Origin of the sequence: Burkholderia sp. THE68, assembly GCF_009938265.1 — a bacterium.
In the GTDB taxonomy this organism is placed as follows: domain Bacteria; phylum Pseudomonadota; class Gammaproteobacteria; order Burkholderiales; family Burkholderiaceae; genus Caballeronia.
The window spans coordinates 57,672-115,342 of sequence record NZ_AP022320.1; the positions used below are offsets into that span (position 1 = coordinate 57,672).

54 protein-coding genes and 2 pseudogenes (2 of these 56 cut by a window edge) are annotated in these 57,671 nt (G+C 57.3%); 38 read left to right on the plus strand and 18 right to left on the minus strand.

Annotation, left to right across the window (positions count from 1 at the left end; translation table 11 throughout):
- The 4 genes in view from mobF to BTHE68_RS35685 are tightly spaced (at most 13 nt apart) and all read right to left on the minus strand, a layout consistent with a single transcriptional unit that may run on beyond the window.
- On the minus strand, positions 1–953 hold the 5' portion of the coding sequence (gene mobF / locus BTHE68_RS35670; protein WP_162071023.1) for a MobF family relaxase. It extends 2,104 nt beyond the left edge of the window; 953 of the gene's 3,057 nt are visible here — the first part of the coding sequence; the start codon lies at positions 951–953; its stop codon lies beyond the left edge, outside the window.
- A gap of 13 nt (positions 954–966) precedes the next feature.
- Positions 967–2,610, minus strand: a complete 1,644-nt coding sequence (locus BTHE68_RS35675) for a type IV secretion system DNA-binding domain-containing protein (RefSeq protein WP_162071024.1) — start codon at positions 2,608–2,610, stop codon at positions 967–969.
- A gap of 4 nt (positions 2,611–2,614) precedes the next feature.
- Entirely contained in the window at positions 2,615–2,827 is a 213-nt protein-coding gene (locus BTHE68_RS35680) for a hypothetical protein (protein ID WP_041733700.1), read from the minus strand.
- Positions 2,827–3,234: a hypothetical protein gene (locus tag BTHE68_RS35685; RefSeq protein WP_162071025.1), complete on the minus strand. Its 408-nt coding sequence runs from the start codon at positions 3,232–3,234 to the stop codon at positions 2,827–2,829. The genes BTHE68_RS35680 and BTHE68_RS35685 overlap by 1 nt, the downstream gene beginning before the upstream one ends.
- Positions 3,235–3,625: 391 nt before the next feature.
- On the opposite strand from BTHE68_RS35685, the gene BTHE68_RS35690 reads away from it, so the two are divergent.
- From BTHE68_RS35690 to BTHE68_RS35700, 3 genes are read left to right on the plus strand one after another with little or no spacing between them, the layout of a single operon-like run.
- Positions 3,626–4,090: a conjugal transfer protein TraD gene (locus BTHE68_RS35690; RefSeq protein ID WP_162071026.1), complete on the plus strand. Its 465-nt coding sequence runs from the start codon at positions 3,626–3,628 to the stop codon at positions 4,088–4,090.
- Positions 4,087–4,791: a StbB family protein gene (gene stbB / locus BTHE68_RS35695; protein ID WP_162071027.1), complete on the plus strand. Its 705-nt coding sequence runs from the start codon at positions 4,087–4,089 to the stop codon at positions 4,789–4,791. Before BTHE68_RS35690 ends, stbB begins: the two co-directional genes overlap by 4 nt.
- 48 nt (positions 4,792–4,839) lie before the next feature.
- Positions 4,840–5,196 (plus strand): hypothetical protein, encoded by a 357-nt coding sequence (locus tag BTHE68_RS35700; protein WP_162071174.1) that lies wholly within the window; start codon positions 4,840–4,842, stop codon positions 5,194–5,196.
- Positions 5,197–5,398: 202 nt separating this feature from the next.
- On the opposite strand, the gene BTHE68_RS35705 is transcribed toward BTHE68_RS35700, so the two are convergent.
- Complete coding sequence (locus BTHE68_RS35705; RefSeq protein ID WP_162071028.1) at positions 5,399–5,830, minus strand: hypothetical protein; 432 nt, start codon at positions 5,828–5,830, stop codon at positions 5,399–5,401.
- Positions 5,831–5,903: 73 nt separating this feature from the next.
- Positions 5,904–6,818 carry an ArdC family protein gene (locus BTHE68_RS35710; protein WP_162071029.1) on the minus strand — a complete coding sequence of 305 codons (915 nt, stop codon included), beginning with the start codon at positions 6,816–6,818 and terminating at the stop codon, positions 5,904–5,906.
- A gap of 928 nt (positions 6,819–7,746) precedes the next feature.
- Here BTHE68_RS35710 and BTHE68_RS35715 point away from each other — a divergent pair.
- The 7 genes from BTHE68_RS35715 to BTHE68_RS35745 all read left to right on the plus strand — a co-directional run bounded on the left by BTHE68_RS35715 (position 7,747) and on the right by BTHE68_RS35745 (position 17,008).
- On the plus strand, positions 7,747–8,934 hold the full coding sequence (locus BTHE68_RS35715) for a ParA family protein (RefSeq protein ID WP_014253282.1): 1,188 nt from the start codon (positions 7,747–7,749) through the stop codon (positions 8,932–8,934).
- A 2-nt stretch (positions 8,935–8,936) separates the two neighbouring features.
- Complete coding sequence (locus tag BTHE68_RS35720) at positions 8,937–9,908, plus strand: ParB/RepB/Spo0J family partition protein (RefSeq protein ID WP_162071030.1); 972 nt, start codon at positions 8,937–8,939, stop codon at positions 9,906–9,908.
- 316 nt (positions 9,909–10,224) lie between these two features.
- Positions 10,225–11,409, plus strand: coding sequence for a Replication protein O (locus BTHE68_RS35725; protein ID WP_162071031.1), 1,185 nt, complete (start codon positions 10,225–10,227; stop codon positions 11,407–11,409).
- A gap of 2,152 nt (positions 11,410–13,561) precedes the next feature.
- The gene (locus BTHE68_RS35730) at positions 13,562–13,798 is read left to right on the plus strand and encodes a hypothetical protein (protein ID WP_162071032.1); all 237 of its coding nucleotides are present in this window, start codon (positions 13,562–13,564) and stop codon (positions 13,796–13,798) included.
- 101 nt (positions 13,799–13,899) lie between these two features.
- Entirely contained in the window at positions 13,900–14,151 is a 252-nt protein-coding gene (locus BTHE68_RS35735) for a hypothetical protein (protein ID WP_162071033.1), read from the plus strand.
- Positions 14,152–14,367: 216 nt separating this feature from the next.
- The gene (locus tag BTHE68_RS35740; RefSeq protein ID WP_162071034.1) at positions 14,368–15,084 is read left to right on the plus strand and encodes a hypothetical protein; all 717 of its coding nucleotides are present in this window, start codon (positions 14,368–14,370) and stop codon (positions 15,082–15,084) included.
- Complete coding sequence (locus BTHE68_RS35745) at positions 15,077–17,008, plus strand: site-specific integrase (protein WP_162071175.1); 1,932 nt, start codon at positions 15,077–15,079, stop codon at positions 17,006–17,008. The genes BTHE68_RS35740 and BTHE68_RS35745 overlap by 8 nt, the downstream gene beginning before the upstream one ends.
- A gap of 415 nt (positions 17,009–17,423) precedes the next feature.
- Here the strand turns inward: BTHE68_RS35745 and BTHE68_RS35750 are convergent, their stop codons facing one another.
- Positions 17,424–17,969 (minus strand): hypothetical protein, encoded by a 546-nt coding sequence (locus BTHE68_RS35750; protein ID WP_162071035.1) that lies wholly within the window; start codon positions 17,967–17,969, stop codon positions 17,424–17,426.
- Positions 17,970–19,331: 1,362 nt separating this feature from the next.
- On the opposite strand from BTHE68_RS35750, the gene BTHE68_RS35755 reads away from it, so the two are divergent.
- The 12 genes from BTHE68_RS35755 (at position 19,332) to BTHE68_RS35810 (ending at position 33,843) form a co-directional block, all read left to right on the plus strand.
- A complete protein-coding gene (locus tag BTHE68_RS35755) occupies positions 19,332–19,730 on the plus strand; it encodes a type II restriction endonuclease (protein WP_162071036.1) in 399 nt (132 codons plus the stop codon).
- Between the two features lie 473 nt (positions 19,731–20,203).
- Positions 20,204–21,469 (plus strand): DNA (cytosine-5-)-methyltransferase, encoded by a 1,266-nt coding sequence (gene dcm, locus BTHE68_RS35760; RefSeq protein WP_162071037.1) that lies wholly within the window; start codon positions 20,204–20,206, stop codon positions 21,467–21,469.
- The gene (locus tag BTHE68_RS35765; protein ID WP_162071038.1) at positions 21,469–21,915 is read left to right on the plus strand and encodes a very short patch repair endonuclease; all 447 of its coding nucleotides are present in this window, start codon (positions 21,469–21,471) and stop codon (positions 21,913–21,915) included. Before dcm ends, BTHE68_RS35765 begins: the two co-directional genes overlap by 1 nt.
- Positions 21,916–22,224: 309 nt before the next feature.
- Entirely contained in the window at positions 22,225–23,847 is a 1,623-nt protein-coding gene (locus tag BTHE68_RS35770) for an ATP-binding protein (RefSeq protein ID WP_162071039.1), read from the plus strand.
- The gene (locus BTHE68_RS35775; protein ID WP_162071040.1) at positions 23,847–24,671 is read left to right on the plus strand and encodes an HNH endonuclease; all 825 of its coding nucleotides are present in this window, start codon (positions 23,847–23,849) and stop codon (positions 24,669–24,671) included. Before BTHE68_RS35770 ends, BTHE68_RS35775 begins: the two co-directional genes overlap by 1 nt.
- Complete coding sequence (locus BTHE68_RS35780) at positions 24,664–26,484, plus strand: DEAD/DEAH box helicase (RefSeq protein ID WP_162071041.1); 1,821 nt, start codon at positions 24,664–24,666, stop codon at positions 26,482–26,484. Before BTHE68_RS35775 ends, BTHE68_RS35780 begins: the two co-directional genes overlap by 8 nt.
- Positions 26,481–27,014 (plus strand): EcoRII N-terminal effector-binding domain-containing protein, encoded by a 534-nt coding sequence (locus BTHE68_RS35785; protein ID WP_162071042.1) that lies wholly within the window; start codon positions 26,481–26,483, stop codon positions 27,012–27,014. The genes BTHE68_RS35780 and BTHE68_RS35785 overlap by 4 nt, the downstream gene beginning before the upstream one ends.
- A gap of 262 nt (positions 27,015–27,276) precedes the next feature.
- Entirely contained in the window at positions 27,277–27,660 is a 384-nt protein-coding gene (locus tag BTHE68_RS37315; RefSeq protein ID WP_162071043.1) for an ankyrin repeat domain-containing protein, read from the plus strand.
- 362 nt (positions 27,661–28,022) lie between these two features.
- Positions 28,023–30,260, plus strand: a complete 2,238-nt coding sequence (locus BTHE68_RS35795; protein WP_162071044.1) for a sigma-70 family RNA polymerase sigma factor — start codon at positions 28,023–28,025, stop codon at positions 30,258–30,260.
- Positions 30,261–30,383: 123 nt separating this feature from the next.
- Positions 30,384–32,195, plus strand: coding sequence for an AIPR family protein (locus tag BTHE68_RS35800; RefSeq protein ID WP_162071045.1), 1,812 nt, complete (start codon positions 30,384–30,386; stop codon positions 32,193–32,195).
- A 260-nt stretch (positions 32,196–32,455) separates the two neighbouring features.
- Positions 32,456–32,938 (plus strand): DUF4262 domain-containing protein, encoded by a 483-nt coding sequence (locus BTHE68_RS35805; RefSeq protein WP_162071046.1) that lies wholly within the window; start codon positions 32,456–32,458, stop codon positions 32,936–32,938.
- Positions 32,939–33,372: 434 nt separating this feature from the next.
- Positions 33,373–33,843 (plus strand): hypothetical protein, encoded by a 471-nt coding sequence (locus tag BTHE68_RS35810; RefSeq protein WP_162071047.1) that lies wholly within the window; start codon positions 33,373–33,375, stop codon positions 33,841–33,843.
- A gap of 289 nt (positions 33,844–34,132) precedes the next feature.
- Here BTHE68_RS35810 and BTHE68_RS35815 read toward each other — a convergent pair whose 3' ends face one another.
- Positions 34,133–34,351: a hypothetical protein gene (locus BTHE68_RS35815; protein WP_162071048.1), complete on the minus strand. Its 219-nt coding sequence runs from the start codon at positions 34,349–34,351 to the stop codon at positions 34,133–34,135.
- 1,310 nt (positions 34,352–35,661) lie between these two features.
- Between BTHE68_RS35815 and BTHE68_RS35820 the strand changes: the two are divergent.
- The 4 genes and pseudogenes from BTHE68_RS35820 to BTHE68_RS35835 all read left to right on the plus strand — a co-directional run.
- Positions 35,662–35,898, plus strand: a pseudogene (locus BTHE68_RS35820) (transposase domain-containing protein); the annotation flags it as partial.
- A gap of 358 nt (positions 35,899–36,256) precedes the next feature.
- Complete coding sequence (locus BTHE68_RS35825; protein WP_162071049.1) at positions 36,257–37,759, plus strand: hypothetical protein; 1,503 nt, start codon at positions 36,257–36,259, stop codon at positions 37,757–37,759.
- Between the two features lie 168 nt (positions 37,760–37,927).
- Positions 37,928–38,860, plus strand: a complete 933-nt coding sequence (locus BTHE68_RS35830) for a zinc metalloprotease (protein WP_162071050.1) — start codon at positions 37,928–37,930, stop codon at positions 38,858–38,860.
- Positions 38,861–38,871: 11 nt separating this feature from the next.
- Entirely contained in the window at positions 38,872–40,215 is a 1,344-nt protein-coding gene (locus tag BTHE68_RS35835) for a M48 family metalloprotease (protein ID WP_162071051.1), read from the plus strand.
- 668 nt (positions 40,216–40,883) lie between these two features.
- Here BTHE68_RS35835 and BTHE68_RS35840 read toward each other — a convergent pair.
- A complete protein-coding gene (locus BTHE68_RS35840; protein WP_162071052.1) occupies positions 40,884–44,375 on the minus strand; it encodes an alpha/beta fold hydrolase in 3,492 nt (1,163 codons plus the stop codon).
- Between the two features lie 423 nt (positions 44,376–44,798).
- Here BTHE68_RS35840 and BTHE68_RS35845 point away from each other — a divergent pair, with 423 nt between their 5' ends.
- Positions 44,799–45,101, plus strand: coding sequence for a DUF4148 domain-containing protein (locus BTHE68_RS35845; protein ID WP_162071053.1), 303 nt, complete (start codon positions 44,799–44,801; stop codon positions 45,099–45,101).
- 240 nt (positions 45,102–45,341) lie between these two features.
- On the plus strand, positions 45,342–45,566 hold the full coding sequence (locus BTHE68_RS35850) for a hypothetical protein (RefSeq protein ID WP_162071054.1): 225 nt from the start codon (positions 45,342–45,344) through the stop codon (positions 45,564–45,566).
- Positions 45,567–45,899: 333 nt separating this feature from the next.
- Here BTHE68_RS35850 and BTHE68_RS35855 read toward each other — a convergent pair whose 3' ends face one another.
- The 4 genes from BTHE68_RS35855 to BTHE68_RS35870 all read right to left on the minus strand — a co-directional run bounded on the left by BTHE68_RS35855 (position 45,900) and on the right by BTHE68_RS35870 (position 48,622).
- Positions 45,900–46,463, minus strand: coding sequence for a hypothetical protein (locus BTHE68_RS35855; RefSeq protein WP_162071055.1), 564 nt, complete (start codon positions 46,461–46,463; stop codon positions 45,900–45,902).
- An 879-nt stretch (positions 46,464–47,342) separates the two neighbouring features.
- On the minus strand, positions 47,343–47,678 hold the full coding sequence (locus BTHE68_RS35860) for a hypothetical protein (protein WP_162071056.1): 336 nt from the start codon (positions 47,676–47,678) through the stop codon (positions 47,343–47,345).
- 105 nt (positions 47,679–47,783) lie between these two features.
- Positions 47,784–48,467 carry an ATP-dependent DNA ligase gene (locus BTHE68_RS35865; protein ID WP_232078419.1) on the minus strand — a complete coding sequence of 228 codons (684 nt, stop codon included), beginning with the start codon at positions 48,465–48,467 and terminating at the stop codon, positions 47,784–47,786.
- Complete coding sequence (locus BTHE68_RS35870) at positions 48,431–48,622, minus strand: hypothetical protein (protein WP_162071057.1); 192 nt, start codon at positions 48,620–48,622, stop codon at positions 48,431–48,433. Before BTHE68_RS35870 ends, BTHE68_RS35865 begins: the two co-directional genes overlap by 37 nt.
- 328 nt (positions 48,623–48,950) lie before the next feature.
- Between BTHE68_RS35870 and BTHE68_RS35875 the strand changes: the two genes are divergently transcribed.
- The 5 genes from BTHE68_RS35875 (at position 48,951) to BTHE68_RS35895 (ending at position 51,456) form a co-directional block, all read left to right on the plus strand.
- The gene (locus BTHE68_RS35875) at positions 48,951–49,613 is read left to right on the plus strand and encodes a hypothetical protein (protein ID WP_162071058.1); all 663 of its coding nucleotides are present in this window, start codon (positions 48,951–48,953) and stop codon (positions 49,611–49,613) included.
- A 20-nt stretch (positions 49,614–49,633) separates the two neighbouring features.
- Positions 49,634–49,873 carry a hypothetical protein gene (locus BTHE68_RS35880; protein WP_162071059.1) on the plus strand — a complete coding sequence of 80 codons (240 nt, stop codon included), beginning with the start codon at positions 49,634–49,636 and terminating at the stop codon, positions 49,871–49,873.
- A gap of 696 nt (positions 49,874–50,569) precedes the next feature.
- Complete coding sequence (relB, locus tag BTHE68_RS35885) at positions 50,570–50,749, plus strand: type II toxin-antitoxin system RelB family antitoxin (protein WP_162071060.1); 180 nt, start codon at positions 50,570–50,572, stop codon at positions 50,747–50,749.
- Between the two features lie 50 nt (positions 50,750–50,799).
- Positions 50,800–51,036, plus strand: a complete 237-nt coding sequence (locus BTHE68_RS35890) for a type II toxin-antitoxin system RelE/ParE family toxin (RefSeq protein WP_162071061.1) — start codon at positions 50,800–50,802, stop codon at positions 51,034–51,036.
- A gap of 114 nt (positions 51,037–51,150) precedes the next feature.
- Complete coding sequence (locus BTHE68_RS35895; protein ID WP_162071062.1) at positions 51,151–51,456, plus strand: hypothetical protein; 306 nt, start codon at positions 51,151–51,153, stop codon at positions 51,454–51,456.
- 248 nt (positions 51,457–51,704) lie between these two features.
- On the opposite strand, the gene BTHE68_RS35900 is transcribed toward BTHE68_RS35895, so the two are convergent.
- The 3 genes from BTHE68_RS35900 to BTHE68_RS37215 form a co-directional block, all read right to left on the minus strand.
- On the minus strand, positions 51,705–52,043 hold the full coding sequence (locus tag BTHE68_RS35900) for an H-NS histone family protein (protein ID WP_162071063.1): 339 nt from the start codon (positions 52,041–52,043) through the stop codon (positions 51,705–51,707).
- A 252-nt stretch (positions 52,044–52,295) separates the two neighbouring features.
- Positions 52,296–53,033 carry a transglycosylase SLT domain-containing protein gene (locus BTHE68_RS35905; protein ID WP_162071064.1) on the minus strand — a complete coding sequence of 246 codons (738 nt, stop codon included), beginning with the start codon at positions 53,031–53,033 and terminating at the stop codon, positions 52,296–52,298.
- 120 nt (positions 53,034–53,153) lie between these two features.
- Positions 53,154–53,288: a hypothetical protein gene (locus BTHE68_RS37215; protein WP_286202809.1), complete on the minus strand. Its 135-nt coding sequence runs from the start codon at positions 53,286–53,288 to the stop codon at positions 53,154–53,156.
- A gap of 149 nt (positions 53,289–53,437) precedes the next feature.
- On the opposite strand from BTHE68_RS37215, the gene BTHE68_RS35910 reads away from it, so the two are divergent.
- The 4 genes from BTHE68_RS35910 (at position 53,438) to BTHE68_RS37220 (ending at position 54,930) form a co-directional block, all read left to right on the plus strand.
- Positions 53,438–53,854 carry a hypothetical protein gene (locus tag BTHE68_RS35910; RefSeq protein ID WP_162071065.1) on the plus strand — a complete coding sequence of 139 codons (417 nt, stop codon included), beginning with the start codon at positions 53,438–53,440 and terminating at the stop codon, positions 53,852–53,854.
- 77 nt (positions 53,855–53,931) lie between these two features.
- Positions 53,932–54,246, plus strand: coding sequence for a hypothetical protein (locus BTHE68_RS35915; protein WP_162071066.1), 315 nt, complete (start codon positions 53,932–53,934; stop codon positions 54,244–54,246).
- A gap of 53 nt (positions 54,247–54,299) precedes the next feature.
- Positions 54,300–54,659 (plus strand): dTMP kinase, encoded by a 360-nt coding sequence (locus BTHE68_RS37320; RefSeq protein WP_162071067.1) that lies wholly within the window; start codon positions 54,300–54,302, stop codon positions 54,657–54,659.
- Positions 54,541–54,930 carry a dTMP kinase gene (locus BTHE68_RS37220; RefSeq protein WP_286202810.1) on the plus strand — a complete coding sequence of 130 codons (390 nt, stop codon included), beginning with the start codon at positions 54,541–54,543 and terminating at the stop codon, positions 54,928–54,930. Before BTHE68_RS37320 ends, BTHE68_RS37220 begins: the two co-directional genes overlap by 119 nt.
- 78 nt (positions 54,931–55,008) lie before the next feature.
- Here BTHE68_RS37220 and BTHE68_RS35930 read toward each other — a convergent pair whose 3' ends face one another.
- Together BTHE68_RS35930 and BTHE68_RS35935 are read right to left on the minus strand one after the other, a co-directional pair.
- Positions 55,009–55,413 (minus strand): hypothetical protein, encoded by a 405-nt coding sequence (locus tag BTHE68_RS35930; protein WP_162071068.1) that lies wholly within the window; start codon positions 55,411–55,413, stop codon positions 55,009–55,011.
- Between the two features lie 321 nt (positions 55,414–55,734).
- A pseudogene (locus tag BTHE68_RS35935) lies at positions 55,735–56,310 on the minus strand (transposase); the annotation flags it as partial.
- Positions 56,311–57,019: 709 nt separating this feature from the next.
- Between BTHE68_RS35935 and BTHE68_RS35940 the strand changes: the two are divergent.
- Positions 57,020–57,671 carry the 5' portion of a GntR family transcriptional regulator gene (locus BTHE68_RS35940; protein ID WP_162071069.1) on the plus strand. The gene runs 101 nt beyond the window's last position, so only the first 652 of its 753 coding nucleotides appear in the window; the start codon lies at positions 57,020–57,022; its stop codon lies beyond the right edge, outside the window.

Sequence of the window (57,671 nt, forward strand, 5' to 3'; positions counted from 1 at the left end):
TTGGCGACGTGAGCTTGCCTTCGGCGTTCTCGGCCGTCCGTCACGTCATAGCTTCGCCCGTCGAGCTGGGAACGCGAGCCGTAGTCGATACCGAGCTCCCGACTTCTCTCGACCCAGTATTGCTTGACGATCTCGCGGTCGGACTCGTCCTTGCGTGGGCGTGTGGCGAGCGCAATGACCTGCTTTTCGAGCGTGCTCGCGCTCGCGCGCGTCTTGCCCTCGTTCGCCAAGGCCTCTTCGATGACACGGCTGCGCGCTGAAAACGCTTCGATCTGGTCGCGGCTGATGTGAGCCAGCTCAAAGTTGCCTTTGTCGTCGACGAGGCGGATGGCGTAGCCAATCGCCTGCAGGCCCTTCGCCAGTTCGGCTTTATAGATTGCATCAACCTCATGCTGGACACGGAAAATGTCCTCGTTCGAGAGCGCGCGCCATGCGCCATCGGCGCGTCGCGTCATGTTCATCACGACCGAGTGCGTGTGCAACTGAGGATCTTTCGCCCGGCTCATCTCGTGCCGGAACTTGGCGATGGTCATATTGCCCGTGCGCTCGCGATAGCTCTTGCCTTTGACCTTCTTGCGAGCCTCCGCCAGTTGCTCAACCTGCTCGAGCGCGCGCGTCACGGCCCGGTCGTGCGCGGCAGTCACTTCGCGGTCGCCGGCGACGAGCGCCTGCATCGACACCGACTTTGGGGCCGAGAACGTCAGGTCAAGCCCCATGCGCTTTTTGTTGTCGACGGGGTCGAACGTCGTCTGGATGCGCTCGCCATTGGGAAGCTGGCCGTCCAGGAGGCGCGAGAGCTGTGCCTGTTCGATCGGCCCGGTGAGACCCAGGTGCCGCGCCCCCTCGCCCTGCCACTCGCCCGGATTCTCCTTGGCGTAATAGTCGTCGGCGGACGAGAAGTAGTGTGCTGCGGCGTATTGGTTGTTGCCGCGAATGGGCGTCACATTGAGCATGACTGCGCCTCCGTCACTTGATCTCGATTGCGGTGGCGCGATGCGGATACTTGACGTAGGGCAGTCTGATCTTGGCGATCGGAAAATCCTCGCCGAACATGACGTAGCCCTCCAGGTCTTTCAGGAAGGAGATTTCTGAATCCATCACGACCGGTTCCGGTGGGCTGGTGACCATGTTGCGGCTGCGCCCTCCTCCGCCGCCCCCGGCACCGCCGCCTGCGTTTGTCGTGATCTGGACTCGCTCGACCTGATGCTTGCCCAAAATCTCGCTCGCCTTATCGGTATTGAGCGCGTTCGACCCGCCGAAAATTAGGTAATTTCGAAAGCATCCGAGCAAGGTTTGCGCAGCATCCTTGCCATAGGTTTCATCCAGTTGGGCCCAATCCTGAATGGACGCCGCCATGCGCAGACCGTGTTTGCGGCCTTTGGTTGCGCCCGGCACGAAGGATTCGAGCTTGCCGAGAGACTCCAGCTCATCGAGGAAGAGCCAGAGTCGGCGCGCGAGCGGCACTTCGCTGTCGGGGACGCTCATGATGGTGGCGCAGATTGTGTCGATCCACGTGGCCACGAGCGGGCGCTGCGTCGTGCGCATGTCCTCACGCCAGGTGATGAACAGGTTGCCCGCGTTCGGATCGTGCACCCATCGGTAAAGCGAAAACTCGCCCTTGGACATGAACCGCAGCGGCCTTACATACTTGTTCATCATGAACTGGATCGAGGCGACCGCTTTTTCTGCGTTCTCGCGAAAGTAACCCTGTGAATCGGTATTGGCGAGGAACGCCTGAATCACCTCCCCGTCCTCGCGCACGAGGAGATTGACCAGCGTGTCCTGGTCCGGATTGTTGGTCTCGACCAGCTTGCGCATGGTATCGGCGAGTACGTCGCGCGTGTACGCGCACCACTGCTCATCGGTCGGATCCAACTGCGGGGGAATGATGCTTCGGGCCATTCGGTCGAAGTCATGGACGCCCCTGATCTCGTTGAAGAGGGTCCAGCCCGCTGAACGTTGGTCGAACGGGTTGAGAATGATGTCGCCCGGAAAGCTGAACTTCGAATAGAACGTGCCGTTCGGGTCCACCACGGCCATCTTGTCGCGGCGCTTCACGGCCGATGCGATCATGCTTTCCATGGCGACCGACTTACCCGCGCCGATGGTCGCGCAAATCAGCGTGTTCCGGTTCTCAAGGTGCAACGGCATGGGCATCCGACCGATCATGATGGGCGCCAAGTCTGCTGCCACCGCTTTGGGGCTCAGTCTCGCCGCCCCTGCCCCTGCCTCTGGATCAAGCGCTGCCGCACGCTTCAGCTCGGATCGAAGACGGCGATTTTCTCGACGATTGGCGGCCTTCACCTGCTGCTTGACACCGTGCCAGTTCGCCATGCGCGCGCCACGCAGCCACCGGTGGTAACGGGCGCCGCGGAATCCGTCGTCGCCGTACTCGTGCAACAGATACGCGGTTGTTGCCGCGAGACCGAGACCGAGCACGACGCCACTCGCAATGAGCGGGTTGTGCGGCGTCATATGGAGCGCAACGGTGAGCGCTTCCGGGAGCGGGCGCAGCGGCACGTCTGCGGCATAGGTGCCGACCAGCCACCCGGCAATCGGTAAGCTGACGCCAAATAGCAAAGTCGCATTTTCCGCTTCGTGTTTCTGCATCGGCCTAACCCCCGCTGCGCCTGAGGACTGCGTCACATCGCCTGTCGAGCCGCGTGGCCAGGATCTGTGCATCGCGAGCCGCGTCAACGCAATCGCGCCGCAACGCGCTGAGCAGCGCGTCGCGGAGCCAGTAGCTCATGCTGGGTGAGTTGAGAGCCGCCTGAATATCGGCGTCGATCCATTCGATGGACTTAATCGGGTCGGTCAGGCCTGACATCACGATTCCTCCGTCAAGCGAGCGATCAGCGAAACAAGTTCGGGAGATGAAGCCGCGAGCAATTCCGCCGGCGTAGCAGTACTTATCTCGGCGTGTTTGCATGCAAGGACGAGATCATTCAACTCGCCGGTCGTCGCCTTCTTGCGCATCAGGAAGAGCAGCGCGGCCAGCAGTGTGTGTGAAGTCGTCTGGCTACGCTCAATCTCCGCGAGCCGACCGTTGAGCTCTTGCCGCTCAGCCCATGCTTCCATGCTGTCGCGAGCAAGCTCACGCTGGCTGTCACGACTCATCGCCTTATCGCGAATATATTTCGACAAATGCTTGTAGCCCGCCAATGCCGCGGCCTCTTCGACCCTGCGGCGATCCTCCTCTGAAAACCAGACTGGGATCGATTTGCCTGTGCTCATGCGTGGTTATCCCTGGTGTTGAAAATAGAGTAACTCATTCTTCTTACCTATAGTATTGTCTATAGGTATCAAGTGAGCAAACACATAGCTCTCCTGCGAATTTCTATAGCAACGCTATAGAGCCAAAGTAGTGTCACTTTTGATTTGAGGCCCATAAAACCAAGGCTTTGCATCCCCGAAGGGGGTGCGTGATGTGTATCGAGATTTCTGGCCTGTTAAGGACAGGGATCTCTAGGGGTTAAGGGCGTGATTGTCGACTAGCCCGAAGGGCGTGGGCGAAAAAGATGCGAGGTAGCAGCAGAAAGGTTGCAAAACAGAGGCAAGTTGATAGTATGAAGAAAACAGAGCAGATGCAGTAGGACTGCGTATCAATAGCTCGGAGGATGCATGAATGCCGCAACGTGACGTGATGCAGGCTTTGACGGCACTGGAGCCAAAGACCAAAGCGGCGAAAGTACGCGAAGTGATGCCGTTGATCGAACAGAGGATCTCAGCGGGCGTGCGGATCGCGGATATTCTTAAAGCTCTGAGAGAGGGCGGAATCGATCTGACCGAAGCCACATTGAAAAGCTACTTGTACCGATATCGGCAGAAGCAGCAGGTCGAGCGAGAAACGACGGGGCAGAAAATTCAATCTAATGCCCAGCACTCCAGCGCCACCGAGTCAGTGTCACAACAACACCACCCTGACTCATCGTCGATAACCGATTCAGATTCATCGGAACACGTGGCCTCACACGGACCGATCTCGATGCAAGAGCTTGACCGTCTGATGAAGCCCGACCCAGCCGAACAAGCCGAGAAACTCGCACGTTATGAACGCCTGGCCAAACAGCAACGAAGGAGTCGCACATGAAAGTCGCCGTCATCAACTTCAGTGGCAATCCGGGAAAAACCACGCTGGTCGATAATCTACTCGCGCCGCGAATGAACGCGCCGAAGTTCGAGGTCGAAACAATCAATGCGGGATCATCCGGCTCCAACGCCGAACGGCTCAAGGGCAAGGACTACGGCGGACTTCAGGAGGATTTGATGACGCTTGACTCGGCCATCGTGGATGTGGGCGCATCGAACGTCGAGGAATTTATCAAACAGATGAGCCAGTTCGACGGCTCTCACGAGGAGTTCGACTATTTTGTCGTGCCTGCGGTGAGCGAGAAGAAACAGCAGATCGACACGGTCAACACCATCGAGACACTGTCCGGGCTTGGCGTTCCCCCGAAGAAAATCCGTGTGGTGTTCAACAAGGTCGAACTCGAAGACGCGAGCGATGTGCCGCGCTTGTTCAGTACGGTCTTTGGCCTTCACGCGGAGCGCAAGTGCTTCACGTTGAAACCGGAAGCGGCGGTTTTCAGAAACGAGATTTTCGAGCGGTTGCGTGTGCTCAAGAAGAATGTTTCGGAGATCGTCGCGGATGCGACTGATTACCGGGCCATGCTCCGCGAAGCGACCGACGAAGAAGTGAAAGCGCGTGCAGTCAGCATGATTTCGGCGCAGCGGCTCGCGAAGTCCGCGCACAAGAACCTGGACGACGTGTACAAGGTGCTGTTTAAGTAACGGGGGAACGTCATGGGTGGCAACATATCCACCGCACGCGAAGCGCTGATGGCGGAGCTTTTGCAAGATGCCGATGCGCTCGTGCGCCGCTTCGAGCAGGCTGATGAGGTGCTATCTGGCAAGATCGAGCGCGCAACCACCGACGCGGCAGGCAAGGCGTTTCTCGCAGCGAAGCTCAATTTTGAATCGGTGATCGAGCAGAATAGCGACAGGCTCATGGAGGCGGGCCGCGTAGCGGCCGCACAGATTGGAAATCAGCTCAACAGTGGCGCGGTCCAGCTTATTGCCGGTAATGCGGCGTTTGAACGTAAGGCGCGACGGCTCGTGGTGATGCTGACCGTCTTCGCACTAACCGCCGGCATCGTCGGCGGCTTCATCGGAAGTAAGCTGGCGGGCGCCTTATGAGAAAGGAAGCGTTTCAGCGAGTGCTCATTCCAGTCGCCACCGGTTTGTGGACACTGCCATGCTCTGAGATCGCGCCCGGACATACTTACGGGGCGCTGTAGATCAAGCCGCAGCGACGGTTTCGGTATCTCTTGATGTCACGTCAATCTTCTCAGAGACTGCACTCGCCCCCTCCGCCGGTAAGTCGACTGCCGGCTTAGATTCAGTTCTCGCCGCTCGCCGCTGCAATCACGGTTTTCGCGACATGACACGCGGCGGAAAGCCGCTCCACTAGATGTTCGTTTCTACCGTTTGGGCAAACTAGCGCATGGACGAGATCGTCGGAGCGCGAGACCATTCTCTGCAGACTTTCCAGTAGAGCCGGTGAAGCTTCGCAGAGGAGCCAGGCGGTGCGTCCTCCGTAGCGAATAAATGCCCCGTCGAGGGTGACGCCCTCCGCAATGCTTCGGCCAGCATCGTCGAAAATGGAGACGATACGCGCGCAGGAGGCGCTGCTGTGGTCGTGCTCGGTGCAAATTTCCGCAGGATCGCGATGCTTAGCCACGGCGATCGCCTCGGCCGCCGTCGCCGCTTCGATCTGGGTTTTGCCGTAGTGCGGGACATTGACGGCATAAACAACGGTGAAGTTGCTCACGAGTCCATCTCCTTGTTTTCGAAACAGTCGTCCTTGACCTGGAGCGCTGCGCCCCAGGCCTTCGGCGATGTCTTCACGCTGGTTGTTGTTCGTCTGCGCCTTGCAGCGAGAACAAGAACTCGCAAGCTTTTTGCGCCTGACTTGCGGCCGTGAAAATTGCCTTTTTGTCGACCTTCAGGACCTTGAGCCAGTAGTCGAGGTAAGCGGCGTGATCGTCGCGAACTTCCGGGCTTAATCCCAGTTGTGCACAAACGAAAGCGGCCCCCATCTCGGCGATCAGTTCCTCGGCGGCGTAGGCGTCGTCGCCGAAGCGCTTCCCTAGCTGGCGGTCGAGGCGGGTCGTGTGGCTGGTCCAGTGGGTGAGCTCGTGCGCCTTGGTGGCTGCGTAACTTTCCGCCGTATCGAACGACTCGGGGATGGGCAACTGGACGATGTCGTGCGCGGGTGCGTAGTACGCTCTATTCCCGCCGTGACGGATAACAGCGCCGGTCTTCGAAAAGAATGCTTCTGCATGCTCGATCAGCTCGTGGGGCTCGCTTTTGACGGACGCCGGTTCCGTGCGGTATTCCGCGGGCAGGTTTTCGATTTGGTCGACGTTAAACACTGTGTAGCCCTTCAAGAAAGGGATCTCACGTTCGATCTCGTCGCCTTTGTCGTCGGTCTCGCTCTTGAGTACTTTGTTGGCGTAGACAACGAGGCTTCCGTGCTCGCCCTTACGGACGTTGGCGCCGAGCGCCTGCGCTTGCTTGAATGTCATCCAACGATTGGACAGGAAGCCTTTGTCGAGCTGCTCGCCCCAAAGAAGCAGAATGTTGATGCCTTGGTAGGGGATGCCGTTGTGTCGCGCCGGAAGGGTGATCCGGTCAGCGGCGTTTCCGCCTTTCCACGGCTTGACCCATGGCCTGACCCCCTGCTCCAGGTCGGCAATGATCTTGTCCGTCACCCGGCTATAGATGTCGGGCAGAGGGATCTTCGTTTGTGCTTTCATGGTCTCTCCTTTAGGTCTCGGGGTGGATGTGCTGGGGTTGCGCACATGCACCCGACGACCGTCGGGCGACGACCGGGGAGGCAAGCTGCAAGGGCTGGACGCGGGGAGGGGGATCACCCGGGATTTTTTCGGCGCTGTATCGAAAAAATTTTGGGGATACCCCGCGGCCAGGGCGAAGCCATCTCCCTTGCAGCGCGCTAGGGGCAGAGCCCCTTAGCGGGTCCTTCTAGATGAGTCTTTGAATTGGGTGTTGCGAAAGGGATCGTTACCGAACGGCCGGGACTACAGGCCCGGCGAGCGAAGCGAGTAGAGCCCGGTCCGCGTCTGCGGACTCGCCCATCTTCAGGCAGCGGACGATCTAAGGTGTGATTGGGGTTAGACGGTTAGTTGCGCACGTGATTCATATTCACAGCTAAAAACAGCATGCTGGCAGACCTCCGCATGAGTGCACGAATTTCGGCAGGCGCTCTCTCGGTGGACCTCGGGAAAATTTCGACGAACACGATGTGGCGCTCAAGCTAGAGCCAGCAGCAGATCCGGCAGCTCTTCAAAGGTTGGGCGGGCTGTTATCCACGGATGTGTGGCGGCTGGGCGCCCCTATGTTGAGAAACACATGGAGTGGAGCAACGCATCATTGGGCTTGTGCTGGATTTGCACCGAGATCCTGCCTGCATCGGACGCCTTGTTACCGGCATTCAGTCCGTTGAGCACTGCCCTATAGCCGCCTAAATTCATACATGGAAGCCGGTCCGCACTTCAACTTTATTCGAGATATTCGCGCGAAAGCGCCGCCGGTGGGGCGCTGCGACAAGGTCGAAAGCTGCAAAGTTAACTTGCGTTTACTTTTCACAACGACTAATCTTCGAACAATTCGACCGGTTGGGTCGAAATATTCTGAATCGGTCCACTGGACGCTACGGGTAGAACGATGGACACCATCAAAAAGCTCAAGGCAGGGAAAACGACGGGCGCTGATCTTATGCACCTGGCGAAACTGTCGGACGGCATGCTGCAGAAAATCCGCGATGAGATGCTCGAGCCCTTTCCTCGTAAAGTGCCGCCCATCATCTCGTCTGCTCGACTGCAGGAGATGTGTGGAATCGACAAACAGCGCATGGGGTACGTGCTCAAGAAAGGCGAGCTTCCCGCAGGCACGCAAGCCAAGCCCGGCTCCCCGCGCCAGTTCACGGTCGAGGAGACGATTGCATGGATTCGCTCTGAGCGCAATCCCCTCCCTCGCAACGGTCCGGCGAAGGTCATCGTTGTGGCGAACTTCAAGGGCGGTGTGACAAAAACCACGACTTCCACCCTTCTCGCCCAAGGTCTCTCGATGCGCCGAGGTCGCCGCGTCTTGCATATCGATCTTGACCCACAGGGAAGCGCAAGCACGCTGTACGGCATCAATCCGCATGCTGAGGTCGATTCATCTCAAACCGTCATGCCCTTGATCGAGGCCTATCTTGAGGGCAAACCGTTCGATATGGCCACCCTCCCCGTCCCGACATACTGGCCCAACGTAGACATCATCCCGTCCTCTACCGAGCTGTTCAATGCGGAATTCATGTTGCCCGCACGAGCGGCCAGTGACGGGGAGGTTCGTTTTGAACAGGTCTTGCACGACGGATTGGCGCAACTGAAGGATACCTACGACTACATCATCGTCGATACCGCGCCAACCCTAAGTTATCTCACGATCAATGCGATTTTCGCGGCTGACGGAGTTATCGTGCCAGTCGTGCCAGATATGTTGAGCTTTGCGTCGATGGTGCAGTTCTGGCACTTGTTCGGTGATCTCATCAACGGGATGCAGGCGTTCGACGATGGTCGGGCTAAGGAATTTGATTTCGTCGACGTCCTCGTTACCCGCATGACGTCAAAGCCCGCCGCGCAGATCCTGCAAGGCTGGATTACGCAGATCTATGGTTCGCGCGTCGTGCCTATTGAGATTCCCGAATCGGACTTGGCGCGCAATACAAATATGCGCTTCTCGACCTTCTACGATCTCGGTCCCAATGATGTCGGAGCCGAAACGCTTCGCCGCATTCGCACCCCGGTAGATCAGTTGGTCGATCGCGTAGATGACAAGGTGTGCGCAATCTGGGCACAGGAGGAGTAACAATGGCTTCATGGATGAAGGAACAGGCCGCCCGGGCTAAGAACATTCAGGTGACGGCTGAGGACAAGGAAAAAGCCTCGGATGTCCAACCCGTAGCCCCTCGCACAGCGCCGGGTCAATTGATGCAGTTACAAGCGACCGCGGAACGGCAACGCAGAGAGATCGTCGATCTCAAGATGCAGCTGGACAAGGGTGCAAGAGCTAAGCGCCCTATCTCGAAGCTCCATGAAGTTCCTGGACGCCGTCGTAAGCTTACCGCTGAGCAATACGCCGAACTTAAAGCAAACTTGGCCAAGCATCCGCTTGTGCATCCGGTCATCCTGGAGGCACGTGAAGACGGCGAATGGAATATCAACGCAGGCAACAACCGCGTTGCGATCTATCGAGACTTAGGCATCGAGGAAATCGATTCGATCGTTTCAGAAATGGAGCCGGATCAGGCCGAAAGACTGGCCTTCTTTTCCAATCTCTTCGCTCCCTCCCTTTCCGACTACGAGAAGTATTGGCACTTTCAGCGCCTTCAAGAAGCTGCAGACGCCCTAACCCAACAGGAGCTGTCCGCGGCGGTTGGATTGTCGGAAGCCCACGTTAGCAAGATTTTTGCGTTCGACGGATTGCCTGCCGAGGCAAAGGCCGCCCTCGAAGAGCGTCCTGAAAGATTGGGCGCCGACGCCGCCGCTCAGCTTTCCCGCGCACACTCAGAGGGGCGAACGAGCGAAGTCGTCAAGGCCGTTGAGCGCTTGGTCAAGGAAGACCGTTACACGCAGAAGGAGGCAGTTTCGAGTGTTCAGGCTAAGCCCGCAAAGAAGCAATCTTCCGCCGAGACACTAATCGTTAAGCAAGGCAAGAAGAACTACTGTGAGATCACCACGCGCGGCGGCGTGATTGGTGTGCGACTTAAGGTGGAGGCAGAGCGCGCAGACGAATGGGCCAAAGAAATTCAAGCCCTAATCGAGTCGAAATTGAAGCAATGACTTTCAGCACGAAACTCGTGTGCAATCAGTTACTTAGGGGTTCATCAAGCGCCATCAAGATGCAACACGATTCCTAAGCCTCTGTTTTTATTGACATTTCGTGACGAAACCAAGATCGATGAAAACCTAAAGCCTGAAAGACAAAGGCCCCCAGCTGGAAACTGAGGGCCTTTGCGTAAGTGGGCTTGGCTGGAAATCCTAGCACCACACTCCCCGGCTGGAAACCGGAAAGGGTACAACGCTCAACCCGGAGTGTAGCGCAACAAGATCGACAGTCAAGCGAAACCCATCCATTTACCGTATTGGACCGCTCGACATGTCTATCGCGCAACGCTTCGTTGCTGGCGAGGGTGAAGCACACCCCGAAGATTCCGCAGCCCTCACCGCTTTTCGCTGCGACTCAACCAACCTGCCCTGGATCATCTTTCGGGCGGCGTTTCGCGCCGCGCATATCGAACAGATCTCGCCGCGGGCTCGCGCTGTCCTTGCCGCCCTCGCGCGGACCGTCGACGCTGCCAAACCCTTCGGTGCCATCTTTGCGCGCCGTGAGCTGCTCACCGGCCGCGCGCTGCAATCCATGCGGACGTTCTATCGCAGCCTCGACGATCTCGAGATCGCCGGACTCATTGAGCGTCGCCCGCAGGGCCGCTATGTCGAGGCCGGGTTGTTTGGGCGCGCCTACCTTCATCTCACCGAGCACGCCGCTTCCCTCCTCGGACTCATGGAGCCTCCGCGCACGCACGAGGTCGAACCCAACCAGAAGTCCTCTTCAACTGCACCCGCATCGGACAAGTCTTCTTTTTCTGTACCGTCTGCCAATGTGGCAGACGGTGGAATATATAAGGATCTAAGCCCTACTGTTTTTCAAAAGAGACAACCGGGGCAGCTGCCGGCGGACCTTCAGCGCCTGCGCACCCTGGGTTTTTTTGATTTCTTGATTTTCAAACTTATGCGCGAAGCGGGAGAGCACGGCAAGCGCCTCTCCGATGTCGTGGAAGCCACCTGGCATCACCTGAAGCGCGCGAAGGCACCGATAAACTACCTGCGCGCCCTGCTCCGCAACCCGGTCGATTTCGCCCTCCTGGTGCGTCGTCGGAACGACGAACACCGTGCCAAGCTAACGCGCGCGCGGCAGCGCGTGGACGCCCAAGCCATTGCCCGCGAAAATGCCGGCCGCACGTTTATCGACGGCAACAACGGGCGCCAATTCGTGATCGGGACCGGCGGTGACTCCATGACGATCTTCAGCCTCACAGAGCGCATTGGCCGCCAGGCCGCCGGGTGGGTGCCGTCCTTTGCCACGGCGCTCACCTCCGGGAAACTCCGTCCCGCCACCGCGCTGGATCTCGAGCGCTTCGCCCATGCGCAACAGGAAGTGTTGGGCAAAGCACCGCCTTGCGCGGCACCGCTGGCGTACACGAAGCCTCCGGTGACGGTTGCGGTCCGGGAGCACATCGCCGGCCTGCGTCAGTTCCTGAAAGTGCGGGGAGCGGGCGCGTGACGGGGCGCAAGCGACAGCCGTCTGAGGGACCAGATGAATCGCACTGCGCGGATTGAACGAACGAAGTGCGGGCACCGACCCACGGCGACGCGCCGATTCGATCACCCCGATAGAAATGCAACTACCGATCTTACCCATCAACGTCCGCATATCGCCCACACGCGCAGGTTCGGCGAGAACTCAAAAACCCGCTTGCAAGACTGCGATCGAGACCCCACCACGGGGCGAACTCAGCGAGGCGAGTGCGTGAACCGGGCGAGGCGCGACGCGTCGCACGCGTCATCCGGCGCCCGCCGCACCGACCCCTGCGTGCCGCGCTCCCACACGGAGGATTCGGTAGGTGGAAGCTCAACCCCTGGGTGCCCGACGAACGCGACACGGGGCGAAGCCTGGGTGGCTCCTCCATCCTAGCCTGAGCGCCGACACGACCTTTCCGCGACGGCTCAATCGTAGAGTACCGACGCGCGCGTGCCCTGGCAGCGAGCACAGATGCGCAACAGCGGGCCCTAAGCGCCGCAAAGCAGTCACGCTGTCAGAGGGTCCAGTACGGCGATTTCAGCGTGCAACATCGCCTGCCGCGTGTGCGGAGAATCTGCGCTTTCAGGCGAAGCGTTGGGCCAATGAGGGGCCGGTAGTTTTGCCGGCAGTAGGTGGCGATCGACAAACGGGCTCGGTGAAATGTGCCGTGGGTCGGTGCACGGACGTCTGCCGGCCGGTGCAGATCTCGTGAGAAAGGACAAGCGGCCAGGTTTGGCGGCGCCGAGCGGATCCTGCGGGCAGTGCGTTTCGTGCAGCGGCTACACCGGATAGGTCGAGACTTTCCAACCGCACTGGGCAGCGCGTTGCAAGGCGCCAAGGTGACCGCGTCGTGCGTCGGACAGGAACCGACGCGTTGCCGCATCCAACCGGAGGCCATCAGAATCGTCGCTTGCACTTGGACGCCGGCCACGGCATCGCCATAATCTATTTACCAGGTCATAAACAGACCCACGGGCGGCAGGCGACTAGACGTCGTCATCCGCGCATGCGTGGGCGCTCTGTGCCCGTTTCACCTGCGCCGATCGGTGGGGGCGGGGGCGTGCCGGCGCGCGCCGCGGTCGGTCCAATCATCGTTCCAATCGGGCGCCGACGGTCAGATCGACGGCCGCCCACGGCGGCACCCTCACGCCGTCTTCGCGCGCGCTCGGACGAAGCAGAGGAGGGCGAGCGATTCTCGTCAAGCCTGATTAGTCGTGCTATCGGGAGAGGGCCACTGCGAATCGAGGAGGCAACCGGGACCGCCACGAAGATCGCCAATGCAAGACGGCCAAGGCCTCAATCGTGCACCGACAGATGGCCGGGTGGCGAAGGACGACGAGGCCACGTTCTTTGTCGCTGAATGTCGCCGTGACAGCCGCGGAAGTTCAGTCGGGCAACGAGACATGTTTGTTTTCCGCCCGCGAACACTGGCGTCGGTTAGGACCGACATTGGCTTGCCGCGACGTGTTCTGATCGCAGGCCACCCTGGTGGCGCCGAATGCTGATGCGGGGCGAGAGGCGAGGGCGGTGCCACTCAGTCCAGCAGGTTGAGCGGGGCAGGCCGTTGCGATTCGGGCGCAAGACGCCACAATGTCAGCAAAAAAAGAGTTAGCGTGACTGGGACGGTCGACTTCCCACGCCGCGGGAGCCTCACCGCGCGCACATGATTATTGTGGAATCCTAAGGTGACCGGTGAGATCCTGCGTGCCTGTTGTTGTCCCCGCGTGGAACATCGTCGTGAAAATAGAGTGGTATATAAGCAATTGTTTTTAAACGATTTTTGCGAATTTCAGCGAATTGTTTCACGGCGCCGCGCAATTGGGTTCGCTTGGCGCACGGCATTCTTCAGCGCGTCCCGCCGAGATCGGTGCGGTCATCAGTGGAGCGTATCGAATGAGACGGATTTTGTGAGATTTGATACGTTCTGCGCCGAGAAGTAGCCTTGGCTCCTTTATCCGGTCAAGCCAGCGACCCGTAATACTCGGATGAGCAAACTGAAAAACGGTGGCGGTTTCCCAGCTAGGCAGGCGGTCGGTAGCGAGCCGATCACGCCGCGGCAGCAGTCATTGTGGGTTACCGCGGCGCGATAGAAGCGCTAATGTACTAACAACGGTCCTTTCAACGCGAGTTTGATATGGAGTGGAATGACACACGGCCGACCGCGCCCGGTTACTACTGGTTGCGCTTTGTCGACGAGCGATCGCCGCAGCAAACGATCGTTGAAATCTCCGCGGTGCCTGGCGACGGAGCGGTCGATTTCGTTGTTATTTTGATGGGAGACGACACGATCATGGAACTCGATGACGCGTACTTCGATGGGGGCCTGTTCGCTGGACCCATCGAGCCGCCGATGACTAAAGATCGACCCTAATGAGTCGGTGGCCGAAGGACGGCGCGAAGGAGTGACGGCTTTGCGCCTGTTGTGCCACGAAGGAGCATTTTTCGCCGTTGCGGACCATCGCGGCGCGTTCGATGACTAAACAACGTCCTGACCCCGCTCCGCTACTCGTAGGCACCATTCCACAGCCCGCGGCCTCCGGTAATCACGGTCGTTCGCTGCTCAGCCGCCATTCCAAGTCACGGGCCCGTCTGCGCGACATTCGGTATCGACATCTGGCGATCAAATGTCTGATCGAGGATCATCTGCACCTGCTGCTGCTGCTCATAACCGCCATGCGGAAGCGATTGAGGAACACCGGCAACACTGATGCGGCGTCTTCTTGAGCTGCTGGGCGACGAAGGTAGACCCGCCGGCGAGGACAGATACGCGCGCGGACAACCTCGCAATAAAAGCTTGCTCGATGACCTTATCGAGAGACCTCGTCCGTGCGTGTGACCGCCTTTTTAGATTGTTTAGGATGCCTGATAATGGCTATTATCGGGATAGCGTTTCAGAGGTAAAATCACCCTTGTTCCAAAACGCGCGAGAGGGGAGGGCCCGTGGCACAAGGGTTTCAGGGGGATGACGAGGAAAATGGCGAGCGCGCGCGGCGCGGGCCGCACGACGCCGATCGTCGTCAGGATCACGACGCAAATCACGACGACTCCCATCGCTGGCCGGCCGAGGCGCCGAGCGTCGCGGTCGCGCGCGTGGTCCTGAAAGTCGACGGGTCGATCACCCTGAAGCGGGCCGCGGCCACGGCGTGGCTGACGGCGCACCACCGCGCGGCGCCGGCGTTGCCGCCGCGCTTGCCAATAAGGCCGACGCGCATGGAACTCGCCGTGGTGATCGCGCTGGCCGAGACCTACGGTGCCGCTCTATATCAAGACGCGCGCTTCGTGCCGGTGCTTGATTTCATCGCCGATGACGGCGCGGTCCCGCTGGTGCAGCGCGTGATGTACGGCGCGCGAATCGAGCACGACGATAGCGCCTCCGGCATCGCGCACGAGAACACGCGACTGGCCAACGTGTTGCGCGACGCGCGCGTCGCCTTCGAGTTTCTGTGCGCCACCTGGCCCGAGGTATTTCTGGCGCAGACGCATGCCGTGCTCGCCGATCTTGGCGTGCACGTCCGGCCGCCGGATGCGGATCGGATGCCGCCGATGGGCGAGGGTCACGACGTCGACACCGACGCTGACTCGGATGCGGACCCCGGGGACGACGACGATGATGACGCTGACGAGCACGATGAAGGCGGGGAGGGCGGACATGGTTGAGCGTCGATCCTCCTCCGGAAAAGCCACGGCTTCCGGCCAAGCCTCCACCGGCGTCGCCGACGTTGCAATTCCACGTGGCTTCACGACCAAGGATTTCACGGCGCTGCGCGCGTACGTGCAGCGCATCCAACCGGCCGTCATCGCGCGCACCTATTACGACCCGGACGAAGATCCGCATGCGGCGACGCCGTCCGCGATGGAGCGGTACCTCACCGGCATGCTCGACACGCTGGTGCAGCTCGCGCTCGCGCACGGCTCGATGGCGCTCGCGGAGCACCTGCGCGCCTCCATCAAGCAGCACGGGCAGCCGAAACTGACGGCCGTCACCTTCCGCATGGTCACCGAGGCCGCGCAGCTCGCCGCGGCCGCGCCGCACCCGGATCACGCGATCGGCGCGTGGCTGCGTCCGCGCATCGCGCGGCGGCTGAAAGGAGAGGGGATTGCCACGCTCGGCGATCTGGTCGCGTTCTGCAATCGACGGGGGCCGAGCTGGTGGCGCTCGATTCCGCGCATTGGGCGCGGGCGCGCGCGAGCAATCGTGAGCTGGTTGCGCAAGCAGCAGGCGGCCCTGCAGCGGACGGTCGACATTGACGTCGACTCGGCAGAGCACGATGGCGTGCCGTTGGTCGCGGACGAGCGCGTCGAGGTGGTGCCGGATTTTGCGAGCGAACGCGGGAAGGGCAGGTTGACGCTTGCGCCGCTCGAACGACTGGCGGTGCCGCATACACTGTCCGGCGCGGCCGGTGAAAACCGCTCGACGGCGTTCTGCTACATCCAGGCGAACCACGATCTCGATGCGGTGCGCGCGTATCTGAACCGCTTTCGCGACCAGCCGAAAACGCTGCGCGCCTATACCAAGGAACTCGAGCGGTTTTTGTTGTGGGCGGTGGTCTTGCGCGGCAAGGCGCTGAGTGATCTGCGGGTGGACGACTGCGAGGCCTACAAGGACTTCCTGAGGGATCCCGATCCGCGCTTTGTGGGGGAACGCTTCGCGCGGCACTCGCCACGGTGGCGACCGTTTGCCACAAGCGCGGATGGATCGGCTTCGCTTTCACCCGAATCGCAGCGCTATACCGTTCGGGTACTACGCACGGCGTTCACCTGGTGGGTCGATGTGCGGTATCTCGCCGGCAACCCGTGGAAGGCCGTCAACGATCCGATGGTGATCAAGCGGGAACGCGCGATGAAGATCGAACGCGCCTTGCCGGCCGATCTGTGGCGCAAGCTCCGTGGTGAACTCGATGTGCGATCAGCAGAGGCGGGCGCCATGCAATGGCGGGCCGTGCGTGCAGCCGTTCTGTTGATGGGCGATTCCGGTCTGCGACGCGAAGAAGCCGCCAGCGCCCGGCGCGAGGATCTGCGCCCTTCATCCTTTGGAACACCCGAGCGACCGGTCTGGGAGCTGACCATCGTTGGCAAGGGCCAGCGCGAACGCACGGTGCCGGTGAGCGCCGCGACGCTGAACGCGCTGCGCGCGCATTGGCGCGATCGGGGAGGGGATTTTGACGGGGCGAGCGAAGAAGACAAACACAGAGGGCCGCTGCTGAGCCCCGTCGTCATTCCGTGGACCGACGCGTCACGCCGGCGACATCGCGCGCGGCAGGGCGGCGACGGGGAGCCTGCGAATGAAGCGGGATATACCGCCGACGGACTGAACCGGCTGGTTAGTCGGATGGTCACCAAACTGGTTGAGACGATGGACGGGTTGAGCCTTGACGAACGCGTGCGGCTCGGGCAGTCGAATGCCCACGCGTTCCGTCACACCTTCGGCACGCAGTCGGTTGCCGATGAGGTGCCGGTGGATGTCGTGCAGAAAGTACTGGGCCATGCTTCGCTGCAGACCACGACGATCTACGTGCAGGCCGAAAAGCAGCGCGTGCTCGAAGAACTGGCCGGCTACTATGCGCGACTCGGTGCGCGTTGAATCGCGAGAGATCTCTGACTATCGAGATGGAGCCAGGACAAACGGAGCTTGCCTCGTTTTGTCCGTATGAGTCCAGCCACTATCGGCTTTGGTTTTCGATTGGGGCATCGGTGTTTTCGAAGTCGGGTGTTGAAGCTTCTGCGAAGCAGTGTCTCGAGAAGGCAGATCGCCTTGACGTTCACGAAGCGGTCAATTGGCGCTCTTCCTGCGAGACAAAACTAACATTGGGCTCTCGCCGTCGGCTGCGCCGGCTGTCGTGGTGTCGCTTTCGTTCACTGATTCTCCTGCGGTCCCGGAGTGATCTAGCCTCGCACTGCGCACGTCATTCGCCTAGTTCATACGCGCGGCGATCTATTTCTTTCGGGGACTCGAGTGCCGGCAGTCTAGCCATCGCAGCCCCTCGTTCCTTTTTTCGTCAAAGAATGCGCGAGGCAAGCAGCCCCTCGGCAACGTACGGCCGCATTTCCCAGATCCACTCATCCTCGGGGCCGCGCAAATCATCTCCCTCAGCAATCGTGCAGGTCATCACCGCGGATCCATCTTTGCGCTTCGGCAAGTCGATGGGCATCTCTGCAAAGAGCATTGCACCTAGAAGCCCATACTGAAGATTCGCAGCAGAATAGTTTGCGTAGCCAGCGGCTTTGGCAAGCTGTCTAGCTGTGATTCTTCTATCGGACGCATTCAGGTGCGCTTTAAGCATGGCCTTGTGGCCTGCAGTAAGCTGGTACCCGATGTTCAGGAAGATCTTCGCAATCTCAGCTGCCGTCGGCTGGTTCACTCGCGCAGCGGCCGCCGAGATCTGTCGTTCGTAGAGTTCATCACATAGGGTGGCCCATACCGCTGCCAAAGTATCTTCGCGGATATCAACGACTTTCTCGCCATCGCTCCACAGAACCCCCCGGTAGCCGCCGTCGATGGAACGTGCAACGAGCGTGTACGGTCCAGCTTTGATCGTCTTCAACTCATCCCGCATCGTTCTCCCCTATCCGCAACACAGCTGTTTAGAATGACCGCGCAGACGCCATTGCGGCTGCGAATCGCTCGGATGTGCCTTCGGGGCACGCACCGCTCGGTGGAGTAACTGGCGCCGGGTTGGTGCTCAGACACAGACCAATGCTCACCCCGTTTAATAGGTCAACCTTGCGCAATTGACCGTACGGCAGCTCGACCGTCCGGGCGACATCAACGTGTGAGCTAAAAGACTTAGCGCCTTGCGGAACCGAGATCGTCGTTGTCGACAACGGATGGCTTGAAATGCCGGTTATGTTGGTTTGCCTTGGCGCGACGTCGTACGACACCTGCACTGAGACAGACGCCTTCGACGTATCGGTCCGATTCACGGTGACGTGCACGGTCGGCTTCGCCACACCCAACTTGCAGCTCGATGGACCGTCATCGCAAGCACTGACTAGGAACATGTCCGGCACAAACTGCCAACGTGGGCCAATGTCAATGCGTTGGGTGAGTAGTCCGCCCAGCGTCGAATCATCCGCCGTCGCGCCACGCGAGGCGGTTACGACGGTCGCCAAGATCTGAGGGCGGTTTGCTTCTTGCTGAAAGCTGCTACACCCGACAAGCAGGCTCACGCACGACGCTATGACGGGGACGATAAATGTGCGACTCATGGTGTGGTTCTCCTTGCAAAGCTCGCCTTCGGTTATCGTCACAAACTCCGCTATATGTAGAGCCTGAAAAAAATATTTAATCGTTGGATCGCTGTTCGTAGGGCTAACACCTGCTGGGCATAAACCCGTGCGCTACCTCGCGGACAACCCGTGGGTCGTGCTCAATGATCCCCCGTGATCGAGCGTTGCCGGCCGTGCTACGGCGTAAGCTGCGTGACGAGCTCGATGCCCGGTCTGCCCCTGAGCACACTTCGCAGTGGCGGACGTTGCGCGCGACAATTCTGCTGATGGGCGATTCGGGCTTGCGAAGTGAGGAAGCCGCGTCCGCGCGCCGTGAACACCTGAAGCCTTCAGCGCACGGCACGCCCGAGCGCCCGGTGTGGGAGCTCGTGCTGTTGAGAAAGAACAGCGGGAGCGGACCATACAGGTGAGTGCGGCGACGCTGGCTGCCTTAGGTGCGCCCTGGGTCGACCGGGCTAGGGCCCTCAACGAGGGGGCGGGTCGACGAAGTGTCCGGTAATGAACATGTTGAGCTACCCGCCGGCAGAATGCCAGATTTTTACTTCGTCCGACCCTTGTTTTCGTCTAGTCATCCCACATCTCTTCGGATGCACGCAACCAGATTCGGTGAAGCGTGCATGGCCGTTGGCGAAAGATCGTCAACGAATTTGACCGCCCGAAGAGACCAAGGGAAAAACATGACTAACAAAGCAATGGGACTATCGCCAGCATGTCTTAAGACGCTCGCGTCGGTGGAAGCAAACCCCAATAAATCCAATCAGCACGAACTCAACGGTGTCATCGAGCTGAAAGCCATTCTCGGCCTTAGCGACGCCCGCCACTCGGCTATCTTCTCCATCCGCGGTGAACCAATCACCGCCACCGTAGATGTGACTTGGTACGACGCCCGAGCCGCCCATCCCACGCGCACCGAGCATCGCCTTTATTTCGAAACAAACGCCGTGATGGCCCGCGCGCGGGCAGGCGACGATCTCCTGATCGGGTTCGACAAACAAGGCCAACTGTGTTGCATCCTGATTCCGAGATCCGCAGCAGGAGGTGGCGCGAACACGGACGCGTGGATGTCGGTGGCATAAAAGGTTTGCCCGCTTCCGAAGCGCAGTGGCATGGGCGTGATCACGACGCCCAGAGTATCAAAAACCTCGTCCTATCAGGCGCAGCAAGCCCTATCCGTGGCTCGTCGGAATTGAAACCGACGGGCTTCGCTATTGCGTTTTCAACCTGAACCGCGCCACGCCTTTTTGGGCCGTTTTGAGCAAGCGAACGTCCCTGCGATGCGCAAGCGTTCCGCACACGCACGATCTCGGCGCGCATCGAGAGGACACTAAGGGCGTCGACGTCGCAATGTGCGCCAGGTCTAAACGTCAAATCCCTCCCTTCTCCCCGCCTAGAAGCCCAGCAAGGTTCCGCTCCCGCAACTGATTTCTGCAGTGCACCCCCTCCCTTGCGGGTTGGGATTCAACGGCGCGGGAGCAAACCTATCCCTTATTCTTCTTGGCAGCGGTACGACTAGCGGTCATAATGTCCGGAAATATTCCCAGAGGCAAGAATGCAAAAAAATCCGCCGCTCAAGCTCCTCAGACAAGCAAGAGGTCGATTTACGCAGCAACAAATTGCTAATTTCATTGGAAAAGACGCGAAAACGGTTAGGCGATGGGAAAAAGAGGAGACGGTTTGTCCGATCGTCGTGGAGGCCGCCCTGCGCGAAATGTTGAAATGCGACGCGCCAGGCGGTCATGTAGAACCAGAGACGTTTCGGTTCGTCGATCTATTCGCGGGTATCGGCGGTATCCGGATGGGCTTCGAAGCGCACGGAGGCGAATGCGTTTTCACAAGTGAATGGAACGAGTTTTCGAAGAAGACCTATCTAGAGAACCATGGGGATCTTCATCCGTTCGTCGGCGATATCGTGCCGTTCCCGGCGAAAGACATTCCTGACCACGATGTACTGCTCGCGGGCTTTCCCTGTCAACCGTTCAGCATTGCAGGCGTGAGCAAGAAGAACTCTCTTGGCCGACCTCACGGGTTCGAATGCACGACCCAAGGTACGTTGTTCTTCGATGTCGCGCGGATTATTGCGCACAAGCGCCCGAAGGCCTTTCTGCTGGAAAACGTTAAAAACCTTCTGTCACACGACAAGGGAAACACGTTCCGCGTGATCCTCGAAACGCTGCGTGACGAATTGGGCTACGACGTCCACTACCGCGTAATCGATGGTCAGCATTTCACTCCGCAGCATCGCGAGCGAATCATCATTGTCGGATTTCAGGAGAAGACGGGCTTTTCATGGGACGACCTCAGACTGCCCTCGGAAGGCCCCCGCCTAGGGTCGGTCCTGCATCGCACGGACGGAAAGGAGCCTTTGCTACCGTGGGATGCCGACCGTTTCTTTGATCATGAACGAGGCTCAGTGCAAGCCAAGTTCACCCTGACCGAAAACCTTTGGAAGTATCTGCAGGCTTACGCAGAAAAGCATCGGGCGGCTGGCAACGGATTCGGTTTTGGTATGGCCTACACCGATAGCGTCACGCGTACGCTGTCGGCCCGTTATTACAAGGACGGGTCGGAGATTCTCGTATCGCAGGGGGGCCGCAGGCGTCCGCGGCGCCTCACCCCGCGAGAATGTGCTCGCTTAATGGGCTTCCCTGATACGTTCCGGATCCCAGTGAGTGATACCCAGGCTTATCGTCAATTTGGAAACAGTGTAGTCATGCCGGTCATGAAGGAAGTGGCGCGCATCATGATGCCTCACGTCCAGTCCCTAGTGGCCCGCGCACGAGACGGCGTTCCGTACAGCCTGCCGTTGTTTGCCTGATGATCGACGTAGTCGACAGCGCCACCCGAAGCCGGATGATGTCTGGCATTCGTGGGCGTGACACAAAGCCGGAAATCTTGCTACGCAGCGCGCTGCATCGACGCGGATACAGATTTCGTCTACATGTGCGAGAGCTCCCGGGGAAGCCGGATATTGTGTTCCCGGGGCGACGCGCCGTGGTCTTCGTACATGGTTGTTTCTGGCATGGACATGATTGCCCACTTTTCAAGTGGCCGCAGACACGTCCAGAGTTCTGGAAACAAAAGATACTGCGGAACAGGCAGAACGACGAGAAAGCAGTTGCGGCACTCCAAGCGGCCGGTTGGCGGGTTGGAATCGTCTGGGAGTGCAGTCTGAGAAAGTCGGATAAAAAAATCGAAACGGTTGCGCAGATCGTCAGCGACTGGCTATGCAGCAACGAGGAAACGATGGAACACCGGGGGTAAAATTCGTGCGCTTATCCGAGTACTTCCAGCGCATCGCTGCCGAGGCGACTGAATAGCGGTTGCTGTTTCGTTCCACCTACCGCGACAGTCGCTGGCCGACAGCAAGCGGATCGCGACTCGAACCGTAAAGCAAGCGATGTTAAAGCCGTGGTTCGCAGCTGCCGTTATACAACGGCGGAGCGAACTTTAGGGCGCTCGGCCGCGCCTTTTCGATCAGTGCGCTGCCGTCCCGAAGTGAATCATTGCCCTTTGTATGCTTTCAGTTAAAGCAACCGACAACTGAAGCGAAACAACGAACCGGAACTCACTGTGAGCGACTTGATCAACGAGCCAGATGCACCACGTTTGATTTATGGCCTTCGGGACACTGGGTATAACGTGAAGACGGCGGCGGCGGACATCGTCGACAACTCAATTGCTGCCAAGGCAAGTCGGATCAACGTTCAAATCGACCTGCGGAACGACGGTCGCAAGGTCGTGTACTTTGGCGACAACGGTAGCGGCATGGACGGCGATGGCGTCTGGCAGGCCATGCGCTACGGCGCGCCCGTGCGGGACAATCCCGAAAGTCTTGGAAAATTCGGTCTCGGACTGAAAACCGCTTCCAGCTCGGTGTGTCTTCGATTTTCTATCATCTCGCGCAAATCCGCCGACCAACCGCTGGCAAAGCTCACGTGGGACCTTGAGCATGTTGCTGATGCCGAGAAATGGGAAATGTTGCGGGAGCCAGTCACGTCTGACGAAGAAGAGATGTTCAGCGAATTGTGCGGGGACAAGGGAACCCTCGTCGTCTGGCAGAAATGCGATCGCATTCTCACAAAGGATTATGAACCGGGCAGCGCAGCTGAGAAGCAGGCCATCAACAGACTAGCCGAAAGCCTCGACAAGCACCTGTCCCTGGTCTTCTTCCGTTTCCTCGATAAAGCCGACGAACGGGCACGCAACGTTGAAATATTCATCAACCAAAGCCCGGTGGTGCCGTGGAACCCGTTTTACCCGGCCCGTTCTGAACAGGTTCTGACCGAGAGCAAGCAGTCGCTGAACATCGAGCTTCTGGACGGTTCGGAAGAGATCGCCACGATTCGCGCATGGATCCTGCCGCATCGTGCAGATATGACCAAGGCCGAGGAGAAAGAATACGCGCGGATTTCAAACCGCGCTCAGGGGTTCTACGTTTTCAGAGAAGGCCGGCTCATCCAGGATGGCGGATGGATGGATGTTTTCGGGTCCCCCGAGCCGCACACCTCTCTGCTGCGGATCGAATTCGACTTCGGCCACAAGCTTGATGAAGCATTCCGGATAGATGTAAAAAAATCGCGAATCCTGTTTCATCCCGACCTGGAGGATGGGCTGCGCGAACTCCTGACCCCGATCTATCGCGAGGCAAACCGTCGCTACAGACGGACGATTCGCAACACGAACAAGCCGATCGATCACTCCAGTGCGAACAAGAGCATCGCGGATGCCAGTAACGCCGATAAGCCGCAAGTGAATTCGGTCGACACTGCAGATCAGTCTGCTGTCGTGGCGAATAACATGGGTCCAAAGATAAAGCTCAAGCTCAAGATCGAGAACTTTGTCAGCCCCGACACGATTCATGTGGAAGCGAGCGAGGAGATCAAAACAGGGGAGCTGTGGCAGCCGGCTTTTCGCAGCTCCGGAACTACTGGTCACGTGCCCTCTGTCCTGCTCAACAAGCACCACGACTTCTACCAGAAAATCTACAAGCGTGCTGCTGCAAACGGATATGCAGTCGAAGGCATGGATTTGCTGCTCTGGGCATTTGCTGTAGCGGAACAGAACAATACGAACGAGGAGCTCGAACCGATCTTTGAGGATATCCGAACTGAGATCTCTAACAATCTCCGAAAGCTGCTGCGTAACCTGCCGGAGCCGGAGCCGGGTGAAACAGCGGACGAAGAGGCTGACTGATGATCGCGGCGAAGAAGGATCTCATCATCAAAGAGCTACAAGAAGGCACAGGCGCCGAACTTGTCGCTGCTATTGATACGTCGGGCTTACGATCCAGTCTTCGCATATGGTTCGGCGACCTAGACGAGAAACATGGTCCAATCGCCGACCTTCGTCCGTTCGGGCTGAAAGGTCACCGGGTCGAGCTGTCCTTTGGATCCTTCTCTCGCAACGTCATTCGCCAGATTGAGAAGGCTTCCGCCGAGGATGTACAGCTGGCGCGCGCGTTGGTGACGTCTATTGGACCAAACGTCGAGATCGACATTCCTGGCCACACGCGTTCAAGCTGGAAGGTCGATAGCGGAGCCTTCAAGATAGTAGCGAAGCTGCGCGATCAAGAAGCACCGGAGGAAGATAATGCCATCGTCGCAACATGCCGGAATGTGATCGTGCCATTGATGGCCGCTATGGCTGAATTGATCGGCTACGACGTGATCGAGGAAACGGTGATGGTCGATGAACCTGCGGTTGAGGGTGGGCTGTCTCAAGCGTTAGTTACTCGGCGCGAACGTAACCCGCGTAACAGACTCCTATGCATTCGTCTCCATGGAGAGAAGTGCGTTGCTTGTGGTGTTGAGCCTCGGCAGCGCTACGGCGCGGCTGGAACCATCATTGAGATCCATCACCTTGAGCCGCTGGCTTCGCTCACTGAACCGCAACCGTACGATCCGAGCACAGATCTCGTTCCCCTATGTCCCAGTTGTCATCGTGCGGTCCACACGAGACGTCCCGTTCCATTCAGCGTTGAAGAGCTCAGGAAAATGATGGAGCCGTGCCATGGCTGATATGTCTCGCTTGCCCGAAGCGTTCGACACACTGCAGGGTCGGGTTCCTGAGGGATACACAGCTTCAGAACGACTGCTTGATCCAGTCATTGTCATTGACCGGATCGGTGGGAAGATCGTCGCCCGCCTCGGTGGAACACGAACTGTAAGCGGACAACGGAGGGTTCTGCACGCCCCGACAAACCTGCATTCATGGGTCAAAGACGGAACTATCCTGAGGCCGCTTCCGCGTGACTCGGTGCGGATTCTCACGGAACTTCTGGGCTCAGCAGACGCGAACGACTTGCCTTATGAGGTTGCGATCCGACTTATCCGGAACGCAGACTCCGCTATCAAAATCGAACCCGCTGAGGGCTTTCTTGATGCGGGTAAGGCAGTAGCGGCGAACCTTCACGACTCAATAAGCATTCCCGACCTGAGGGCAAAACTGTTTCCGTATCAGGCCAGAGGCGTACAGTGGATGCGTGAGACGATCCGGCATACGGGCGGCTTGATCCTTGCCGACGAAATGGGTCTGGGAAAGACCTTGCAGGTTATCGCGCTTCTTTTGCTCGAACGCCCTCAGTCAAGTGCACCCGCTCTGATTATTTGCCCGACAAGCCTGATCGCGAACTGGCTTCGCGAAATCGAACGGTTCGCGCCGGATTTAACCGTGATGGTACATCGGGGACCGGAACGGACAGGAGTGTATAAAGGACTGCAAGTCGCCACTGTGGTCGTCACCACGTACGAAACGATGGTGAACGATATTTCGATCGTTTCCTCGTTTCGATGGTCCTGGGTTATATGCGATGAGGCTCAGGCAGTAAAGAATCCTGAGTCAAATCGCCGACGTGCTCTGGTGACCATCCCCCGGCGCCATGCCATAGCGATTACCGGCACCCCTGTGGAGAACTCGCTTCTTGATCTATGGTCGCTCGGGGATTTTGTCATCCCCGGATTGCTCGGTTCTCGTCGGGAGTTTGAGGACTATTACCCAGACAGTACCGAGTCGGCGCAGCTGGTCGGGCGCATTACCGATCCCATTGTGTTGCGACGTAGGGTAAAGGAGGTTGCTAACGATCTTCCAGAGCGCGTCGATATAGATCTTCCTTTGGAGCTCGACGATCATCTGACCGACTACTATCTTCAGGTGCGCAACGAAACGATCGCGAAGTATCCGGTCGCTGGCCCCCTGGTAGCCACGTTGCAGTTGCAGCTGCTTTGTGCCCACCCATGGCTTCGCCTCGCGAATGACGTTGAGATGGGCTCGGAAGATGCGAATCTGGAGCCATCGACGTCGGTAGCATTGATGACAGCAAAGCTGGAACGCACTCGTGCTCTATTGCAGGAAGCGTTCTTTAACAAGCAGAAAGTCATTCTCTTCTCCGTCTTCAACAGGGTAGGGGACCTGGTGCGGATGGCCTGGCCGAACCTGGGTGACGTGTTCTGGGGTGCGATCAACGGTTCAACCCCCCAGGATCTGCGTCAACAGATAATTGATGACTTCTCGGCGCACGCAGGTCCGGGATGTCTGGTCCTCAATCCAAAGGCTGCGGGCGCGGGGCTCAATATCACGGCCGCAACAGTGGTCATTCATTTCACACCAGTATGGAACCCCGCACTGGAAGCTCAGGCCAGCGCCAGGGCTCATCGACGCGGGCAAACGCAGCCAGTGACGATCTATCGGCTCTTTTATCAAGACACCGTCGAGCAGGTGATGATTGAGCGTTCTGCATGGAAAAGGGAGCTCGCTAACGAGACTATCCCGGTCGCGACACGTGATGCGACGGATATGAAGCGAGCACTAGATATGAAACCGGGGAAATCGTGACAATTAGAACCTTCTGCAAGACGCTGAGTGCGAACGACGTTGGAGCAACTGGAGCGCACCAGGCGGGCATCCTCATCCCAAAGTCGGAAAAAGAACTCTTGGACTTTTTGCCTCAGCTTGATTCGGCTGTCAAAAATCCTGACGCATGGATCGAATGTGTGGACGAGGCGGGTGTGCATCATCGCTTCAGGTTTGTGTACTACAACAACCGGCTCCACGACGCGACCGGCACGCGCAACGAATACCGGATCACCTACATGACCAAGTATTTCAAGGCGGCTGGAGCGAGCGAAGGTGATACGTTTGAGATTTCCCGATCGGATAGGAAGGCGCCTTATAAGATCCGCGTTGTGTCCCGTGCGCAAGTCGTTCCGGATCGGAAGACGTCAGTAGCCGCTAACAGAGGAGTGGCGACCGAAGCGGCGTCTGCAGTGATGCAAGCGTCGGAGGGACTTGAAAAACTGGTGCAAAATCCCAATGGACAAGGCTTCAGGATCAAACTAACGTCGGCGTGGCGACGGGTGCATTGAGTGATTGCATCGGCCAACGGCACGTGTCAGTGCCTGGAGACGTCGCAAGGTCTGAACTGCTCATGCGCGTCATGACGATAGGCCGCCGATATATGTGAGCCACCAGAGGAACGAGAGGCGAAGAAGCGATGCATGCAGTAGTTCGGGACGAGCCAGCTCAAGCCGCTGGGCGATTGGCGCATACTTTACCCGGTGGCGGGGCGAGGCAACTGTGAGTGAGCAACATCCGGCAAGAGCCAAGTCTCTATCCCCACTTCTAAAGATGGCCGCATCGAGCGGTGTCCACGCTGCCGTTCGTCTTAGGCTGAACCGTGGCGACGATGTTAATGCTACTGACGGAAATGGTCGCACCGCCCTCCACCTAGCCGCCATACGTGGTCATTTGCAGACATGTCATGTACTCCTTGATGCGGGCATTGATCTCGCTGCCCGCAACCGAGACGGCGACGATGCTCGCGCGCTCGCACTCGCGGGAGGATATGTCGACGTTGTCGCGCTGATCGATACCTATCAAAAGAACACAAACGTACGGGCGACCGTCGTTATGACGCAAACATCAACCGTACCTACTGCCGTTACAGAAGCCCCTAGCGAGCAGGGCGTAAGGATCAAGCTGAGGTCGGCATGGCGTAGGTACATCGAATGAAATAGAGGTGTTTGGGATCGGTTTCCGAATTACCGAACGAACCGAACGGAGGGGCCCGCTGGGGCTCGGGCAGTCGGACTGAGCTCTCACTGAGGTCGGTGGGGAACTGACTGAGCTCTCTCAAGTTCTGTGTCAGGTGCGTCGTAATACATGCGCGCGCGATGACGTGCGTGACGATAAGCTAAGCCAAATGAAAAAACCAAGAGAACGACGCGAGGCTAGGAGGACGTGCATGCATTCACGACGAATGACCTACCCGGCCCGGATGTGCGAGTTGCACCCATATCCTGACGTGACTGGTCGAGGCAACGGTGAGTGAGCTTCACGCGCCAAAAACGAGAACGCTATCCCCGCTTCTAAAGATGGCCGCATCGAGCGGCGTGCATGTTGCAGTGCGCCTCAGGCTGAACCGTGGTGATGATGTTCATGCAACGGATGAGAAAGGCCAGAACGCGCTTCACTATGCCGCCGCGCGCGGACATCTGCAGACGTGCCGCGTACTTCTCGATGCCGGTATCGATCCAATTGTCAGGACCGGCGATGGTTCCGACGCGCGTGCGCTGGCGTTCGCGGAAGGGCACATTGAGGTAGTCGCGTTGATCGACTCGTACGTGATCGCTGCCGATCTCAGAGATGTTCCGATTGGTGCTCCCCTTGCTGGAGCAGCGGAATTGATTGCGCTTCCCGCGGCGATCATCTCGCTACATGACGAACCCGCTCCCTCCACAGCTTCTGTTCTACAGACAGAAGGCCCCGATGACGTGGACCACATTGTGTCGACAGTAGAACTGGAGCTGCCGGGAAGACAAGCCTGCCTGTTAGGAACATCCGAGTCAGAGGAGTTGTTCGGTGGTGACAGCTGGGAGGAGGAAGTCGACCCAGTGCGTCCGAACAACGATGCGTCGTTCCTCCAGTCCGCGTCCACAATACAGATCTCAATAAATCGCCATCGGGCCGTTGATCGGGACGAGCTTTGGGACGATGTGGACATCGATCTGCCGGAAATTCGGCGGCTGCAGCGGGAAGCGAGCGGCTCTTCTGGCGAACGCCACGCGCGAAGCCGGCAGATCCTCGCTTACGGTCTGCGCCACGGCTTCGTTCCCGAGTCATGGGTCCATGAAATGGCTGATGTGGACGGTGAAGCGATTTCAGGATACTTCGCCAACCTAGCGAACGTTGTGGCCGACCTCGGTATTCAGACATCTGAAGCAGTATGGGACTGGCAGGAGGTAGCCGATGACATCGAAGACCCCGAACTTGCGGAATCTGCGCAATTCGGAATAGACGCACTTCTTTCACTGAATTCCACTGATATCGATCCGCTAAAGCTTTACGAGGACGAATTCAAGCGGATTCCGCTGCTCTCAAAAGAGGAAGAAGTCGAATTTGCCAAGACGATCGAGCGCGGGTTTGCAGAGACCGCCCGCATCGTCGCACGGTGTCCGGCAGCTCTTGAAATGATTGCGGCGTCACTTGATGAGGTCATTGCCGAAGCGACTTCGATCGCCAATGTATTCGCGTTAGCGCCATCTGACGAAGGTCCTGCTTCGGGCGTCGGCGACGAGGCGTTCGAGAGTACTTCGATGGGGCAAACAGATTCCGACGCGGATTCCTTGTTCAGTCCGAACGTCGGCGAACCGGAGCCGCTCGATCTGGCGTCACTGGTCGCACGCCTCCGTGCGGCGAGCGCCGGCGCGGGTTGCGACGACGCGCGTGTTGTTGATCTCGAAGCGACCCTGCTAGCCTGCCGGTTGACTTCAAAGTACCTTGAACGTCTGCATACGCGTCTTGCCGAAGCGCCAGAGACCCGGCAGACCTCGCTTCGACTGGCGTCCTGTCTCGAAATGGCCGAAAAAGCTCGCCACCAGCTCGCGAGCGCTAACCTTCGACTCGTGCTGTCGATCGCAAAGAAGTACCAGAACCGCGGATTGGAGCTGTCCGACCTCGTTCAGGAAGGCAACATTGGGCTGCTGCGCGCCGTCGATAAGTTTGAATGGCGCAGAGGATTCAAGTTCTCCACGTATGCGACGTGGTGGATTCGCCAGGCAGTGAGCCGGAGCCTTGCAGATCAGGCTCGCATGGTTCGGCTTCCTGTGCATGTCGTTGAAACGCTGAACCAGATCGAACGGGGGCAAAGGGAACTGGAGCAGCGCAGTGGAAAAAGGGCATCAGCTGTGGAGATCGCGTTGCACCTGCAGATGGATCCTGTGATGGTCGCAAAACGCTTGCGAGTTTCCCGGCGAACAGTGTCATTAGATAGTGACGAGGACGTCGAGATCGGGATGAATCTCGTTAGTGAGGAGCGTCAACCGGAGGTCGTGGCGGTTGGCGTTCAATTGCGCCACGCAATTGACAAGGCATTGGCAACACTGACCTCGCGCGAAGCCAAGATTCTCAGGTTGCGCTTCGGTTTCGATTGTTCCTCTGAGCATACGCTCGAGCAGCTCGGGCAGATGTTCGATGTTACAAGAGAACGTATTCGGCAACTCGAATCGAAGGCGCTCAGGCGCCTGCGGCACCCGGTGAGATCCGGCGAGCTCAGTCCTTTCCTTGAAAAGACCGCCAAGGCTCGCGACCCTGAGACCGACGATGAGGCGTAGAGGGGTGCATTCGATACTTGGGCCGGTGTCGTGATCGTGTCACCGTATGTCTGAGCTGTTAGAGAATCCAGCACCATGCGTCGCTGAAGCATGTGCTCATCTACAACTTGAATTTAATACGATATGGAACTAGCTGAATTTCATGCGCAAACGCAGGCGCAGGTTAACGCAGAGGTCAAGGAACGACTAACGGATGCAGATGAGGTCCATCCGCGTCCAGAACTGATCTTCGCGGAGATTGTGATGCGTCACATGTCCGAGGTCGGGATGACGTTCGAACCAGAGGTTTGTCATCACTCGTCGGTTCTTGACAGGGCGAACCTGTCTCTGAGCGGCTTCTCGATTTCAGAAGACCTTGAGCAATTGGACCTCTTTGTTAGCATTTACGGGGGAAGGGAGGAACTCTCGTCGATTTCTGACGCGACTACGAAAAACGCCGCGGAAGAGTGCCTGCAATTTTTGACGAAGTGCGTGCAAGGCACGCTGTCGGCGGCGACGGATGATTCATCCGAGGCATATCCGCTGATCCTGACGATTCAGGAAAACTATCTGCGGCTGGAACAGATCAGAATCTATGTGCTGACTGATCGTCGTGCGAGAAGCCGAACTTTCCGAGCGCGCGAGGTTAACGGTAAGACGGTAAAGCTTGAGGTGATGGACATTGAGCGGCTCCACCGTCACTGGTCGGAAGGCAAGCCTCGCGATGAACTCGTAATCAATTTCGAAGAAGTCTCGGGTTCCGCACTGCCGTGCGTCTACGTTCCCGGTCAGGCGGCCGATTACGACTATGCGCTCACTGTCATTCCCGGCGAAGCATTACGGTTTATCTATGAAAAATATGGCGCCCGTTTGCTGGAAGCCAATGTCCGTTCGTTCCTGAGCGTCGCCGGAAAGGTTAATCGGGGAGTGCGCGATACCTTGCGTGACAACCCGGAACGGTTCATGGCATACAACAATGGCATCGTGCTTGTCGCGGATGAGGCTCATCTCGGGAAAACGATCGACGGAGGTCCAGGCCTTTTATGGTTGAAGGGCATGCAGATAGTCAACGGGGGCCAAACGACCGCCTCCATCTACTTCGCAAAGAGGAAGAATCCCAGTATCGACCTTCGTAACGTTCGCGTGCCAGCGAAAGTCATTGTTTTGAGATCCACCGAGGGAACCTCGGAGGAGGCGTCAATCTCCGACATCTCTCGGTATGCAAACAGTCAGAACGCAGTGAAGCTGTCCGACCTGTCGGCGAACAAGCCATTCCATGTTGAGCTGGAGCGTCTCGCGTCAACGACGTATTGTCCAGACGGCGTCGGTAAATGGTTTTATGAACGGGCGGCTGGCAGCTATAACACCTGGCTAGCAAGAGAAGGCTCGACAGCGGCTCGCCTTCGCCATCTTAAGGAAATTGTCACACCGCCTTCCCGCAAGATAACGAAAACGGATCTAGCAAAGTTTCTCTACGCCTGGGATTGCAAGCCGCACCTCGTAAGCCTTGGGGCGCAGAAAAATTTCGAACGTTTTATGGAGTCACTGCTGGACGGCGAGACCAACAAACAGATGGCAGTTCCGGACGTAGCGGGGTTCAAGCAGATGGTTGCGAAGGCCATCCTGTTCAAGCGGACGAGTTCGGTTGTACGACCAATGTTTCAGGGGTTTCAGGGAAACGTCACCGCTTACCTCATCTCCGTCCTTTCACTCGAAACCGGCGGAATCATCGATTTCGAGCGCATCTGGCTTAACCAGTCGATCTCGCACGCCTTGACGCAACAACTCAAAACATGGGCCTTCGAAGTCAACGAAGTGCTGCAGAAGTCGGCATCTGGACGAATGGTCTCGGAGTGGGCCAAGAAAGCAGAATGCTGGGAGACAGTAAAGAGCAGCGCTTTCTCGGCGATCGCTGACGGCATCCCTGAGGTCAGCCTGCATAGACGGACCGTTTGATAACGGGCTTGCGTTTTCATATAACGCGTTCGACTGATTCTCGATAACGTGTTTTCATTTCGGTGCTGCGCGAGAAGAGGAGGGCGGCGCAGCATCTGGTCACTGCTCATCTGGCTGCTATGTTTGAAACTTTGGGCCGTTTAGACCATCGTTCGAATGACGGAACCAGCCGTTCGTCGTGCCAAGAGCCGCTTTTGGTGTGAGGAGAATCGGTGGTTCGTCTGCGGCTCAGATAAAATGGAGGTTCACCGGAGAGAACAGTGAGCAAGAGGAAGGACGAGATCAGGGGCGTGCTGGAACAGACAAAGCAGGCGATTTCCGCGCACGGGCATGCTGTAATCGGCGTTACGGCGGAGCCCAAGGCGAAACCGCCTACCCCAGGATTCGCATACACCATAGGGCTCGAAGAGACATACGGGCATCCAGAGCTGATCGTATTCGGCCTTCCCTACGAGGTCGCTCATGGAGTGCTCAACGACCTTGCTGCCCGGATAAAGGGGAAGACTCTCGCGTTGCAAGACGGTGATAGAGATGACCGCACACTCCAAGGCCATCGCGTCGTTTTTCGAAACGTGCGCGCTGCGTTCGTTCGGAAGTATCTTCGCATCGCCCATGTCCTTTCAGAGGATACCCGCGCGCTTCAAGTCGTCTGGCCGGATCCCTTCGGAAAATTCCCGTGGGAGGATGATTTTGATAGTCGTTATGCAGTTGCTCAGCCCTCACTTTACGAGAGTCTGCACTAGTCGCAACCGATGACGAAGCAGGCCGGTTCGCCAAACTGATCTGCGCTATCGTCTACCTTAGCACGCGCTCCGCTTTTCCCGTTAAAGGGCTTTGTGCATACGCTACTACTGCGGATGCGGTATTCCACGACCGCTGCGGAGCACCGGCTCGCGCAACCGAATAGGCGACTGCGCCGCGCAGCAACTACCGCACGGCAGTGAGCTCCGCTCATTGCACAGGGGGTTTGCGTAATGACCAGACTGCACATCCTCGCTCCGTTTATTTTAGCGTCGCTGACGTCAGTGTGTGCCGTCCAGAGCATAAGTAACATAATGCTTATAATTAGGAGTATTGATATTATCAGAAATATCGGATATAATTGACGCATCGAAATAAAAAGCAGTGTTACGAGCCAACGTTCAGCGGTTTAACGCATTGCAGAATGGAGAGACACATGGCGAACAAGATTTTCGTGAACGTCGACGGATACAAGGTCCAGATCTTTGACGACGAAGCTAGCGATGTCATTCGGTTCTGTGCGCAGGGCGGTGGCTTCGAGAAGCGCCTGCCGCGAGAAGAATTCTTCCGTGAGTTTAAACCCTTCGATGTTCCCAAGTACTCGCCTCGAAATGCGACATTTGAGCATTTCGACGAAGGCGTGTCTATTAACGCGTGGTCGAACGGTATGAGCTGGAATGGGTGGGCCATGCCTTATTTCAGCCGCGACCAAGGCATGAAGGTAATTCAGTTTTTTCCTGAGTTGCGATTCGACGCTGAGCAGGACGCCTTCGTGTGGACCGACTCGAGCATGGACGAAGAGGTGGTGTATTCCAGCAAGATCATTGAAACGGAGTCGGGTCCGGTCAAGGCCTATCCAATTGGCACCGGCGAGTGGACTTGGGAGTGGGCTGACGAGGAGTATTGATCTTCTGCCGATGTAACCTGTGTGCGAATCAATCACTCTGCAAGGGGGCGCTTCATCGCGGTGGGACGGGAGAAACACTCTTACCATTTTGGGCGCACGCGCTGCGTCCAGTGAACGAGCCGTGTTCCGCCATATCGGCCTCATTCAGTTGCAGAATTTCCGCCGGTTGTCGCCGTGCACGAAGCGCTCGACGGGAGACCTTTTTTCATCGGCTACGCTGCTCTTTTCTTCTCGTGTACTTTGATGCCCTCCATGAACTGGACGGACGCGTAGCTTTTCGTGATGTTCTTCAGGCGAGTACTTCGATCTCTTGGATGCCGTTGACACCTTGGAAGTTGGCACGAAAGGCAGCCTGATAGCGATTGTTGAACAGCTCGGTGATCTCCGTTAGTCGGTCATCGGTATCCGAGTTCGTGAACAACACGGACTTCGGACTTTCTGGGCCATAGAAGACGTTATGTGGTCTTGATAGGGTGTAATCAGCGGGAGGCTTTTCGGCGACCACCATGCACCCCAGTACGTGAATCCTCGGCTTCTTTCCACTTGGCGTTTTAAACACCCATACCCGATTGGGGGTGCGGCGCGCTACTATCCCGGCAATTCGCTCGTGGTCTGAGCCAAGGGAGAAAATACGGTTCGCGCGAATATCTGCCGCGTAGTCTTTCCAATAAGAAGAGATCCAATTTGATCAGTCTCGTCGTTGTGTGCGCCAAAGAGCTGACACTTCAACAAAGCCGCAGCGGTCGGTACCACATCAATATTCAGTCGCGACCGCTTTTTTTTGCGGGCAATACTAGCGGCGATTTGGCGGAAAGCGCCACCGACCAACGACACAATGCGGGAGGGAACTTGGGAAAGCGGGTCATTCTTGGGGCCGTTCTGACAGCATTGACATCGACCGCGACGGCAGGCACGCACTACGTCGAAGTCTGGAATCCGCCCGAGGCGCCTAGCGGCGTGCCCAGAGTAAGCTCCCAGTCTCATAACCCGTCTGCGAAACGGCATACGCATATGAAGGCATTGCCGCAAAGCACGTCAAGCATGGCGTGCGAGCGGCGGCCGCTAGTTGGTACCCAAGAGCGGCGGGACGACAGCACGCGTCACCAAGGTTCAACGATATACCTCGTCAAATCACGCCAGAGGGGAACATTCTGCGTGTCAGCGGCGACTCGGGTTCGGCCGCGCTGCGACGCTAGCCTTAGTCGTATGCCGGGCCGCGTCGGGGTGGATAACGCCTTGTTGCGCCGGCGTCAGGACGTCCGAGTTGGACGGCGGCGAACGATCCGTCCGTGGAACGAGGCGCTCAACTAAGTGCGCAAAGCCGCGAAGTCCATTAGGTGCAGCGAGAGGTCTTGACGGGTTCATGCTTTCGCGTCGGGTCGAGAGGCGCTTCTCCGGGTGGAGCGCGTTTTATCCGTCAGTGTAGCGCGCCGCGTCGATCGTACTAAGGGAGTTTGAACTGGACGCCAAGAGGGCGGCCGCTTTTTTCGCGGGTAAGGTGGCGACTCGGCGCGGTTGCCGGGTGCGACCGTCTGGAGATGTTCGAGCAGGCCGCAGCGAATCGGGCAAGTATAAGAGTCCGGTCGAGGTGTATGGCCGCAGCGGCACAACATGGTCGCCGCTTGCGCCGGGCGGATCGATCGGTTGACATAACGCCGTCGTGTCGCGCGTCGCATCTGTAGGAGCAACATGAGAATGTCGTGTAGCGACATGGAAATGTCCGTCTCGAGTTGGTCGTCGTAAGCTTGCCGCCCGCTGGAATCCAGATTCGGGAGCGCTTCGACGCAACCAGTCGCATCATGCATCTTCACTTCACGCAGGCCGTTTGCCACTTCGAGAAGATCGTGGCGGCTCAGTGACACGGTTGATGGCGCAAAGGCCAGCGCCGCGATCTACAGCCTGGTGCTGACATGCCGGGCTCGCGGCGTCGAGCCGTACGACTACCTGCTGCATGTACTCACAGAGCTGCCGCAGCGTGCGCCGGATGCGGATGTGACTGACCTGCTGCCGTTCAATTATGCGCGGCAACAGCAGGCCAAGGCGGAGACCGGCTGACTGACAGGCCGCGCGCCGGTCATCGTGACTGCGCCCTTCAATCACCCCAATGCAGACTCACCGGATGACATCAACCGCCGAGAGTTCAAAATAATTCTCGATTCGGTGTGCTAAAGCTCGCGCTTACGATTAAATAGGGTCAACCTGTTTAGCCTTGCCGATGCAGCGCGCCCAGAGCGCTAGTTCGTGCTCTCTAGAAAAAAATCGGAATACGGTTCTATAAAGTCGTTGCGCCGGTCGAAATACGACGATACGTCGTCCTAGATAAACTAGAAATTGTGACATAAGCTTCTTAGCACTCAGGGAAGGCAAGCTTACCCTCGAAGAACAGGTTGCGAACAGGGCACGGAGGGCGGCGATGAAGATCAAAGACCGCGAGTTGTTCAGTGTAAGTTTGTTCGTTTTTTTGACGGCCTGCTCCACAACTCCGGTTGTGAGTCCAACTAATCTCGCGCAGCAATGGGGCGATCGGCTTCGCGCCTATCAAATCAACCCCGTGTTTCCGCCGAGAGAGGACATGCAGGTAGGCGACGTTTATCTTCTATGTGACCTCAAATCCGGAGCCGATCCCGCGACGGCATTGAACCCATCCGGGCCGACCCCCCAATCGGTATGGGTTACTCGGCTTAATCTTTCGCCGGCCGTAGAAACCAACTATGCCACGGCGATCTCTCTGCCGGCCCTTTCAGCGCAAAATGCAAAAGGGGCGTTGTCCGATCCTAGTGGGATAGGTTCAATGCCGACCACTAACGACATGGTTGCGGGCAAGCGTAAGCTTCAGCAGTTGAGAAATGTTTCCTTTCCGGAGTTTTTCTCGGCTTCGATAACCTCTGTGCAGGCAAATGCTCTGGTACCAGCAGGCACTGTTCTCGCAGGCCTAGGCTTGGCGAAAGATGATATCGCCGCGATTTCACTAAGTGTGCCATCGGCCGGATCATATGGACTGCCGGTTATGGCCGCGCATCTAGCATTTAATAACGCGATACAACCGTTTGCGGTAGATTTCTGGCGTTACACAACTGAACTAAAAAGAGCATACGCTACTAAATGCAATGAAAATCAAACCGCATCACTAGAATTGGTGACAGAAATTTTCGCTGCGTACGCAATGGACGTGAATTTCACATTCGAAAAAGGTGCTGCGGGCAGAATGCAGGCGGCGATTAACACTCCGGCAAACAGCACCCGAAACGCAACGCTACAAGCGTTGACGAAGCAGATTTCTGACCTCCAGGCCACAGCGATCAATCAGGACGATACGTCCGGAAAAGGCAGCGTAAATCATGCTCCTGCAAGCAAAACGAAGTCTGCGAGTGCGGCCGGCGCCGCCTCGGGCGCCAGCGTGCCGGGCGACGCAAGTTCGGCCGGCGGAACAAACGCCGGAAAATCACAACAAACACAGGTCGATCAGCTGAACACTCTGCTTAATCTTCTCGTTCAGCAGGCAGCAGGATTTGAGCAGCAAAAGTTCGCTGGTGTCTCGGCCCAAATCGTGTCGGGGTCGAGTTCCGGCGTTCGCGTCGAGCGCGTCTTTTCGAATCCTGTGGTTATTGGATATAAGTCGATCACCCTTTTCCCCTACGACAAGGCGGAAAGTTCCGCGGGAGCGAATATAGTCTCTCCACCCGACGCTAACCCCGTTTCAAAGGATTCGCCCGGACCGGTAGCTCCTGCGAACAAGAATCCACATAGTCCCGCGCATAAAGGAGTGACACCAAACAAGAATAAGTCTCTCCCTGCTCGACCGCCTGTTGTTGTTAGTCCGCGCGCGGAAAATCCGACGCCGGCGAGCGCCGCTGAAGGCGGTGGTGTCGGCATTCCGATTCTTCTACCCCCCGCGGCATTGCTAAATCCACAGTAATGCCTATGAGTCCGTCCGCGCGGCAGCACCTGCTGCACCGCGGTGAGAGACCTCAGGCCGACGTCGGCGCAGTCGGCCGAACAGCCAGCGGTCGAACGTGCAGAGGTGAAGTGATTATGTAGGCCATGGATGGCTGAAATGCACAAACAGCACTGGGGACTACCTGTCATGAAATCGAAACAAAAACGAACGCTCCCTCTCGAAGTCCTAGCTGTACTCGCTCTGTTTGCCGAATATCACGATTCAAGATCTCAAACCGCGCAAATTGAAGCGATCCAGGAGACGATTCCAAAGGCGATTTTCGACCAAATGCTGGCGAGTCATAAACTCGTGGGCTCGCCCGGCTTGACGTGGAAACAGCATGTCATCACCGTTGCGTTCACGGGTGGAAATGAATCGGTCTACAGCCTTATCGAATCAACGGCAAACGAATGGATCTCTAAAGAGAGCGAACTGAAATTGTCTTTTAGAGACGAAAAGGGTAAATATAGACTGTGGACAATAGGTGACGCATTCCCTGCAGCTGACATTAGAATTTCCTTTGTCAGCGACGGCGACGAAAAGGGATACTGGTCTGTTGTCGGCGTCTTGGCACAAAATGTGCGTGCGGATGCACCGACAATGAACTTGGATTCGTTCCCGCAGAAATTGACTCGTTTCGTAAACAACAATGACCAAAGCGCATGGATATCAAGTTACGAACATTCAGTCATTTTGCACGAGTTTGGCCACGCGCTAGGATTGTCTCATGAGCATTTTCACCCTGACTGCCAAAAAGATCTGAATTTTACCGCAATACAGAATTTCCTGATGAATGGAGATAACCACTGGACTTATCAGCAATTCCAATACAACATGAAGGCGGATTATTACTTTCAGGCGCTAGGATATCAAGCAAGTCCCTTAGACAGCCACGTATTAACCAGCCCGCACATAGATCAAGCGTCGGTAATGCTTTACAGCTTCTCGAACGAGTACTACAAGTCAGGCGCAAAATCTTTATGCAAGCCGTCGTCCGTTTTCGGATACGCGACAAAGCTCTCGGACGGTGATCGGAATTTCTTTGCGACCCATTATAACCATATTCTGAGTCCGTTCTAAGGAGGTGCCCTGTGTACTCTACGCTGAAAATTGCGGCCCGTCTCTTCACGGTCTCCTTGATCATTTGTAATGGAGTCAGCGTAGCACAAGAGACAGGTACTCGTTGTAGTCAGCAAATCAACTATTTGTCGGATACCGACGGCGCTTATAAATATCTCGAGCAACTGCAGCGTCACGTATATGCTGCGAATCCGAACGAGACAGATCCTTTCACTCGAGCGGAATTAAACAAGCCTCAATTCGCAAGAACATGGACAGATCTGGCAAAAGAGCTTGCTGCACAAGGTTGCGACGCCAGCGGGAAACAATGCGTCGGGGACTACGATTTATATATGCAAATGCTCAAAAGTATTGAATGCGACAGCATTCCGACTCGTTTCGAGTCTCCAATGTTTATCGAGCTTATACGGTTATACACGAATAATTTGCTAGCAGTCGCTAAGGCAGATTTCCCGGGCGCCGCAGAGGCTCGCTTTGGCTCGCTGCCGACGGGCACAATCGACGCGCAGGCTATGCTAGTCCCAAAGATTAACCAACCTATTGTCATCTTGAATCGTGATCTTTTTTACTTTACAGGCGCTTTGTCGAAATCCATTTCTGATGCAATCGAAATTGATGAAGTCGAAAATCACGTTGCCCTTCAATACAGCGATCAAGCGATCTCGAAACGGTTAAATGAACACCCTTACATCGTTCGAAATTTCGCAGATGCGATTGTTAGAATGATTAAGTTTGGAACCTCAAAAGGAGCGGATGAAATTACTCTCGACGCGGACCATAATCGCTTGCATGCGCGGCTGGTCAGCGCTATGGACATGTTTATCGTGGCTCATGAGGAGTCGCACGTCCTGCTGAAACATGTGAACGATAATTTAGTTTCCTTTGCATTGGGTTCCGCGGCATCAGATGCAGGTCCGGGATCAGCTTCCGCGCCAACCACCGATACCTCTTTGACAATTCAGACCCGAACGAGAGAACAGGAGTTGGCCGCTGACTCTCTAGGCTTCACGTTAATGATCAGGTCGATTTCACGCGAAACACCCGATGGCGATCCAGTCGGCGTAATGATCGCTGCAGCGGCTCCCGATATCATTTTTCGGATAATCGACTCTGCTGAATCGTACGGTCGAGCTGCTAACGGCCGCAGTTTTACTGATGCCAATCATCCTCTTGCCAAGGATCGTGCCGAAGCTCTAACGCCAGTCATTGAAAAATTACGTGATACCGGGGGGCCGCTGAATGGAGTGCCCGATTTCAGGCCAGTTTTTGACATGAGCCTCGCAACTCTCCTAAAATTCGCGGACCCATTGATACGGAAGGACCTTGGGCTTCCCTTGACTGTACAAGGAAATTGACTTTCAGCCTGCGACGTTCGCGTTGGCGAGGGGCCCCCGTGCTGTTCGCTATCTGATCAGTAACGGCCGATCGAACTTCGATATTGGCCTGATGCAGATAAACCGTAACCTTTGGAGCTGTTACATGGTGGTCTGACGCTCAGGCAAGGTTCGGAGCGAAGCAGTTTTCGCATGGCGAACGGCTATTTCGATAAGATCGATTATCGAAAGAGCCACAGTTGGTGATGCGGGGTAGGCAAGGGTAGCAACCGTGGCATAGTCTATGGAACGCTGCACACGTCGGGAGGGCAACGTGAAGCAGTCCCATCGAATCGATCAACGCGGGCAAGCGTATGTTGAGTTTCCCGATCACGCTTCCCTCGCAGCACTGCGTGCGTGGTGTGAGGGCCTTTCGGCGCGCGCGGCCGTCGAGCGCTATTTGTCGCACCGGCGAATCCCAGCGCAATCATCTCGCGGCATGCTTGGCTTACCTTGGCGACGAATACACGATCGCGGTGACACGACTGGACGGTTTTTGCCTGCATGAGGCGCAAGAACGATTCTAGGCCCGTGCAAGGGCCGCAAGGTCAGAGTGCCTGAGCAGCAGCAGCTCGGAGCGCGAGGGCAGATGCGCCTGATGGACTGGTAGATAAAGCAACGCCTGCCTGCCGGAAAGACCGAGAGCAGGGCTATGGAATATCACCTTCATTAAGATCATTCGAGTCATTCAACCAGGCCTGTGCGGCATCCTCACTTCCCGTGATTTCTACCAGTGCGGCGATCACATATCTCATCACGCTTTCTATATGCAAGGCCTGCGCGGTGACCAAAGCCTTTTTCAGAGCCACATCTTGCTTATGTTTCTGGCCCAGGGCGTGATTACACCGAGCAACTTCGGCGTACGTGTAAGCCTGACCCATCGGGTCCTGCTGTTGCGCGTACCAGCGCAGCGCTGAATGATATGCGAGCAAAGCGTCGTCAAAGGCACCGACAACACGTTTCAGATCGCCCAGCGACTGGAGCGTATTGGCCTGCCCGAGCTCCTGTCGCTGGCGTTCGTACAGCGGCAACGCGCGCTCGTACAGCGCGCGGGCCGCATCGAGCTGTCCCAACAGGCTTTCCAGGTCGCCCAGCGACCGGAGCGTATTGGCCTGCCCGAGTTCCTCTCGCTGGCGTTCGTACAGCGGCAACGCGCGCTCGTATAGCGCACGGGCCGCATCGACTTGTCCTAACCGGCGTTCTAGGTCGCCCAGCGATTGGAGCGTATTGGCCTGCCCGAGCTCATTTCGCTGGCGTTCGTACAACGACAGCGCGCGCTCGTACAGCGCGCGGGCCGCATCGATCTGCCCCAACCGGAGGTCCAGTTCACCCAGCGACCAGAACGTATTGGCCTGCCCAAGCTCATTTCGCTGGCGTTCGAACAATGGCAGCACGCGCTCGTACAGCGCGCGGGCCGCATCGATCTGTCCTAACCGGCGTTCCAGTTCACCCAGCGACTGGAGCGTATTGGCCTGCCCGAGCTCATTTCGTTGGCGTTCGTACAACGACAGCGCGCGCTCGTACAGCGCGCGGGCCGCATCGACTTGTCCTAACCGGCGTTCCAGGTCGCCCAGCGATCGGAGCGTATTGGCCTGCCCGAGCTCATTTCGCTGGCGTTCGTACAGCGGCAACGCGCGCTCGTACAGCGCGCGGGCCGCATCGAACCGTCCTAACCGGCTTTCCAGATCTCCCAGCGACTGGAGCGTATTGGCCTGCCCGAGCTCGTCTCGCTCGTATTCGAACAATGGCAAGCTTGCATGTAAGATTTCGATCGAGAGCACCGGAGAGAACTGACATAGGGACCCAAGTTCGGAGACAAGATGCTTGATCTTGTCGGTATCAGGCGCCAGGCGTAGATCCTGGATAATCAGCCGGTGAAGCGCGTCGAAGGTCGCCAGAAGTTGTGCCCTTGCTTGCAGACTCTTCTCGGTTGAAGCAATACTGTTAGCCACCGACGCAAGTTCGATGAAGAAGTTAAATGCGCATGACCGAACTTCCGCCCATAGACCATTCTGCGGTTCGGCTGTGACTTCGTCGAGCGCGAATCGTGCGACCGGTGGTAACAGATGGAACTGATCTTCGCGAAGCTGCCAGACGTGATGACGACTCAACGCCTGGCGAGCTTCCTCCGACCACCCGCCGGTCTGCTGAAAGAATGAAACGAGTTGAGCGTCAATGCCCGCTGGGAAAAGTGCGGCAAGCGTCCAAAGGGGGAGTGCGCCCGGTTGGGAGGACAGGGCGTCTCGGGTCAGCTTGAGGCTGATTGGCAAGCTGTCGAGCCGGGAGTCAGCCGGTCCATTCTTCGCAAAGGTCACACCGATTCTTCGCCACCGCGTCACCAATTCATCGAATGAATACGAGTGTCCCAGTCGAGCGGTCAGCGTAATGCTGAGCGCATGACAGCCCAGATCTTCCGATACGTATTGGTGTAGCTCAGAGTCCGATGGCTGATTCGTCCCCGCCCATACTTCGCGAAAGAGATGCATGGCCCATTCGAGTGGCAGGACGTCAATCCGGATGGGTTTGGACATCACTCCGGTGAGATCGACGCGTGAAGATGCCAGCAGCCGCACTCCGTTGCGTTGCTGGAGGGCCCGCAGCAGCTTCACGCCCTCTGCCTTCTCAGCCACGCTTTCAAGATTGTCCAAGTAGTACAGTCCCGGCTTGAGCAGCGGGGCCAATTGGTCGAATATGGCGATGTCATCGAAGCCGAGTGTTCGGCCGATCAAGGCGGGCAGTTCAGCCGGGCTGGTCTCGTCCGGTACGTCGACATAGAAGGCCACTTCGGCGGGAGAGTCTTTTAACCAATCCTTAAGCGCCGCCTTGCAAATTTCCGTTTTCCCGATGCCACCGGCGCCGGTTACGTGGGCGCATACGACGGTGGAGTCGTCAGAACTGCGCAGAAAAGCCAGCACTCTCGCGATCTCACCATCCCGTCCGACAATGATGCCTTCGCGTGGCCGTAGGCGCGAATCAGTATGACCGGAGAGCTGGCCGGGTAATCCGACAAGGGAGGCCGGAACGGCGATTTTTAGAAGTTCAGCAATTGTGCCGGATTGATCGGGCGGGGCGGGGTGTGTCGATGGCGCTGCGACCTTGCATTGTCGAATGAAATCCAGCAGGGAGTCGTGGACCTGTTCTCCATGCCGGTTTGCCGGGCTGCAGATGGTGAGATGATTCGCTGCAATCGAGATCGGCGCCTCTCCGGGTACGTGAGGGTCGCCGCTGCCGGGTCTAACTACCATGACGCGTGGGCCAAACAGATATTTCCCCAAACGCTTGCCGACCTCCAAACCCTTGGTTTCGAAAAAAGTGCGCACATCAAAATGAAGCTTGTTTAACTGTGCAAGAAATTGTTGATTGAGAGTCCGCAGATGCGCGTCGTGCGCGGTTATGTCCCCCACTTGTCGGTTCGTACGAAGCGCTCTGACGAAGGTAGCCACATTGGCGAGGTCTGAGCCTTGGTGGGGTGTAGCCATGAAGACGACGCCGCGAATACGTTTGACCAGTTCCTCTTCCCGTTTAACACTCCGGGTCATCGCATGAACGATGGCCGTCTTGATGACCAGACCGCCCATGCTGTGCCCGACCAAAATCAGCGGACGATCTCTCAGTTCCGCTTTAGTGCTAAGCCGGTCCAGCACGTTCGTGCCTTGATCCGGTAGTGACATCGCATCGTCGTGCCAGCGGGACAGGGCGGCGTCATAACCCAGCACCCAAGTGTCGCAGCCGCTGTCCTCGCCGATCCAGACCGGCCACAAGGTGGCGTCATCGTCCGGATTGCTCATCCAGGTCGTTTTTGGGTGCTCTTTTAAATTAAAAACGTTCAAGCCGTGGACAAACACGATAGAAAATGGTCCCGGCGTGGGGGACTGATAGGCGGGTTCCAGGGTAGACATTTTTCTTTTTAGATCGGCCCAATCGCATTTGCTATCCGAACAGGATAGTTCCTGCCAAGGCCTTTGAGTAATGTCCCACCGAATTGTAATGGTCCGGTTTTGCCAGTTTTCCCCGATCTCGGGATTTTCCGGACAAATCGACAAGGCCTGTTTTCGCCCGTTCCAGCTATAGGACGCGGGCGAACGCGAGGTAGCCCGGGTGGAAAACCAGACGCGCCACAGCCAGTCACCCTTCGCACCCAAGATGCCCCTCGCCACAAGGCCCTTCACGGCTTCTTTGGCGCGATGGTTTTGGGATGGAAAGGGTCGCGACTGCCTGCAATGTGGCCAGCGGCTCCGTGCGCGGTGAGTGCTCGGCCCGAAAATCAGCGTTGGGATGCACGAAGCGTGGGACCGCGCCGGGTACGCGATCTTGCGCAGTCCAACCGCCGGGGCGGTCGCGTACTTGAGCGCGTGACCGAGAGGTGCCCCGCTCAGACAGAGATATTTGCCTGACGGCGATGCCAGGTGCCGGACAGCGTAGTGACGGTCGGGTCTTTATTGCGCGTACCGACAATAATTCTTTGTCGCATTAGTGGTTAACCCTAAAGAGCAGTTTGCTTAGACTGGAATCACTGAAACGCAAACAGGGCTGTTTGCGAAAACAAAGATCCGGAGGTAAGCATCATGAAACTCGCATCCATCATCGTCGCCGCTGCGCTCGCAATCCCGGCAGTTTCCTCGTTCGCACAATCGAACCAACCGTTGACCCGTGCTGAAGTGAAGGCGCAACTCGTGCAACTTGAACGCGCTGGCTATAACCCGAGCATGGATCGGACGACTTATCCGGCCGAGATCCAAGCGGCGGAAGCTAAGGTTGCCGCACAAAACGGCCAAAGCTATGGTGGTGTGGCAGACGGCTCGTCGGTCTCGGGCGGTGCTTCGGCACACACGGGCAACAGCGTGGCCCCGGTCTACTTCGGTCATTAATCTCGGTCGGGGGTTGATTGCAGTGGTCGGTCGCGGCAGTTGCCGTCGGGCCGATCCACTTGCTGAGAACTCTGGGTGGCAAGATCGCTGTACGCGCCCGGCGACGCGGGCGCGTAAGGGGTTACGGTATTACCCTGTTGCTCGCTCATGTCTCCTCCCTCGCCTTGCTTTCATTGTAGATGCGACCTACCGCATGGAGCAGTCGCTAAAGTTTTATGCAAACGCGTCGATATCCGAGGAATGACACGAGACGACGCCCGCATCCATTTCGAAGCCGTCGACGAGGCCGCTACCGCTGCAGTAGAAGCAAAGTTTGGCTTTTACGACGTCACTGATCGACGCTGCAACGCGCTTTACAGTGAAGTGCGATCAAACCTGCTCGACGAGCGATTACAGGACATGATGATGGAGGACTTGATGGAGTTCCTCTATCCATCCGGCGACCAATTGCCAACTTTGAACTAAATAGAAGCATATCCGGAAGACTCCTGCGCAAAGGTCTCTCGGATGAATTTCTTTTTGATGGCTGCTCCGTCTACGACCGCGTCGGTTCGTGATTAACCGGGACTGGCTGCGCTCGAAAGCGGGCGCGTATACAGCGTGCAGCGCAGATCGGTGCGTAGGCCAATATTTCCATTGCACCCTGGCGATCCCGAGAAAGGAAGGTTCAAACGCACGAGGCCCAAAGGATCCGGAAGACGCGCTTTTTGCATTTGCCGTTCCGACGCTTGGCCGGCCCCGGTTGGGCGAGGTGATCAGTCAGTGAGACAGCAAGGAAACAAGGGGGAAGCGGCTAGTCTATTGGCGTGTTGCCAATCTATTTGCAAGCTCTTCGAGGCGCTGGGCATCGCCCTGAAGCTTGTCGATGAATTTTGTAGCCTCGTCGCCAAAGCCGAACATCCTGCAGTTGGCATCGTCGGGGAAACAATAGGTCAGCATGCCGTCGTGACTGAAAGCGCCGATATCGGCAAGGACGCTGGCATGTTCGCGTGCATACGCTGGGTCGATAGCCGCGATGCGCTGCTGAATGGCCACGTAAGTTTTGCGGACATCGGAAAGGCTGGCCTGCAAAAATTCAACGCGATCGACGTTGTTGCCGACCCGGATTACTCCCCTCTGATCTTTCCAAGATTCCATAGTCAGAGCCAAGCCCCTCTCTTGCCCGGCGAGGACGGACAAGTCTCTTGCGAGTAAGCCCACGCTGTCGCCGCGAATGCTGGTGTCCAACCGCGAAATTGCGGCGATTAGCGAATCGACAATTTTGTCTACCGGCAGGTTGACGGAAACCGGAGAGGTCGAATCGCAAAAGGCGGCCATCGTTACGATGCTCAATAGAAGTCCGAAAAACAGCCTTGCCACCATATCGAACCTCCCGATTCTCGTTCAGGTTTGACATCGACGGCGCTGAGTATCACCAGCATCGACCTTTAACGTGCGTCGAGGGCGGCAAGCTCGTTGCCTTTACAGATGTCTGTCTCGAAGTGTTGGCTAGTTAGGTAACGCGTAACCGAAGAACTCCGTTGTTGCACCTTTGGAAACCAGGATTCACAGTCGCGATACCGTTTGTACTTGCCCCGGTCCCGTAGTAAATCTTAAACATGCCCGGTACTAACGCTTTCTTTGAAAGGTACCCGATGGGCCTCGTAGCGCCTCCCTTGTGATGATCATTCGGGCTCACCTCCCGATTATTTTGCGTGTCGACACCCGCGAATACCGCAATGAAGTCCTCGGGACTTTGCTGCGCGTCGAAGTCATCGAACGTTTGTCCAAAAGGTTTCGTCTGTCCGTTCAAAAACTGGTTGTGGTCACTAACGTACCCCAAGTTTTGTCCCGATGTGCCTTCGTAAAGCTGCGTGTGCGGTGTGTATGGCATTGTTCTGTCTCCGAGGTGTCGGTTAGCGCCAACGAGCTTTCAACAGCATAGGAACCCTTTAGCGAAATTGAAAGCTCGAGGAAACAAGAACGACATTTCGCCTGGCGGAGTGTCGGCAGGTGCGTACGCGGTGGCGCCTGAACCGTTCCACCGGGCCTCCACAAATGCCCGCATTGCGTCCGGTATCGGGCCTTGAAAGGCAGCAGTTCGGTCGGCAGAAACGGTGCGGAGAGGGTGTTCCGGCTCAATCATTTTCGTGGTCTACCTCCACCCGTGCAGGGTCGCCACACGAGAGGGACCGGTCGGAGGGCGGTGCATCTGAGGCACGGTTGCGGTCCGCTCGCTCACGAACAGCGGGAGGCGGCGTCTTATGCCGGCTTCTTGCAGGCGATCAGCATGGTCCGCATGCGCAACGTCGAAGCAAAGAAGCTAGACGAACCGCTGCCAGCAAAACCGGCACGGTTGCCCGAAATCGAAGCGCCCGCGTTACCCGCGGCAATGTAACCGTCCTCCGCGCTCGCCTGCATAACCTCGTAGCCTCGTGTATTGCAGAGGTCCCCCGCCTTCTCAAGACACATGCCCCAACTCCGGGCGGAGCCTGAGCAGTCGAGCGAGAATGCTTCACGGCCATCTGGCGCGTAGGTATGGGAGGCTGTTGCGCATGCGCCCAAGAGCAGGGGAAAGAGAAAGGCGATCTTCTTCATGGGATGTCCGTTTGCGTATCAGCCTTAATATCGGCCCGGACTCGTGAAGTCTTGAGTCGCCGAACAGCTGCGAAAGACCCAGATGTTCTCTTTGAGCGCCCGCGACTATCGCTTCTCACCCCCGAAACCCAGAGCAGCGGGGCGGCTGTACTCCTGAAACTTCACCTTGATCCAGTCACGCGATCGGCCGCGAGAATAGGGCGCGTCCAATCGCTTAGCCACCATTCCCTCCATGTCGTGCTCCTTGACCTGGTCGAAGACCCATGTGCCGGCACCCACGATGCCCACCGTGTAGATGAGCTGCTGAGTATTCTCGAAGCTGTCGCGCAGGATCAGCTTTCGCTCCGACAAGGGCAGGTGACGGATGTCGCGCTCCCGATCCGCGAGCACGTCGAAAACATACAGGCGAGCGGGGTGTGCGCGCATTGCGGCCCGCACGCGCATCGGGACCTTGGTTACCGCGCGCTTCTGGAGTCGCTCGAACGAAGACCTGCCGTCCCCGTCGTCCACCGTCAGCTCTGCGTCCCAAACGAAATTACCGGGCAGGCTCCATACGGCTTCGACGATATCAGGGAATGAAGCATTTAACGAATTTCCCTGTCGTGAAATGAGATCGACGCGAGCGCCGATATTCCTGACCAGACAGCGGTAGCCGTCGTACTTGAGTTCGAAGAGCCATTCTTCACGCGAGAACGGCTTGCGAACTAGCGTGGCCTGCATCAGGTCATTCGAGTCGATGAGCGGGATCGCGCTCACAGCTTTGCGCTGATGTAGGCGAGTTTCGCCCAAGCGAACGCTTCCTCGCTAACGGTCTTTGGATCGCAGCCACTGGACGCGCAGAAATAGTCGAAGTCCTCGAGCGGCGTGTGCCCGTATTCGTTCGGGGGCAGCGTCCGGACCGCGAGAATGTTCGCAAGAATCTCTTTGGGGTTTCCGTAGCACATGGTAGCTCTCCGTCTGATACTCTCACTAGAGCAAGGCCAGTACCTAAGTTTCGTGCGCTTCCATCCGTGTGTGAGGCCCGACGGAGATGAACATGTCAAACACCAAAGACTTTGCAGTAGATACGAAGAAGGAACTACCTCGGCGGAACGACGAAGCCCAGAGGAAAGGGGATGTCGATCCTGGTCAAGATGTATCCCTCAGCGGAGGCCCAGAGCGACCAACTCCTAGCCCTGACCACGGTGGTAGCGGTGATGGAGTCGGAACAGGAGGCGTGACCAATATTCTAGAAATCGTCCCTGGGCCGAAAAAGCCAGGTGAAATAAGAGCATGCTGCCGGACTGGCTGACGGCTCTCGCCTTGCAATACAAACCCTGGCAACCCTTCATCGTGGGTGGCGTCGGCGCGGTGGTTGCCGTGGGTGGCGCGCTCAAGTGGCTCTACGACATTAGGAAGGCGAGGGCAGAAGCGAAGGATCGCGCAGAAGCCGCAGCAAAGAAACAGAACCTTGTGAAGGTACCGACGCTCACGGAATTGGAAAGCGCGCTCAAGGAATTCGATCAATACGAGAAATTGCGCACTGAGCATCTTCGACGCATCGCCCGCGGCAGAATAACGAATTGGGGAGAGCAAGCGGAACAGTACGCCCGAGAGCAGATGGATCTGACGCCCGTAGCAGCGGTTCTGATTGCCGACAGTTTATTGGTCGGCGCGGTGCGCGACTGGGAGAAAGCAAAGCACATGGGACCTCAACTGGGCTGGGGACCCCTGGTGTTAGTATTTGTCTTTATCGTCATGGTGGTCGGTATACCGTATTTACCGTTGCTGCCTAGGCACGGAGTTCTAATTTATCCTCTGATCCTCTTTGGGCTTTGCGTTTGGTTCGCGCTCCTGCTTTGGTACCTTATCTCTCGGCTGTGGTATGTCCCCCGTCATGGCGCGCATGGCGGTTCAAGGTCACGTCACCGTCGAGACGAAAATGAACACGACTAACCACTAATACGGAGCGGTCGATGGTTAACGTGGATTTGAAGCTGAGCGAAGAGGTCTACCGAGCCCTCGTCATGATCGCCGACGCCTGCAGCCTTGCGCATCAGCGACGCAAGACCACAACCACCCACGGCCCTCTCGACGTGGCGGCATTGCTCACCATGCTCGCCGAGGACGCGGCGTTTCTGCACAGTCGCCCCGGCGGCTGGGAGGCCGCGAACATGGCGATCCTTCTGGCGTCGCACGGCTACGAGGTCGAATGACTACGGCATAATCGCGCGGCCCACGCCGCGCGATTATGCTGCGTGAGAGTCGCTCAGCTCTGACAGACGGCGTTTGTTCGAGCGGCTCCAACCGTGTAGCTGGGCTATGGTGGCGAAAGACGAATGCCGTCAGTAGACGAGGAGCGCAAAAATGATCGGGTGTTTCGAGTGCGCTGCGTGCAGAAAAGTAACGCCGCTGTTCAACGACAAGGATGAACTCAGGTGCTCTATCTGCCAATCAACTGATGGTACATGGCGCTCACCGGAGGATTGTCAAAAGATGCTCGACGCCGGTGTCTATTTCAACATCCTCGCGAAAAAGACGAAACGCCAGAAATAGTGCGTCCGTTCGTTTATGCGATAACTTCTATTATGTCAACCCCCGTGGGAGGCAGACAGCCCGCGATCGCTGGGATCCGGCCGAACTGCTTGCAGCGGTGTGCGCTGTATCGCGCCCAGCGTCATGCGCAAATGGAAAATTTTTTAGTCCCGCTCCGTCACCAAACTACTGGCACCCGGGACATTTCAAAAACTGGGTCAAGAATCTACCCTCCTGTCACCAAGTCAGGGTGACGATGTCACTATGCCACAACTAAGCCACGCTGAGATCCGGACGCCAACGGCGATATACGATTAGTTGCATTCTCGTGGCGTTCTGTCATTCACACTCTCTCAAACTCCCTTATACTGACCGTCATGAGCACATCCCTTTCGCCCATCGAGTCGGAATTCGACACCGAGGAACAGGCCGCTTCCCATGACCGCTGGTTTCGCGCCAAGGTCCAAGAAGCGCTCGATGACCCGCGCCCGCTCGTGCCGCACGATGAAGTCGTGGCCGACATCCGCAAGACCATCGCTAACGCCAAACCGCGGTGAGTCTGCGGATCCTCTGGACCGAAAGAGCACGCGAAGAGTTGCGCGAGCGCATGGCCTTCATCGCGCAGCGCAGCCCCATTGCTGCCACCAAACTCTTCGATCAGATCCTCGACTCCGTGGTCCCGGCGTCCGAGCACCCCTATCTTTTTCGTGAAGGCCGCGTGGCCGGCACGCGCGAGATCGTGGCCCATCCGAACTACATCGTCATCTATCGCGTCATCGTTGATGCGATCGTCGTCGTGCAGGTATTGCACGCTCGCGAGGAGTACCCGCCTCTGAAGTCGTAGTACCCATCTCCTGTTTCACGATAGAAGCCCATCTGCCAGCCGACCGGATTCATTGCCCGACGAAAGGCCTGATTATCCGCATTGACTATGCTTCATAAGCCAAGGGGTTTGTTCGTGTATGTCTCAATAGCCGTCGTCATTATCATCGTCCTCGTGCTCCTCCTCTTGTTTAACGGTCGCGGCAAAGAAATAGAAGGACTCCGACAGAGGATCGACGAGCTCGAATCGACGGTCGAAGAGTTGCAGTCAGGCCTATCCCAGCAAGCCGACAGGCTGAATACACTCCAAGAGGTTGATCGACGTCTCTCCAATTTGGAGATCATCGTAACGAGCGAAGCGGACGAAACAGTTGGCGAGAGCGGCGAGAAAGACATCGCAAATCTGACAATTCCCGCGTGCCTGATGCGAGATAAAGACTGATCAGGCCGAGACCTTTCTCATGCTGTCGATCGCCAATTGTATTGCTCGCACGACGTGGTTTCTTCTCGACCGCATCCGATAAGAATCCCAACGTGAATCTCAACGGGAAAATCCAGCAAGCGCCTACCCTCCGGGCCCCCGACAGCGCGAAGCCGGCCGACGCCTATGGTCTCGCTAACCGTTAAACGCGTCATGAGCAAGGCCCAGAACCGTGAGGGTGTCTGGGCCGCAGACGGCCGATCTGGCGATTAGTCAGCGATCAAGAAACGGTCGCGCTTCTTACCTTTAATCCAGAAAGGCTCTCGGCCGCGACCACTCCAGGTCGTCCCGGTCTTTGGATCCCGATACTTTGCTGCGACCGCCGCCGTTTTCTTTACGACCCAAAGGGCCTTCTTCTTGGCCGGCCGGCCTCGTTGTGCAGACGCCAGACCAACGTCCTCGGCAGTCAGACCGTGTGCTTCCATGATCGCTTGAGTCAGCGCGATCGCCTTTGCGCGAATCTCCTCTGCCAACGTTGCTTGTTTCGCCTCCAGAGCCACGAGTTCGCCCTCCATCTTCTCAATCCTGCTTTCCTCGCGCGTTGCCATGCTCGCCCCTTAACAAGTTATCAGACGTGGGCATTGTACAAGCATCGTCGCCTCGCTCACCGTTTGCGAAGTAGGGGATTCTAGAAAATTACAGACACATATCACCGACTCGAATCCATCCAGGAATCAAGAGGCGAACCCAATTGTGTCGAAGCAAATCAGCCGCCGAATAGAAAGAGATTCAATACACATCACGACGGCAAAGACTCTTCTCGCGGCATAAAGGTCCGGGACTCAGTCCCGGACCGAGCCTTAAGCTGTGCACCCAATGGCAGCGAGATTGGATTTCCGAGGAGCCGGCGGCGCTTCATCGAAATACGTCGAGTACTTGACGCGTCGGGTGAACATGACGTTCTGGGGATACGAACGGTTCACGCAGAAGAACGACTGGCCGTAACCCGCAGCCTTGACCTTCGCTTTCAGGCTGTGCGTCTCGACGTTGCCGAACCAACGTTTCGGGTCACAGCCGTCGACCGTCGCGCAAAGCCGACGATCCTGCAGCACCCCTCCCAACCCCCCGTTGTAAGCACTGAGCGTCATCGCCAAACGCTCGGTCGGGTCCGGTACGAACCGCGTCAACGACCGGTAGGCCGAACGATCCATCAGCACCAGCGTGCGCAGCTGCCGGCGCGGATCGTAGCGATCGGCGAAATTCCACTCTTGCAGCGATTTGTCGAGCTTGCGCGCCTCCGCGAAGTTGTCGAACTTGGAGGTTACTGTTAGCTGGCTGAGACCGAATCCAACTTCTCTTGATGTCTTCAGCTCAGCACGCGGGTTCCAGCACTTGGCCGACTTCAAGCTGGCGCACGTCTCCTGTTCGACTTGCGCAGCAAGCGCCGAGCGTAGTGGCACATCCGACCAGAAGCTGCTTTGCTCAGCCTTCAATACGAGGAGGTATTGCACGGCCCCAGGCGGTAACTCCGCAGCGGTTGCGCGCGCAGAGAACGCCATGAACAACATACCGGTCAGCAGCGCCAACGCGAGGAACACGAGGCCCGCACCGATCGGATGCTCTAGCGCGCGCCGATATGCCTCGCGAGACCGTGCGCCATCCATCAATGCGCGCCGCAGAACGTAGACGGGCCCCGCGAGAACCACGACCCAAGCCAATCACTGAAGCCGCATCAGCGTGTCAGCGCCACCGTCCGGGTCGTTCTTCCAGAACCAAAACACCGTCAGTAGTGCGGCCAACACGAACACGTGAAGCCGCAGACTGCGAACATATTTCATCAAATCGTTTTTCATCAGACCACTCCTATTAATACAGGTCGCTTCAAAGCACCTGAGCTCCTCTGGCAGGCCGCCATAGGCACATAGGAATTAGTTTTCACGACCGCCACACATCTAGTGTGGTTCATACGCAGTACTACGCTTAATCAATAAGGAAAAAGGCCATGTTCACGAAACTCTTCTCCGCTCGCAAACAAACCAAGATCGGCGACTTGCAGATCCTCTTCTTCGTCGACGCCGCACCCCACGGCTCACACGGCAAGATCCGCGTGTCGCATCGCAAGCTCGGACTTGTCGAGCGCGCCGTGAACTGGGTCGCAGTCGGTGTCACCACCGCGCCGGAACCTACCCCGAGTCTGCTGGAACACATCTGGCGAGAAGCATATGCGCAAGGCTACGTTCCGCACACGCTGGTTGGTTGCCTCGAAGACAACTTGCCGGTAGCCGCTCCGGCTGAAGACGCTGTTCCAGAGCGCGGAGTTCCGGCGGTGTTCCGCCAAGCCCACGCGAATGTCATCGGGCACAAGTCGCTCGGTTTTGACAACGCTATGCGATTGGCTGCTGCCCAGTCCGCAGCTTAAAACGAAGACCGAGTTTAGGGCGCAGCGGCGCCCTCTTTCTTATACAACGACACATTGCTTAACACGAGGCACTCCACATGCGTATGCGTGAACTCTTCAGGTCTATGTTGATGGGCCTCTATGACCCGCGCGTTCAACTCTGCGTCGCGCGTGACATGACCCACGATCGCGCTCATGGCGTCATCCACAGCACTGGCCCAACGGGGCAGAGCGAGAAGCGGACGTTCCTCGTCGACCGACCGAAGCTTTTGTCGCGGCCCTCTCCCGAGGTTCTCGAACAGGTCTTCCATCAAGCGACAGCGCTCGGGTTTAACCCACGGCACATCGAGATTTTCGTTGGACGGCGGCGCAAGGTTTATAGCGGACCGGAGACGCTGGTCTTCGCGCAGTAATGCACCACCCATCAAGAGAGCCTGCGGGCTCTTTTTTTTTATTCCGCCGAGACATGAAAAGCAATAAAGGAAAGCTGGTCACGCTTGAGGGCGTGGACGGCGCCGGTAAGTCTTCCAGCGTTCAGTTCATCAAGGACGTGCTGGAGGGACTCGGCTATCACATCGTCGTAACTCGTGAACCAGGTGGGTGCGCGCTCTCGGAAGAGATCCGCGCGATGGTCTTGAGGCGACCGATGTCGCTAGACCGAACTCTTACTCTTCGCAGCAGCACGGGCCGAGCATCTCGAGGAAACGATCTACCCGGCAATCGTACGTGGCGACATCGTGCTGTGCGACAGATTCGCCGATTCCACGTATGCCTATCAGGGCTGGGGGCGTGGCGCGCCGCTTGGGAAAGTCATGCGTCTGGATGACCTCGTGCTCGAGGGATTTCAACCGGACCACACACTGTTCTTCGATATCACACTCGAAGAATCCGAACGCAGGCTACAACTTCGACCTGGCACGCAAGACCGCTTCGACGCCGCTGAGCGCGCGTTCAGGCGGCGTGTCTGGCAAGGCTATCAGCAGCGCTTTCGCCACCACCCGGGGCGAATGGTGCGAGTGGATGCTATGCAGGACCACGATGGGGTGCGAGCACAACTCCTCACGTGGGTGCACGAGACGTTTCCTGCAATCCGCTAACCATTCTCAATTCCCTCTGAACCATGGCACGAAGAAAGATCAACGCCGTTACGCCGCCGGCAATCTCCCGCTTGGCGATCATCGGTGAGTTCCGAATGGCGTCGCAAGGACCGCCTCCTCGCCATAGACGCATTCAAGCAGCTTCAAGACGAACTCCGCAAACTTCAGGCGATTTCCCGCGACGAACTTGTTCTGTTGTGTGCCCATATCCGCGACGATCCTTCCGTCGAGCGGTGCAATTTCCTTCAAGCGCGCAAGGAGCACGCCGATGTCTTCGTCGGCTTCAACCGGCTGAGTGTATCTCGCAAAAATTCGCGTGAAGAGAAAGCGGATTGCGCCGAGATAGCGTTGGAAGTCGGCGTCACCGGCCAGCAAACCCGGCATCACGATGATTCCGTGTTGCGCGTAGCATTCCCCGAGCTCGTCGAGGTGACTGGCGATATCAGCCGGCTTGAGTCCCGGAAATTCCCATGGTTGCCGCATAGTCCACTCTCACGAAATAAATGACGCAATTATGAGTCGCGTGCCGGAACGGCGATTTGTCTAGCGTCAACTAGACCGACGACGTCGAAAGAAATACCGCCCTAAGCGGGGTCGACTTGATTCTCATGCAAATTCCGGGTTAGCGCGGTCCAGCTCTGACAAGGCTTCGTCTTCTGGCACTAAAATAATCCGTTTATAAATCAGACCCCTGCTGTCTACCACAAAATGCGTTGCGAGGACGTCTCCGATCACGGAGACGCATGGGCGAGAGGGCATACTAACGGGTCGGGCCTGGATATTCGTTTTGCGTCGTACGGGCACTTATGCGGCGAAGGACAGTACGGCTGAGTGTTTGAGTAAAGCGAGAAGGACGAGGGCGCAATAAAACCGCAGCTTTCTGAGGATCATGCGTAGGTTGTGGCCGGCACCGCACAGCACCGCGTGAATCGCGTCGCCGAGGGTGCCTTTGAGCCAGTTCCGATCGAGTTTTCCGTCCGCCTTCATGTGGCCGATGGCGGGCTCGATCGCACTGCCCCTTCGGATCATCGCTCGCATGCCGCGCGTAATACCGCGCCTCAATCCCGGGTGATAGATCTTTACGCCGTCGACAGCCACTCCCTTGTAGCCACGATCAACGATGGCGACTTCCGGCTTCACGTCGCTCAGGATCAATGCCTGCTCCAATGCCTCGGCCAGCGTGTGGCCGTCGTAGGGATTTCCGGCCATCGCGACACCGGCTTCACCCAGACGCTTCCTCCAACGCGTGAGGCTCGACGGGTCGATCGGCGGCTCAGTCTGCAGATACGTCTCGCCCGTGATGACCTGCCAATATGGGTTCTCCACCCATTGCCACACGATCTCTTCGTCGGACAGGTCAAACGCATGTTGAAGATACAACTAAAAATGCAGGAATCAAGCGTTAATATGCCTTCTTCCTGCAATTCGCTCAACATGGTTTGGGGTGCAACGCCTTATCGCGTAAGGCTCTGAGAATTGTTCAGGGTCGACTAACGAGGCGCGCTGATTGCCGGCACACGTAGACGCACCTCGAACCAAGCTTGGAGGGAGGCCGCTCGTATAGCCCGCGGGAGACACGAAGCTTCCACGTAAATTGATGTCCTGCATATTTGTGACCGCGGCACTTGTGAGTCGATCCGGTGCGGGCGATTTCATTCCGGAGGCGTGTAGTGGCTCGAGCGCATGCCACGTATGTCGCGTTCCACGCCACCAGCAAATTCGCAAACATTGTCAGAGTAGAAGAACTTGACTGCCAGCGAATCTTGTCGCCGCGTCGACGGGGCGGATGGCCTTCGCCATCGACCGGCTTTTGTGATTACGATTCTCAGTTATCGACAGGTGCGAAGAATCTAGCCGCCTCAGCCGCCCTAGAGCCTCCGCGTCTCGTGCGGCAAACCTCCCAACCCTTCCATCGATACCCAAATATACGTTTGCAAACGCTTGCTGCTTCAACGATCCGACCAACTGCACTTTTCCACATATACTATGTAGTATGATATTCAGTCGATAAGCTTCTGCCCAAGATTTTAATAGATAGCCCGATGAATTGGGGATTAACACGAAGGACGCCGCGAAAGAACGGAGACATATGAAGAACAAGAATTTTTTCAATATCTATCAATCCCGCGTGGTGGATAATCCCGTTAAACACGAGTATTTGAAGGAAGTATTCATCGCGGCGATCGAAGATGGATTTTGGAAAGACGGAGACAAACTGCCAACGGAGCAGGAGATGTCTCAGATGGTCCCCTTTAGTCTTGGCACCATTCAGAAGGCTGTAGGCTCACTAGTCAATGAGGGTTATGTCGAGAGGAAGAGAGCGCTGGGAACTTTCGTCATCCCTCGGGAAAAACGGCTGGGCGAGCCATGGATCTACCAAGTCCTCTCGTCGGACGGGACAAGATTCATTCCGATGACGAGTACGGTAATACGTCGGGTACAAATCGAATCCGATGACAGCTGGGCGCGCTGGCTATGCGGCGCTGGCGACGATCGCAATATCATTCGCCTTGATCGGAAAATCGATGCGGAAGATCACTCATTCATAAGTCATTACTTCGCGGACGCAACCCGCTTTCCTTATTTCGCCGAGATACCGCTGGACGATCTCGAGAGCGAAAATTTCGTGAGGTTAACTAAAACAGTCTACAAAGTTTCCGCGACAAAAATCGTACACACGGTCAAGGCCGACATTCTCCCCAAGACCGTGTCGGATGCGCTGCAACTTCCAAGCAGGACGT

Bases quoted from the DNA above. Each gene is read 5' to 3' on its own strand.
- BTHE68_RS35675 (WP_162071024.1), bottom strand. From the start codon at position 2,610: ATGCAGAAACACGAAGCGGAAAATGCGACTTTGCTATTTGGCGTCAGC.
- BTHE68_RS35680 (WP_041733700.1), bottom strand. From the start codon at position 2,827: ATGTCAGGCCTGACCGACCCGATTAAGTCCATCGAATGGATCGACGCC.
- BTHE68_RS35685 (WP_162071025.1), bottom strand. From the start codon at position 3,234: ATGAGCACAGGCAAATCGATCCCAGTCTGGTTTTCAGAGGAGGATCGC.
- BTHE68_RS35690 (WP_162071026.1), top strand. From the start codon at position 3,626: ATGCCGCAACGTGACGTGATGCAGGCTTTGACGGCACTGGAGCCAAAG.
- stbB (WP_162071027.1), top strand. From the start codon at position 4,087: ATGAAAGTCGCCGTCATCAACTTCAGTGGCAATCCGGGAAAAACCACG.
- BTHE68_RS35700 (WP_162071174.1), top strand. From the start codon at position 4,840: ATGGCGGAGCTTTTGCAAGATGCCGATGCGCTCGTGCGCCGCTTCGAG.
- BTHE68_RS35710 (WP_162071029.1), bottom strand. From the start codon at position 6,818: ATGAAAGCACAAACGAAGATCCCTCTGCCCGACATCTATAGCCGGGTG.
- BTHE68_RS35715 (WP_014253282.1), top strand. From the start codon at position 7,747: ATGGACACCATCAAAAAGCTCAAGGCAGGGAAAACGACGGGCGCTGAT.
- BTHE68_RS35720 (WP_162071030.1), top strand. From the start codon at position 8,937: ATGGCTTCATGGATGAAGGAACAGGCCGCCCGGGCTAAGAACATTCAG.
- BTHE68_RS35725 (WP_162071031.1), top strand. From the start codon at position 10,225: ATGTCTATCGCGCAACGCTTCGTTGCTGGCGAGGGTGAAGCACACCCC.
- BTHE68_RS35730 (WP_162071032.1), top strand. From the start codon at position 13,562: ATGGAGTGGAATGACACACGGCCGACCGCGCCCGGTTACTACTGGTTG.
- BTHE68_RS35735 (WP_162071033.1), top strand. From the start codon at position 13,900: ATGACTAAACAACGTCCTGACCCCGCTCCGCTACTCGTAGGCACCATT.
- BTHE68_RS35745 (WP_162071175.1), top strand. From the start codon at position 15,077: ATGGTTGAGCGTCGATCCTCCTCCGGAAAAGCCACGGCTTCCGGCCAA.
- BTHE68_RS35755 (WP_162071036.1), top strand. From the start codon at position 19,332: ATGACTAACAAAGCAATGGGACTATCGCCAGCATGTCTTAAGACGCTC.
- dcm (WP_162071037.1), top strand. From the start codon at position 20,204: ATGCAAAAAAATCCGCCGCTCAAGCTCCTCAGACAAGCAAGAGGTCGA.
- BTHE68_RS35765 (WP_162071038.1), top strand. From the start codon at position 21,469: ATGATCGACGTAGTCGACAGCGCCACCCGAAGCCGGATGATGTCTGGC.
- BTHE68_RS35775 (WP_162071040.1), top strand. From the start codon at position 23,847: ATGATCGCGGCGAAGAAGGATCTCATCATCAAAGAGCTACAAGAAGGC.
- BTHE68_RS35780 (WP_162071041.1), top strand. From the start codon at position 24,664: ATGGCTGATATGTCTCGCTTGCCCGAAGCGTTCGACACACTGCAGGGT.
- BTHE68_RS37315 (WP_162071043.1), top strand. From the start codon at position 27,277: ATGGCCGCATCGAGCGGTGTCCACGCTGCCGTTCGTCTTAGGCTGAAC.
- BTHE68_RS35795 (WP_162071044.1), top strand. From the start codon at position 28,023: ATGGCCGCATCGAGCGGCGTGCATGTTGCAGTGCGCCTCAGGCTGAAC.
- BTHE68_RS35800 (WP_162071045.1), top strand. From the start codon at position 30,384: ATGGAACTAGCTGAATTTCATGCGCAAACGCAGGCGCAGGTTAACGCA.
- BTHE68_RS35810 (WP_162071047.1), top strand. From the start codon at position 33,373: ATGGCGAACAAGATTTTCGTGAACGTCGACGGATACAAGGTCCAGATC.
- BTHE68_RS35815 (WP_162071048.1), bottom strand. From the start codon at position 34,351: ATGGTGGTCGCCGAAAAGCCTCCCGCTGATTACACCCTATCAAGACCA.
- BTHE68_RS35825 (WP_162071049.1), top strand. From the start codon at position 36,257: ATGAAGATCAAAGACCGCGAGTTGTTCAGTGTAAGTTTGTTCGTTTTT.
- BTHE68_RS35830 (WP_162071050.1), top strand. From the start codon at position 37,928: ATGAAATCGAAACAAAAACGAACGCTCCCTCTCGAAGTCCTAGCTGTA.
- BTHE68_RS35845 (WP_162071053.1), top strand. From the start codon at position 44,799: ATGAAACTCGCATCCATCATCGTCGCCGCTGCGCTCGCAATCCCGGCA.
- BTHE68_RS35850 (WP_162071054.1), top strand. From the start codon at position 45,342: ATGACACGAGACGACGCCCGCATCCATTTCGAAGCCGTCGACGAGGCC.
- BTHE68_RS35855 (WP_162071055.1), bottom strand. From the start codon at position 46,463: ATGGTGGCAAGGCTGTTTTTCGGACTTCTATTGAGCATCGTAACGATG.
- BTHE68_RS35860 (WP_162071056.1), bottom strand. From the start codon at position 47,678: ATGAAGAAGATCGCCTTTCTCTTTCCCCTGCTCTTGGGCGCATGCGCA.
- BTHE68_RS35870 (WP_162071057.1), bottom strand. From the start codon at position 48,622: ATGTGCTACGGAAACCCCAAAGAGATTCTTGCGAACATTCTCGCGGTC.
- BTHE68_RS35875 (WP_162071058.1), top strand. From the start codon at position 48,951: ATGCTGCCGGACTGGCTGACGGCTCTCGCCTTGCAATACAAACCCTGG.
- BTHE68_RS35880 (WP_162071059.1), top strand. From the start codon at position 49,634: ATGGTTAACGTGGATTTGAAGCTGAGCGAAGAGGTCTACCGAGCCCTC.
- relB (WP_162071060.1), top strand. From the start codon at position 50,570: ATGAGCACATCCCTTTCGCCCATCGAGTCGGAATTCGACACCGAGGAA.
- BTHE68_RS35890 (WP_162071061.1), top strand. From the start codon at position 50,800: ATGGCCTTCATCGCGCAGCGCAGCCCCATTGCTGCCACCAAACTCTTC.
- BTHE68_RS35900 (WP_162071063.1), bottom strand. From the start codon at position 52,043: ATGGCAACGCGCGAGGAAAGCAGGATTGAGAAGATGGAGGGCGAACTC.
- BTHE68_RS37215 (WP_286202809.1), bottom strand. From the start codon at position 53,288: ATGAAAAACGATTTGATGAAATATGTTCGCAGTCTGCGGCTTCACGTG.
- BTHE68_RS35910 (WP_162071065.1), top strand. From the start codon at position 53,438: ATGTTCACGAAACTCTTCTCCGCTCGCAAACAAACCAAGATCGGCGAC.
- BTHE68_RS35915 (WP_162071066.1), top strand. From the start codon at position 53,932: ATGCGTATGCGTGAACTCTTCAGGTCTATGTTGATGGGCCTCTATGAC.
- BTHE68_RS37320 (WP_162071067.1), top strand. From the start codon at position 54,300: ATGAAAAGCAATAAAGGAAAGCTGGTCACGCTTGAGGGCGTGGACGGC.
- BTHE68_RS35930 (WP_162071068.1), bottom strand. From the start codon at position 55,413: ATGCGGCAACCATGGGAATTTCCGGGACTCAAGCCGGCTGATATCGCC.